The sequence below is a fragment of the Pedobacter sp. BMA genome (assembly GCF_001027745.1).
In the GTDB taxonomy this organism is placed as follows: domain Bacteria; phylum Bacteroidota; class Bacteroidia; order Sphingobacteriales; family Sphingobacteriaceae; genus Pedobacter.
In genome coordinates this window covers 57,672-115,342 of record NZ_LECU01000004.1, presented here as the reverse complement: position 1 = coordinate 115,342, position 57,671 = coordinate 57,672, and the positions used below count along the sequence as shown (strand labels likewise).

Here is a 57,671-nt window from a genome sequence, read left to right as displayed (position 1 = left end):
TACAATCGGTTTTCCGGTTTTAGCCAAAGCCTTTAGCAGGTTTTTTTGCGTTTCAGGAATCTGTATGTCGGTTACACTGCTGCTTTCGCCTGTAAATTCTGAGCCTTCACCTAAAGTAGTCACGATGACATCCGATTTCTCTGCTACTTTTAAGGCTTCTTTGATCAGCTCTTCCTCCGACATTGAATCGCGTTTGTAAGTAGGATTGTGAACGTTAACATAGCGATGCTCTAATGCTGAATCTGCCAGAAAATTTGAACCACGGGCGGTTAATATTTTAACATCACTGCCTGCTGCATTTTTTAATCCCTGTAACACGGTTACCGATTTGTCGAACAAAGCTGCAACACTCCAGGTACCGTACATATTAGCAGTATTGTCTGCCAGGGGACCGATTAAACCAATTGTTCCGCTTTTTTTAAGGGGAAGAAGGTTGTTGTTGTTTTTAAGCAAAACAAAGCTTTCTGCCGAAATCTCTCTGGCTGCCTGGCGGTTTTCTGCATTGAATACTTCCTTTTCCGCACGTTGGGCATCACAGAATTTATAGGGGTCTGTAAATAAACCTAATTTGTATTTTGCCTGAAGCACAAGGCGACAAGCTCTGTTGATCTCATTGACCGATACTTTCTTCTCTGCTAACGATTTTTTTAGCGTACCTAAGAAACCTTCGCCCACCATATCCATATCAACACCTGCGTTCATGGCGAGGGCAGAGACGGTCTGTAAATCGCCCATACCATGTGCGATCATTTCAGGAATACCTGTGTAGTCTGTAACCACAAAGCCTTTAAAGCCCCATTGGTTGCGCAAAACTTCTGTCATTAACCATTTACTGCCTGTTGCCGGAATTCCGTCTACCTCGTTAAAGGAGGCCATAATGCTGGCTGCACCTGCATCAACAGCAGCTTTATAAGGCGGGAAATACTCATTATACATGCGTACTTTGCTCATGTCTGTGGTATTGTAATCCCTGCCAGCTTCAGCGGCTCCATACAAAGCATAGTGTTTAACACAGGCCAGGATCTCGTTGTTGGCCTGTAATTTTCCCTGATAACCTTTAACCATAGCCGCTGCAATCTGCGATCCCAGGTACGGATCCTCACCATTTCCTTCTGAAATCCGTCCCCAGCGCGGATCACGCGAAATGTCTACCATTGGAGAAAAGGTCCAGTTGATACCACTGGCACTCGCTTCAATGGCAGCCACCCTTGCTGATTTCTGAACTGCTGCCATATCCCATGTACAGCTCATTCCCAACGGAATTGGAAATACAGTATTGTAGCCGTGGATGACATCCATTCCAAATAACAAGGGGATTTTCATCCGGCTTTCTTCTATCGCCACCTTCTGTACGGCTCTGATTTTTTCAACACCCTTAATGTTGAACAACCCACCTACCTGACCATCCTTTATCTTCTTGCCAATATCGCTGCTGTTTGCCTGTCCGGTAGTAATATCTCCCGAACTTGGTAAATTCAGCTGCCCGATTTTTTCATCAACCGTCATTTTCGACATGAGGTTATCGATAAACGTATTCATTTTTGCATCTGCCGCAGATACAGGTTTTTTGGTTTGTGCCGAAACATTCAACACCAGGGTTGTTAATAAAACAACAAGGATTCTCGCTCTGTTCATTATATATATGTGTGTTTAATTCATTTAAAATTTATTCAACTTTTTTAACTGCGGTTCTGGCCGATACCCCATTCTCATTGATTGATTCAATAGAGAAATAATAAGTTTTCTGACTGTCCATTGCTTTAAACCAGTGTTCATTGAAGTCGTGGATCATGATGCAGTTATAAAGCTTATCGGGAGCCGTTCCGTAATAAAGATTATAGGCGAAAGCATTATCAACTGGCTGCCATTTAATATAAGCACTGCGTTTATCTTTCTCAGTCCTCAGTACAATCAGGTTTTTTACTTCTGCGGGCTTTTCGCCATTCCCATTACCGAAAATACGTAAACCGCTAATGGCAAACTTTCCGGTAGGCATATGGATATTCACCATTTTGATAAATCTGGTTTTAACTGGTTTCTCAAGTTCAATATAATCGTGAGGTACATCGGTTTTGTTTTTACTTTTATCAACCAGCATAGTCCACTTTTTGCCGTCTGTGGATGACAATAATTTATACTGGTGATAAATTCCCGTCTGCTTTCCGATAAATTCAGCGTCCTGATCGGCATAGTTAATCTGTATGGCATTTACAGTAGCGAGGCTTCCCAGGTCAGTCTGGATCCATTCGCCACTATTTGACGTTTTTGCACTCCAGTAGGTTTTAATGCTTTCATCAACTGCGTTGTTGGCGTGAAAACTACCGAGGGTGGAAGAAACGGTTACTGGCTTTTTATAGTTAATCAGCATCCATCCCGGACCTGCAGGGCCGCCTTCTTTACGTTCCGAAGGGAGGTATAGCGGGTAATCGCCGAAAGCAGTATTGGTCCACATCACATCATCCTTATCGAAACCTGTTGGCCAGATGCCCATTCTGCGTTCCCAGGTGTTTTTTACACAAATGATGCTGGTCGAAATGTGCCAGTAGTTATTGCTGTTATCCATGAAGGTTGCACCATGGCCTGCGCCCCGCGAGAAACCGCCACCTTTGTAGCTGAGCGGGTCAGACTGCGGAATAGCCTCCGACCCATCAAACAAAGGTTTGGTGCCTACCACTACGCCATCCGAATAGCCACTAAACTCTGTTCCTGGTGCCCCATACTGGAAATAATATTTGCCGTTGTGCTTGGTCATCCATGCCCCTTCAGCAAAGGCATCCAGAAAGGTATTGTCCATATGCTCTCCAAACCTTTGCCAGCCATAGCGCCAGCCTTGTAACAGGTACATTGGGGTGCGTGTGCCAATGGGTTTAAATGTTTTACGATTCAGTTCTATTCCATACATCGGATATACATTGCTGCTGCCGTTGTACATGTAAAACCTCCCGTCATCATCTGTGAAGAATGCCGGATCCCAGCCCCCTATTTCTAATGAATCTACCAGGGGAAACCATTTGTTTCCCAATGGATCAGTGCTTCCCCATAAGGTAAAATTCTTCGTATATGTACTTCCGAAAACCACTACAGTATCCCCGATAATTCCCACTCCAGGTGCACAAAGCTCATCTTTCGTTTTGTTCCAGGGACGGAGAAATTTACGCTCAATAAACTTCCAGTTCAGCATATCCGAACTATGCCAGTATCCCCATTGATTGGTACTGAACAGCAAAAACTCTCCTTTGTAGTTTACAATAACCGGATCGGCAGTTGCCCGGTGTTTACCCCATTCCGTAAACGACTCAAATGGCGTATAACCATAATCAACATTGATGGGATTACAGTATGTCTTTTGTTTCTGCGCATGAAGCGCCAGAAAAGAAGTTAAAATGAAGAGGGTAAGTATGTTTTTTTTCATATCAAAAACTTTTTGCCGTCGTTGCGGGAATGGAAAGTTTCATTTAAGATGATCTCCATGCCTCACATTAGGTCATTTATTTTATCTCCGTACTTTTAAAACCTAACTTGCTAAGCCCGTTTTGTACATCTTTATTACTCATAAACAGTTTCCACAGCAAGCCGGAACGGTAGTTTTCAATCATCACCACCATCGGACCCTGATCAATGCCTAAATACCTTTTCGGGTACCAGTTATCCGTTTCTGAAAAAGCGTCATAAAATCCATATTTGCCCCAAACCTTTTCTCCCAGGTTTTCATATAAGTATCTGATCACTTTCATAGATTCTTTTGGTGTATATGGAATTGAAGAGATTGCTGCGGTAGGGGAGATCACGCCGAAGTCTTCCTGAGGATTGTGTGCCGCGTATCCTTTAACCGAATAACTTGCAGTTAACCCCCAGCTGTTCTCACTATAGCCTTTAAAGCCTTTTGGGTTGGCAACACAATAATCGTGAATGGCCAGCGTATGATTTACATTGTTTTCCCAGTAGTTTGCATACTGATCTTTTAAGCCTTTTGGATTTAAAGCGAGATAAGAATAATGTGCCCAGAACAATGGTCCTACAGATCCTTTCTGACCTTGGTAGTCGAGTGTAAAAGGATGGCCGTACACTTCGAAGCTGGTTTTGATTTCTCCTTTACGGGCCCAACCTTCGTGGTAAACTGACGCGGGTACAGTATGTGTAGGAGAAGAAGCAGCCAGCACGTACATAATCAAACATTCGTTATAGCCTTTTACGGGAAAATTCATTTCCCAATGGTACTCAGGCGACCAGTGCCAGTAAAGTACATTTTGCCCGCCGTTTCGGTACCAGTTGAAATCGATGCCTTTCCATAATTCATCTGCTTTTTTTGCCAAAGCTTTTTCCTCGGCTGATCCGTTTTGATAGTAGGCATTGATGCAGATTAACGACTGGGCAATAAACGATGTTTCTACCAGATCACCACCGTTATCCTTTTTGCCAAAGGGCCGTACTTTTCCGGTTTCACCATATAGCCAGTGTGGCCAGGCACCATGAAAACGATCTGCTTTCTCCAGAAAATTAAGGATTTTATTCAGGCGCTTCAAGCCATCCGCTTTAGATACGTAGGCCCTGTCGATACCACTCAGAATGGCCATTAAACCAAATCCTGTCGCACCTGTAGCAACCGTGCTTTTGTCATTTTCAGGATAAATATTGTCAACGTGAAAACGCTCCCGGCCTGCACCTGAAACAGGCTCTGCTCCATCCCAGAAATATTGAAAGGTTTGTTTTTGTACCAGATTGAGCAATTGCTCATCGGTTAAATTCTTTTTAATGTTTAAATCTGGATGATAAGGTTTCTTAGCCTGCTGCGCAAAAGAGGAGAAGGATAATATGAGTGGGATAAAAATTAGTATTTTTCGGAATGTAGCTTTCATATCGGGAATAGATTTAAAGGTTAGGGCTGCTAAAACCCAAGTTTTTCATAGTGGCTTTTACTTCTGGTGCACTCATGAACAGGTTCCAGATCAATTTCGTTCTGTAATTTTCGATCATCACTACGATAGGCCCCTGATCAATAGCGAGCGTTGACGATGCGAACCAGGCGTCTTTCAGGGTGAAGGCATCGTAGAATCCGTAATCTCCCCACATTTTATTTCCTAACTTGTAATAAAAATATCTTAGAGCCTGCATCGATTCGGCAGGTGTATAGGCTATTGAGCTGATGGCTGCCGTGGGGGCTATTGTTCCAACATCATTGGTCGTTGAACTAGCCGTATAGCCATTTTGAATGTCGCTGGCGGTCAATCCCCAGCAGTTCTCGCCATATCCATAGTTACCAGCCGGGTTGGCCTTGCAGTAGATGTAATTAATCAGTGTATGCGCTTTTGTTTGTGTCTCGTAATTGGCGTAAGCATCACTTAATCCGATGGGGTTAATACCCATAAAAGAGTAATGGGAGAAAAATAACGGTCCTCCGCCAGCAGTTCCGAGGGGAAGCTGAACACCATAGTAAGTATTGCCATTTTTCATTGCTCCATTCTTTGCCCAGCCAGTATCATAAACTGTTTTCGGAATAGCATAAGTAGAGGATGCAGCGGCCAGCACATACGTGATCAAACACTCATTCCAACCCGTGATGGGCAGGTTCATATCCCAGTTGTAGGTAGGGCTCCAGTGCCAGTATAATGTGTTACTGTTATCTTTTCTGTACCAGTTCCATTCTACTGCATTATAAATGGTATTGATATCGCTCCTTAATGTGGTTTCGTCTGCATCTGTACCATTGAAATATTGCCTGGCAGTGAGTAAGCCTGCCATGAGGTAAGAAGTTTCTACCAGATCGCCTCCATTATCTTTTGTGCTGAAAGGAATAACTTTGCCTGTACTTCCGTCCAGCCAGTGGGGATAAGCACCGTGGAAACGGTCGGCGGTTTTTAAAAATGATACCATCTTCCGGATACGGACAAGACCTTCAGCACGGCTAATAAAATTGCGGCTGATGCCAGTGATTAAAGCCATCACCCCGAATCCTGAACCACCGGAAGTAACGGTATTGCCTGATGAATTCCTTTCTCTGGCCAAACCACTAACAGGGTGCCCAAACTCCCAGAAATATTTAAAGGTTTGCTTTTGAACCAGGGTTAAAAGATCATCATCACTGATCCGGGAAAATTTATCAGTATCATCCGGGGCAGTAGTGAGATTAACTACTACGCTGCTTTGGAGTTTACTTCCTGTTTTGGAAAGTAATCCAGGATTCACTGTTAATGTATATTTTGTAATCGGTTGTAGCGCAGATGGCATAACTACAACAGTATTATCGTTGTTCTCTAATATCGAAGTATAAGATATGGCGTTGCCGGCCTGATCTTTTAATATGATGTTTCCATCAATCGAGGAGCTGTTAATTGAAGATAAGAAGGTTAATTTCACTACAGGTAAAGTATTCAGGCCATAGTAGGAGAGTCCGTTGTAACTGCCGTTTACCGTTAGTGAGGAGAAAGCATAAGTCGATGGTATTGTAGACGAATTTGTAGCATCAGCCGTTTCGTTTTTTTTACAGGATAAAAAGCTGAGCAGGAATAAGCAGGAAATCATCCAGTATTTTGTCATGAGGAGATATTAAAATAAAGGCCGCCACCATGGGCAGCCCTTATTTTGATTTATGTTGTTCTAGTAACCTGGGTTTTGCGTTAATAAACCGCCACTGATATCGATTTCTGTTTGTGGGATTGGCCAAACTTCATTTTTATTTGCTTTCCAGCCTTTAACACCGAAAACAGCTGTTCCACGTCCCTGACGGATCACATCGAAATAACGATCATACTCCATGGCCAATTCTACCTGGCGCTCTTTCCAGATCGCATTACGTAGTGTAGTTTGATCGGTAGAAGTAACTTTAGGAAGAATTGCTGCATTACCCTGGCGGGCTCTTGCTCTAACGATTTCAAGTGAACTAATAGCCTGAGCACTGTTTCCTAATTCGTTTGCAGCTTCAGCATTCATCAATAAGATATCCGAATAACGCAATACCCTGAAGTTTTGCTGACAACCCTCATTGAAACCACTTACATACATGCTGAAAGGAACATATGATTTTTGGTTGTACATTGGGTTATCACCAGTTGCTGCTATCACATCACCTTGTGGGGTAGTTTCACCTCTGAAAATTATTGTCGCATCCCTGCGGGGATCTCCTGTTTCGAATGCCGCTGCTAATGCTGCCGTAGGTACATTAAAGCCCCATCCGCCACCAGTGACGCCGCGTACACCCTGAACCTGAGAATATTGTGAGTTAGAAGCAGCTGCATTTCCAGGAATTAAAGCTGCCTGAATTTCAAACACTGATTCAACGCCATTTTCAGCTGCAACACGGAAAACATTATCATAAACAGGAAGCAACGAATAACCTAAGGTCATTACGGAATTCGTGTAAGAAAGTACATCGCTCCATTTCTTTTGATACATGGCAACTTTAGCGTGAAGGCCTAATGCCGCACCTTTTGTGGCTCTTCCCAAATCTGTAGCCAGATAGCTTTGAGGCAGAACTGCAGCTGCATCATTTAAATCCGACTCGATTAAAGCATAAACCTGTGCTTTTGGAGATTTCGCAATATTGTATTCACTTGCATCGGCAGCAACAGTTGTTCTTAAAGGAATGTCTCCAAAAGCTCTCACTAACCTAAAATAAGATAATGCACGAATAAACTTAGCCTCTGCTAAATACCTGCTTTTAAGCGCTGCATCCATCGAAATTTTTGGAACATTGGTCAACACCTGATTAGCAAGAAAGATATTTTGATATTGTGCATTCCAGAAGCCAGATAATTGCCCGTCAGCCGGATTTACACTAAAGGTATCGTAGTCATTGAAATATGTTGCATCGGTAGGGCTACTTCCTTTTTCTGCCTCATCGGCACCCATGCTTTCCACAGCTATAGCCGGGAAAGCAGTATTACCCCAAGCCCTTAAATTTGCATAAATTGAATTTACTCCTTTAGCTGCGTCATTCTGATCTACCCAAAAGGTGCCGGATGCTTGTTCTGCCTGAGTTGGAACGTCTAAAAAGCTTTTTTTACAGCCAGGCGTAATAGTTACTAAGCCTAAAAGGCCTATTCCTAAAACAGCATTTTTATATATTATATTTTTCATTGTTTTAGTTTTAGAAAGTTACGTTAATACCAAAGTTGTATGTAGCAAATAATGGATACACATTAGCGTCGATACCAGCATTCAGTGATGATGGACTATTTTGAGTTGTCGAAGCTACAATCTCCGGGCTAAATCCTTTATATCCGAAAATGTTAAGTGCATTCTGCGCATTGGCGTAAAAACGAACTTTTTGCATTTTTAATTTTTCAGTGATTGCTTTTGGCAAGGTATAACCCAATTGAGCATTACGGATTCTAAAATATGAACCACTTTCTACAAAGAATGAATTTGGCGCAGAGTTGGCTGATCCGCCCACGTTTGCTGATGGATAGGTATTTGATGTCCCAGCACCATGCCATCTGTTATCATAAAAATCTTTTGTGAAGTTCTCGTTTCCGTAACGGAATGCAATGTTGGCATTATAAACCTCAACACCTGCTACACCCTGGAAATCCAAAGCAAGGTCGAAATTTTTGTATTCAAAACTAGTGTTGAAACCATAGGTGAATCTAGGGTTAGGATTTCCCAGAACAACCTTATCATTTGCATTGATAATGCCATCTCCATTAACATCCTGATATTTAAAGCCGCCCGGAGCAGCGTTCGACTGCGTTGGTGATGACGCAATTTCTGCTGCAGTCTGGAAAATTCCAACTACCTGATAGCCGTAAAATTGTCCCACTGGTTGACCTGCAACTGTTCTTGTTGCCAGATACCCGTTGGTAATACCAGTACTTCCTGCGTAAATTGGATTTGCACCTGAAACTACATTGGTAACCTTATTGGCATTATATGCCACGTTTCCACTAAGCGAGTATCCGAAGCCACCCTCCGAACGATCTCTCCATGTTGCCGAAAATTCAAAGCCTTTGTTCTCCAGATCCGCCTGATTTCCTAAGATTTGAGGATCTTTTGAACCTAAACTACCCAAAATTGGTAAATTGAATATCGATTGTGAAGTTTTTCGTAGATAGTAGTCGGCTTCTATTGACAACCTGCTTTTAAGTAATGAGGCCTCGAAACCAATGTTTGTACCCACTCCACGTTCCCAGGAAATTGTTGGTGGAACATAAGAGAAAACGTTTGCACCCGTATAAGTTAAATCATTACCGAAAACTGCAGTAAGATCTGGTGTTTGAGTGATGTTTAACTGAGTTGGATTTCTTGGAACTGCTGCGTTTCCAATCTTGCCCCAGCTACCACGGATTTTTAGTGAGTTAAAGATCTTTTGGTCTTTCATAAAACCTTCCTCCGTTACTACCCAGCCTAAACCTACGGATGGGAAATAACCCCAGGTATCAGATCCAAAAAACTGAGAGGCCCCGTCTGCACGAACGGATGCATTCAAAAGGTATTTGTTTTTGAAACTGTAGTTTGCTCTGGTAAAATATGATGCAAACTTATAAAGTGAGCCTCCATCAACAATTGTTCTGCTGGCTAAATCACCTAGTGTTAAATATAAGTCTGCCTCAGTGTTGAACGGAACATTTTGAGCGGTACCTGTTAAGTTGTAACTTTTGTTTTGTTGTGCAGATTGTCCAACTAATACTGTCAGGTTATGATCTTTCGCGATCGTATTATTATAAGTCAGGGTATTTTCAATTAACCAGTTTCTGGTTTCTGTTCTTCCCAGGGTTAAAGTACTTATGTTACTTTGTTGAGCCAGGGTAGCATAGTATTTTGGCACATATGCTCTTGTCTCAATTTGTCCGAATTCTCCACCCAAACTTGTCTTGAATGTGAAATGCTTTGCAAATTTTAATTCAGCATATACATTTCCTGTAACCCTGTTGTTTTTTGATTGTGAATTGAAAAAATCTAAAGTAGCCTGAGGATTGAAGTTAGCACCATCACCTAAATTCTGACTTTTGGGATCGCCATAGCTACCGTCTGCATTGAATACCGGTACTGTTGGAGAAGCTGCAAATAATTGATGATAAATACTCGATGGGTTGTCTTTAGTGTTTCCCATCACTCCTGTAACAGTATAGCCAACTTTCAATGGTTTGAAAATTTGGATATCATTTGACAAGCGGGCAGTGTATCTTTTATAATTATTGGTTTTAATAATACCATCCTGATTCAGATAACCGAGCGATAAATTGTAATTAGATTTTTCTGAACCACCCATTATCGAAACCTGATGGTTGGTCACAAGTGCGTTTCTCAAAGCCTGATCGTACCAGTTTGTTCCTTCCCCAAGGTTGGTATTACTGAATAATGCAGCATTGCCATTTGATGTATACAACTCATTTATAATGGTTGCATATTCTGATGCATTTGCCATTTCAACCTGATTGGTCACTTTTTGGAAACCAACATAGCCATCATAATTAATAGTAGTTGGAGTATTGGTACGCCCTTTTTTAGTCGTTACCAGAACAACTCCGTTCGCGGCACGAATACCGAAAATTGACTGTGCTGAGGCATCTTTCAAAATACTGATATTTTCAATGTCGCCGGGATTTAAAAAGTTGATATCGTCATACCAAACACCGTCAACTACGTATAAAGGGTTTGCAGAACCATAAATAGTTCCCTGGCCTCTGATTTTGATTTGAGGGGAACTTCCCGGACTACCTGCGTTTGTAATTGTTACCCCAGCTACTTTTCCTTGCAATGCACTCACAGGATTTGTCGACGCCTGTTTCGAAATCTCTTCTCCTTTTACACTTGCCACCGATCCTGTTACATCAATCTTTCTTTGCGTGCCGTAACCCACCACTACAACTTGCTCGAGTTGTTGCGTGCTGGAAAGTAATGCTACATTAATAGAGGTGCGGTTAGCTACTGCCTGCTCTTGTGCAGTATAACCAACGAAGTTAAATACCAGTGTTGCTGTTGATGGTACACTGATCGAATAGTTTCCATCGGCATCTGTTTGCGTGCCTCCTTGTGCGCCTTTAATTGTAATGGTTACGCCTGGCAAAGATGACTTGTCACCTCCGTCAGTTACCTTACCTTTTACGGTAATGTTTTGCGCAATTGCTACGTTAATGGTTAGCAAGCAAAGTGCAGCGAGAACAGAAATTCTTGTAAAGATTCTTTTCATGCTATTATTATAATTTAGTTTAATTGTTATGTTAAAGTTGAGGTTGTTTTTCTGCTTGTGCAAGTGCCAAGACCTATACATTATTACATCAAATGTTAAATTGTCGTTTTGTGTAAGAGGATACCGAACGCGATTTTGGCCTAAAAACGCACTTTTTGATGCAAGAGAATGTTAAAATGCAAAGTCTAAGTGTATTTTTTACACAAAGGGTGTTGTAGGGTATAAAAAACGGCCCTGAGCAGGTAATGATGTAGTGATGTCAACCGCTATTTAACGCGCAGTTTACAAAAAACGGTTATTAATCAAAACCGGATCAAGCGCTTTCCGTAATACTTTCGAACAAATCGGAAGAAAACGAAAGCCACCTGAGCATTGATATTACAACTCCATCAAAAACTCAGTTAAGTTTTTATCATGCGCCACTTCAAGCTTTTTCCTTAATCTGTACCGGCGTATTTCAACGCCCCGGACACTAATATTAAGCAGCGATGACATCTCTTTACTGCTCATGTTCATCCTCAGGTAAGCACATAACTTAAGGTCGTTCGGAACAAGGTCCGGGTGTTGTGCTTTTAGCTTTTTGAAGAAACTTTCATGGGCCTCATTGAAACTGTTTTCAAATAAGTGCCAGTCCCGCTCATCATTCATACCATCGTTAATCACTTTCTGAATTTTTCTGGTCTGGTCGTCCGAAAGTTTTTTCCCGTTCTCATCTTTGAGCTTCATGATTTCGTCACTTAGCTTTTGAAGCAACTCATTTTTATATACCAAAGTCATGGCAGAGTTTGCCAGTTCCCTGTTTTTCGAGGCAAGCTCCGTTTGAAGCTTCTCCGTTTGAAGCTTGTGGATCTGTTTTTCGTTAATCTCCGCTTCCTGACGTAAAACTTCCTCCTTTTCAGCCTGTAACCTGTCACTTATTTTTTTACTGTCTCTTGTTAGCTTCTTTTCATAAACCTGTTTGCCAGCCCTTAATATGAATGCCAGAAGAATAATATATATCAGAATGGCCCAGTTATTCAAATACCATGGTCTCAATACCTCAAACTCAAAGTTAGTTATGTCGCTAACCGAATTGTCGTTGATCTTTGCCCTTACTTTGAATACATAGGTGCCACTGCCTAAATTGGTGAAATCTTTTTGGGAAGCAAAGTTCCAGTCAGACCAGTCTTTTGAATAGCCTTCCAGGAAGAATTGATATTTTACCTTTGCCTGGCGGTAATAGGGTAGCGAAAATGAAATGCGGATATTATTCCTGCTGTATGGAATCTCAATATCACGCTCGTTATTGCCAGTTTCACTAATGGTATGGTATTTATCCGTAATATCGTCCAGTCTTCTGATCAGTACCTTAGGCAGTTTCCGGTTTACATTGCTCTGGTTCTGGGTAGTGTTATAAATCACAAAGCCATCGTCAACACTGATCAGATAAATGGCATTGCTGATTTTACTGATGTTCTCATAATACTGCACCATTCGCCCATCCAGCAAACTAAACTGATTAGAATCGATTTCCAGCTTACCAGGTTCACTAAAATCAACCAGGGCTGTTTTACCGTGATTGATAAACCAGTATTTTTTATTGCCGGCATTGATAATTTTATTCGACGTTTCGAACGACCCCAGTTTTTTATTCAGGACATCGTATTTTGTGAACTTGTTGCTGAGTTCATCATAAGTGTAAAAGCCAGCGTCAGAAGAAAAAACGATCCTGTTTTCGAGGTTGAAGATGTTGATATTATAGTTGCCAGGTAATCCGTTTTTCTCATCAAAGTATCGCATAGCCGTTACTTTAGAGTAATCGCTACTCAACGTAAGTTTATACAAACCTTTATAGGCATGGCTTACCCAAACATCACCTTTAGCATCCTGCTCAATGAATCTCGATGGTGCATCAAAGCCGCCGATCTTCCTTTCAAACTTCAACGCTGATCCGGCCGTTTTACTGAAGAGGGTTAGCCCTACATAGGTTCCCTGTATCAGATAGCCCGGATTTGAATTTAGTTTTTTAATGGTCCACCCACCACCGGTTCGGGACAGCCATTGAATCTCGTCGCCCAGCACTTTGAATGTTCCGCTATTGTGGCCGCAAATTAACTCATTATCAATTACGGTAAGCTCCCACACCTGTCCCTGGGAATTCGGAATCAGACGAAAGTTAAAGGAGTTTAGCTCACTTTCCGGATTCCAGTTACTGTAAAAAAGTCCCTGGTTGGTGCCAAGGTAAATCTTACCATTGAAAATAATACTTGAGTATACTGTCCCAAACTGCCCTGTTTTATCGAAGTAGAAATACAAAGGGGAATTTAACTCAATCCGGTCGATTCCATTATCCAGGCCCGTCCACAGGTTTTGCTCGTCATCAGCAAATAAACTTAATACGGTATTGTTTTGTAAACCGCTCGATTTGTTGATCCGCTGCACAACGCGTCCATTTTCATCAATAATAATCAGGCCGTTTAATATGGTTCCATAGGCAAAGTATTTGCCCATCAGTACAGCCCCGTTGTTCAGCTGGTAGGTTTTCAGATAGCTGTTGGCAAGGGTATTCAGCGGACTAAAGGTTTTCCCATCGTAGGTGAAAAGACCGTTCTTGCTTGTTCCTATAATAAAACCACCATTTTTATAAGGTAAAATGGACAGGATACCCTCTTTGCCCAGTATCTCACTTCCCGGTATTGGCCTGAGCTTATTGCCAATGAGTTCAAATAAACCCTTTTCCAGCACCTCTACCAGATATCTTTTGTTTACCTTATGCAGAAACAGGAATGAAGAAGGCGATTTTACCACTTCGATTCTGTTATTTTTATAGATAAATATCCTGGAGAATGACTGGAATATTACGCGGTCCTGATCGGTGTAAATTTTCCAGATTTCGTCGGTAACCGTAATTCCCTTCGGAAGCAGTTTCGTTAACGAGCTATAACTTAAACGATTATTTTTGAGGCTCCAGTAACCAAATTCCCCGAAACTGCCGGTATATATTTTTCCTTTGTTATCGGTTGCAACAGCGCGAACGATTTGGCGGTTAGGCATTTTGTATTTCTGCCAGTAACGCCCGTCGAACGTAAGCAATCCCTCCGCGTTTCCAAAATACATTACACCATTCTGATCTTTGGCGATGCTCCAATTTTGATTCCCCGATGCGTAAACAGATTTAGGGTAATTTTCTATGTACGGAACACCTATACTTTTTATATCAGATGCATGTAAACGGAAAGAAAGAGCAGCTAAAAGAAAAAGGGGATAGTACAGATATTTTAGCATAAATTGATTCGGCCAGGCGATTAGTCCGCAAAATAAGCAAAAATTGCACAATTGGCCTTACTTAGCTCCAACGGGCTGCGGTACTTTAACATAATATCCGGTTCCGTCGTATTGACGTTTACGCGGATTTGTGGTACAGGCAACGGAGCAACATCCTTCCAGTTGTTCACCGCAGGCATCGCATTGGGTGATGTGTTCATTACACTCCGGATTGGCACAGTTGATCATTTTAGGCGTTGTGGTGCCACAATTAAAGCAAACTGAAACGACCTTTGGATTCACCTGGTTAACATCCACTGCAATCCGATTGTCGAAAACATAACACTTCCCTTCAAAATCTTTGCCTCCGGCTTCTTTACCATACTTAATAATTCCGCCGTGTAACTGGTAAACATCATTGAATCCGTGGTGCAGAAGCAAAGCTGAGGCTTTCTCGCATTTGATTCCACCGGTGCAGTACGTTAGGATTTTTTTATCCTTGTATTGTGCCAACTGATTGATTTGCTCCGGGAAGTCGCGGAAGTTCTCAATATCCAGGGTCACTGCATTTTTGAATCTTCCCAGGTTGTGCTCGTAATTAGAGCGTACGTCCAGGATGATCACATCTTCGTCGTCTTTCATTTTCATGAAATCTACAGGCTCGAGGTGCTTCCCTGTTTTTTCATTGGGATTGATGATGGTGGTATCGCGTAAGCCGGAATGAACAATCTCAGACTTATAACGGCAGTGCATCTTAATGAAAGACGGTTCTTCCACATCATCGATTTTAAACTCAGTTTTGGCAAACCTTTCATCTGAATGAATGGCTTGCATATATGCTTCGCAGGCTTCAGGAGTTCCCGAAACGGTGCCGTTTAAACCTTCATCGGCAACGATAATACGGCCAACAAGGTCTAATGATTTACAAAATTTAAGGTGATCGGCAGCAAATTGCTCTGCCTCTGCTATGTAACTATAGCAATAGTAAAGTAGTGTTTGATATTTTTTCATGATGCACTGATACCGCTGCAAACGGCGTTGAAGCAGCGCAAAGATAATGCTTTTAGCTTAAATGCCAAACAGCAAGCTTAGTCCATTCCACATTCGCTTTTAAGTTTAAAATCCGTAGCTTATTCTAAAACCCTGATTAATTTTCTTTGCGCCATCATAAGCAAAACCATAGCTGGCCCTTAAAACCAGGCGCTGGATACCGAAGTAAAATTCTTTATAATTCCGTTTCTCAGGTGAAGATAAATAGCCTCCACCCACCAGCTCTTCCAGCTTTAGCTTACGCAACAATGGAATCTTATTCATGAAGAATCCTGCGAAGTTATGTTCAAGATGTGCTTCAAAATACTGCTCCTTGGTGCTGAACTGGTAGAAGTCAAGATATTGAAACTTCCTCAAGTTGGGAGGGAAGATGGTTGAAATATTACCTGAAAAATGTTTGAAGTCAGGATAATACATTTTGGCATTATTAAGGAATTTCCCTACTCCGACTAAAAATGAAGTATGTCCCCATAATCCAAGTCCAATCCGGTCTTCAAAAATCTCTGCTTTCACAAAATCATAATCTACATCGCTTCCCAAAACATTATTCAGCCCCTTTTTATAAAGCAAAGTAATTTTTGGATATTTCGACTCCGTATAAAATTTGCCGTCAGGCCGGGTAATGTATTTTTGTCCGATGGTATAAGTCAAGCTTGCAGTTACACTTAACGAGCTGTAATCAGGGAATAACGGTACTTCTGCTTCCGGAACAAAAGGGTTGTTGGAAGTAAATTCTCTGTCCTTCGCATCGAAAAACTTAAATGTAGAATTGTTAGCTAAAGCTTTGTTATGACTGTAATCGGCGCTTAAATTCGCCTGAAGGCCCGTAGCCAGCTCTCTGGTGGTATATAAACTCACAAAATCCTTATAGTAATACTTCGGGAAGTTCTTTTCGTAAAGCAAGGAGTTAATTGTATTGCCCAGCGGCGTCATCGAACCCAGATTATTCAGATCAAAAATGCCGTTTCCGAATGAACCACCATAGCTGGCCCGTTTGAGTGGGTCGTAAAAATAATTTCCTGTAATACTGCCTGTTAATTTCTGGTTGGCAAATCCATAGCGCACTTCAGGACGGATAGAGTAAAACCTTCTGTTTTCATACTCCTGGCGATAAGTGACGCCATACTTGATGGCCAATCCTTCCACGGTATTGTAAAATATAGCTCTCCAAACCGGGTCAAAGCTTAACGAATGTTTATCATACCGGTCATTCTGGCTATAGCCCCTCAAAATTAATTTACCGATGCTGAATTTGTTATTGTCTTTTTCCAGTGAATCAAGATAATGCTTGGACTCTTTTAGCTTCGCAACACTATCTTTCTTGATGTAATTGATTTTCTCATCAGCCGTAAGCGGAATTGGTCTGTTTTCAACCCAGTACAAGGAATCTTTTTTGTTAACCATTTCAGTAACCTTCAAGATTTCACCTGTAAAAAGGTTTTTTGGAAAATTAGGATTTACGTTATAATTGCTATATACCCCCAGGTAGTAACCGGCTATTTTGAAGCCCAGAACATTTCCGGTAAACTGAAAGTTGATACCGGTTGGCATATATACATCTTTAACTTTTGTAAACTGCTGGTTAATATTTAGTGTATCAATGAAATTAATACCCGCCTGTTTGGTTAAGTATAAATCGGTATTATAAATGCGCCAGCTCTCATCCATGATGTAAATAATGCCCCTGAAAACCGGATCATTTACCCTGCGTGGGCTCACCTCTATTTTATGAATCAACTGGCCGTTTTCTGTACTTTCTCCCAGTAGTTTGTATTTATAGTAAAAAAGGGCATTATCAGCAATAGGGGAAATAAAGCCTCGTGAACTCAGCGTATTTTCCAGCAGATAGTTGTCATAGAAATTAATGATCAGGTCGGATGCTTTATTAAAACTGAATGCATTATTTCTTCCTGCAACTTTAGAGGAAATCATTTCTTCATGCACGTCATTCGGCCTTCTGAAGCTAAATTTACTTTGCGATTCGGATAGGTAAATAATGCCTTTCCGGTTAGTATCAAGCTCCAGGGTTTTCTGTATATCCCTGCCAAAAAATTTCTTTGGCGCACCCTTCAGCCGCTGAACGCCTTTAATGTACACATCACAACTAAATGCCTTTACCTCCTCAAGGTGAGTTTTTCTCTGCGCGATCGTTTTCCTGATAATTTCATAAGCCGGATCTTCTGCATTGGCCCTGATGTTTACATTATCAAGGGTATAACTTTCTGAGGCCAGCGTAATATTTAATGTTATATCACGGTCTAAATTTACAATGTGGTCCTGTTGTTTATAACCCACCGCCCTGAAGCTAATGGTTTGCTGACCTCTTTTCAGCTTCATCTCATATTTCCCGTCAACGTTTGCTGATGTTCCTGTTGTGGTGTTTTTTAAATACACAGAAGTGAAAGGGATCGGCTGTCCGTTATTATCCTTTATTGTGCCACTAATCAAATGTTGAGCAAAAGCCAGGCTTGTAGTAAAGCAAAAGAAAATAAGGGCGTAGATTTTTCTCATGTGTAACGATTAGTGATCTATAAATATCGAATAAGTTTTAACACTATACACATTTGTTGGTGTTAAAGTTTGTTAAGGAACAAAATATATTGTTGTAGACGCTAATTTGATTTGTTCAGTTGCAGGAAAAATGCTTTTTTTCAATGAAGCGCTCTACAATAGCTTTCATTAACAGTTTTTTATAACTTTGAACCAAAATCTTCTTAAGCAAAATGTACAAAACACTACAACCAGTTCTTCAAAAAGAACTCGAAGAAATAGAAAACGCAGGTTTATATAAACGCGAAAGGATCATTGTAACACCACAAGGTGCTGATATCAAAGTAAGCGGCGGTGCAGAAGTAATTAATTTCTGTGCAAATAACTATCTGGGCTTATCCTCTCACCCTAAAGTGATCGAAGCAGCCAAAAAAGCAATCGATGATCATGGTTATGGTATGTCGTCTGTACGCTTTATTTGCGGAACGCAGGATGTTCATAAAGAACTGGAAGCAAAGATTTCCCAATTCCTCGGAACAGAAGATACAATCCTGTATGCCGCGGCATTTGATGCAAATGGTGGTGTTTTCGAACCTTTGTTTAATGCAGAAGATGCAATTATTTCTGATGAGCTGAATCATGCTTCAATCATTGATGGCGTTAGGTTATGTAAAGCGCAGCGTTTCCGTTACAAAAATGCCGATATGGAAGACCTGGAAAAGCAACTTATTGCAGCTAAAGATTGCCGTCACAGGATTATTGTTACCGATGGTGCATTCTCGATGGACGGGTCTGTTGCACCTTTAGATAAAATTGCTGACCTGGCTGATAAATATGAGGCCCTGATCATGATTGATGAATCTCACTGTACGGGTTTTATTGGTAAGAACGGCCGCGGCACACACGAACATTTTGACGTGATGGACCGCATTGATATCATTACAGGTACTTTGGGTAAGGCTCTGGGTGGTGCATCTGGTGGTTTTACTTCCGGCAAGAAAGAAATCATCGATATGTTGCGCCAGCGCTCACGTCCGTATTTATTTTCGAATACCCTGGCGCCAGCCATTGCCGGTGCTTCCATTGCTGTTCTGGATATGCTGAGCGAAACCACTGCCTTAAGGGACAAACTGGAAAGCAATACTAAATATTTCCGTGAGAAAATGACTGCTGCCGGTTTTGATATCAAGCCTGGCTTTCATCCCATCGTTCCGGTAATGCTGTACGATGCTAAAATAGCGCAAAACTTTGCTGCTAAAATGCTTGAGGAAGGGATCTACGTAATCGGATTTTTCTATCCTGTTGTGCCACAGGGAAAAGCAAGAATTCGTGTGCAATTGTCGGCAGGTCATGAACAACATCACCTCGACAAAGCCATTGCTGCATTTACCAAAGTGGGCAAGGATTTAGGGGTAATCTAGTACCTGATAAAATATACAAACAACAAAAGCCGCGATGAAGCGGCTTTTGTTGTTTTGAGTCTATTTTCCTATATAATGCTATTGTAAACAGATTTTTTGAACCCGGATGGTGTAAGTTTTTAATATAATTTGCCGTATATTTGAAGCCATGTTACAGGACAAAATAACACAATACTCGGAAAAAATCAACGCTTTCGTAACCGAAAAAGCAGATGAGTTGGAGCAATTCCGTATTAAATATTTAGGAAGCAAAGGAATTATCAAGGAAATCTTTGAAGAATTTAAAACCGTTTCCACAGATGAAAAAAGATCACTAGGTAAAGTCTTAAATGAATTTAAGCAACTTGCCGAGTCAAAATATCAAACTTTAAAAGAAGCAACTGAAGCAACACAGTCTCAGGCAAGCGCGAACGAGCAAGACTTAACCCTGCCGGGCGAAGGCTTCGAAATCGGTTCACGACATCCCTTGGCTTTGGTTAGGCGTGAAATTGTTGGAATTTTTGCCAAACTTGGCTTTACCGTTGCTGAAGGTCCGGAGATTGAAGACGATTGGCATAACTTTTCCGCTTTAAACTTCCCTGAAGAACACCCTGCCCGTGATATGCAGGATACTTTCTTCATTAAAAAAGGCGGTGAAAAGGGTGATATCGCACTGCGTACACACACCTCTTCCGTACAGGTGAGAATGATGGAGCAGGGGCAGCCGCCTTTCAGGGCCATTATGCCCGGACGTGTTTATCGCAATGAAGCCATCTCCGCAAGGGCACACTGCTTTTTTCATCAGGTTGAAGGATTATATGTAGACGAAAATGTATCCTTTGCAGATTTAAAACAAACCTTATTTTACTTTGTTCAGGAGTTGTATGGCGAAGGTACAAAAGTGCGTTTCCGCCCGTCATATTTCCCATTTACAGAGCCATCTGCAGAAATGGATATTTCCTGTACCATTTGTAAAGGCGCAGGTTGTCCCCTATGTAAATATAGTGGCTGGGTAGAAATTTTAGGTTGCGGTATGGTAGATCCGAATGTATTGGAAAACTGTGGTATCGATTCAAAAAAATACAGCGGGTTTGCTTTCGGAATGGGTATCGAACGCATCACCAATCTGAAATATGAAATTAAAGACTTGCGCCTGTTCTCTGAGAACGATGTTCGTTTCTTAAAACAATACAAGTCGGCATTAATCTAATATGAAATATATTTATGGCATAATCATTCTATTGATGCTCTCTACCGGCTGTGGAAAAGAAGAGAACTATATTCCCGATGTTGCTGTAAATTATAATGTCACATTAGCTGAATTTAGTATAAAATCAACAAACAATGTATTGTTGGTGCCCAATTACGGCGTAGGGGGTTTAGTGATCGTTAAAACACCTTTGGGTAGTTTTGTCGCGTTCGACAGGTGTAGCACCGTTAATCCGGAAAAGGTATGTAAAATAGTGCCCGATGAAAGTGGTTTAACTGCTACTGACCCATGCTCTGGCGCCAAGTTTTCATTACTTGATGGCAGCCCGCAAAAGGCCCCTGCCGAAAGAAGCCTGAAAACCTATACCATCACACTCCAGGGCAGCACACTGTTACATGTAAGCAATTAAGATGGAAGCTGAAAAAATAAAGGATACAGTTAAAAAGGCTGCCAAAGAACTTTTTAGAAAATACGGATATCATAAAACAAGTGTAAATGAAATTGCTAAAAAGGCACGTATTGCTAAAGCAACCATTTACAAATATTTCGAAAGTAAAGAACAGGTTTTGGATAGTATACTGATGGACTATCTGGATCAGAATTTATATGAAATATTAAATAACAAAATCAGTTATGCCAGCGAGGAAGAGCATTTAAAGGCCCTCGTAATGAAAACCAGCCGCCTTTCTTTTACGGCCTGTAATGAATTTATCGGATGGGATTTCGTTCGTGAGAATGCCAATTCACAGGAGTTCCTGAAACACCTTTCTGATCAGCTGGAAGCCCTTTTGTTAGCTGCTTACCTGCAACTGGATAACTTTAAAAATAATCCGGCACGGAGGGAAGGACTGGCTTTTCTGCTAAAGGCCAGTAAAAGCATCGTTTTCTCTTTCGCTTTTACTTCTGTAAGTGATTCCGACGTACGTAAGAACTTTGTGAGTTTTCAGAAAGAGATTTTGCCATTTCTGGTAAAAGCAGCGCTTTAGTCAAAGTCTACTGTTCGATATAGTATTCTTTTGCCTTAAACTTTTCTACTTTCTTTTGCATCTTTCCATCAACCAGCTTTCTGGTGATGACGGTAACATCATCACCAATCGAAGAATCCTCAATAACTGAGGATACTTCTGATGGTATATCTTTCGTTGTTACTTTATAAGTGATCCGCTGCTGATAACAACAGCCGCTTTTCAGGTGGATGGTGAGCTCCTTTGTTTTTCTGTCTACTTCAAACATCCCAAGGTTTTCACTGGCAAGTTTGGTAAACTCTGGATTTAAGGTGAACTTTTGATTTGCCGAGCCGAGGTAAACATCGAAGGAGGGACTCGAATAGGCGCCATTGTTTCCATTTCTGATCGCCATATCTTCAAAGCCATCAAAGTTAAAGTCGCCAAATATTAACGGACTCTGGTATTTGCCCAATTCCACCCAGCCCAGTCGGGCATTTTGTTTATCCGTTAGGTTAAAGTCTAAATCTAAGGAGTGAAAGGGTTCAATCTCCTTTCCTGTGATTTTATCGGAAAGCACCAAAGTTGCTTTTCCTCCGCAGTTACCACCCTCACAGCTGGCTACGAAAACCTTTACATTGTATTGCCCGGAACAGTTGTTGGCTAAAAATGTATATTGTGCCTGTGCAAATAAGCCCGCCAATACCAACAGGCTCATCATGACTAGTCTTTTCATGTGTAGAAATTTCTACAAAACTAATTTAATATATCCGGCTTAAAAGTTAAAAAAAGTTAACGTTTCAACGGTTATTCCCACTTAAATACTTTTACGGCAACTGCGTAAATCCCTATTCCCCAGATCACGAGAATCATAATCTGAAATTTAACATCCCACAATCCCATTCCTTCAAATGCCACTTTTCTCATTGCGTCGTTTAAGTAAGTAAGGGGTAGGGCACGGCTAATGGGTTGCAACCAGGTTGGGAAAGCCTCAATAGAGAAAAAAGTGCCCGACAATAAAAACTGCGGCAAGGTTACAATATTGGAAATGGGTGGCACCATGCTTTCACTTTTAGCAATACCTGAAATGATAAAACCGAAGCCCATAAACACAATAATACCCATCGTGGCAAGCAGTAGCATATTAACCACCGTGACGACTCCATGGACGAGTGTGAAGTGGAAAAAGAAATGTCCGATTAAGATGATAAATAAAGCACCTATCAGTGCAAAACCTATCCTGGCAATACCTTCTCCGATTACTATGCTCGATCGCCGTACGGGCGTGGCGAAAAATCGTTTAATCACCAGGGTTTGGCGTAAACTCAAAAACACGAATGCAGTGCCGAATACCCCTGTACTCAACAAGGAAAAACCCAGCTGCCCGGGCAGAATAAAATCGATTGTTCTATACTCGCGGCCAACAATGGTACTTTCTTTAATTTCCGCCACAGATGGTTTTAGTGTCTTGTTGTAAAATGCATTGTTCAACACAGATTTTAAAATGCCACCTTTATCTCTTGAAGCTGAAGTATAAACAACGTTTACGGAATAGGCGCTCGAATTCACTTTTCTGTGTACATCAATCATGGCATCTACATTGCCTTTTTCCAGTAGTTTATCAAAATCAGCTTTTGATTTGTCTTTCACCAGCCTGATCATGCCTGTTTGTTCAAGCATTCCCATCACGGGATTGTCGACATCCGAACCTGGTGTTACACCAACATCAATTCGCGTTCCGCCACCACCCAGAAACCCAAACACCAATATGAAGATTAAAGGAAAGGCCAGTGTAAAAACTACAGCCGAAGGGCTCCGCATAATCGAGCGAAAACTTGCCTTAGCCAAAGCCAACGTTGCCGTCAGGTTGCTGTAGGTGCCAGTACCTGAAGCATTGACTGAATTTTGATCGTTCATATCTGTTTTATATTGGATTAATTTTTATAACTACTTACTTAGATTCTTTTTACTTGCCGACAAAACCCGGATTATTCACGCCACTCTTTTCCGGTCAGGTTGATGAAAACATCTTCCAGATTCGCTTTTTTAACTTCTTTTTTCCGTTCAAAGCCACTATTTACCAATTCATCGATCAAGTTGTCAGGTGTATCGAGTGCGATGATCTCTCCACGTTCAACAAAAGCCACGCGATCGCAAAGCTGCTCCGCTTCATCCATATAGTGGGTAGTGATCACTACTGTCGTTCCTGCTTTACGTATTTCGATAATCAGGTCCCATAAGTTCCGCCTGGCCTGGGGATCCAGGCCGGTAGTGGGTTCGTCAAGGAAGATAATCTTTGGCTGATTGATCAATGTCGTGGCAATAGAGAAACGCTGTTTTTGTCCGCCTGATAAAGCTTTATATTTTGCTTTTGCTTTATCCTGTAGGTTCACCTTTTCCAACATCTCCATTGGTTTAATATTGGCGCCATACAGTCCTGCGAAAAGCTCAATAAGTTCTACGAGGTTTAAATTCGGATAGTAGCCGGCAGCCTGTAGCTGAACGCCGATGATCTGCTTAATTTTATGTGGATCCTGGTCAACTGAAAAGCCGTCTACTATGATCTCTCCCGAAGTTTTATTCCTCAGGGTTTCGATAATTTCGAGGGTAGTTGTTTTTCCCGCACCATTTGGTCCGAGCAATCCAAAAATCTCATGCTCATAAACATCGAAAGTTAAGCCTTGAACGGCCACGAAATCGTCATACTTTTTTACCAGATTTTTAACACTGATAATGGCTTTATTTGTTTCCATATGCGAATGTAAGCAGCTTTAAATGAATAGAAAATGAATTTGGCTATAAATCAATAAAATGTCGGTCAGATGATGTAGGCAGCTGGATGACATCCCTTTAAACAAAATCTGCGAATCTGCGGCAATGTGTGCCGTTGATTCGCAGATGGGAGTATATTTTAACTGAGCTTAAAACAGTAGTTGAGTGCTACCAGGCTAAGTCGCCTTTAATTACATCAACAAAGTCATCAAACAGGTAACGTGAATCGTGTGGACCTGGAGAAGATTCCGGGTGGTATTGTACCGAGAATGCTTTTTTTCCTTTCACACGAATTCCTTCAATTGATTTGTCATTCAGGTTAACGTGTGTGATTTCCACTTTGTCTGAATTTCTCACTTCATCAGGTATTACACCAAAACCATGATTTTGTGAAGTAACTTCACAGTGATTTTTAATGATGTTTTTTACCGGGTGGTTTAAACCACGGTGACCGTTAAACATTTTCATGGTACCAATGCCGTTAGCTTCTGCCAATAACTGGTGTCCTAAACAAATACCGAATAACGGTTTATCTGCCGCAAGGATTTCTTTGATCGTGTCAACAGCATAGGGCATTACCGATGGATCGCCAGGGCCGTTGGAAATGAAATAACCATCCGGACTGAATCTTTCCATTTCTGCAAAGGTTGTTTTAGCAGGGAAAACCTGTACATAAATATCACGATCTTCAAAATTACGAAGGATATTCTTCTTGATTCCTAAATCCAGTGCCGCCACTTTTAAGCTTGCATCCGGGTTACCGTAAAAATAAGGCTCTTTGGTGCTCACTTTTGATGAAAGCTCAAGTCCCTCCATTGATGGTACGTCGGCTAACTTTTGTTTCAATTCTTCCAAATCCGTAATCTCCGAAGAAATAATGGCATTCATCGCGCCTTTATCCCTGATGTGACGAACCAAAGCACGGGTGTCAATATCAGATATCGATACCAGATTATCATTCTGGAAATAATCCTGAATAGACTCTTTAGCTTGTTTACGGCTATAAATGATATTGTAGTTCTTACAAACCAAACCAGCAATCTTGATTGAACCTGATTCGATCTCATCAGCATGGATACCATAGTTTCCAATGTGTGAGTTTGTAGTAACCATGATTTGGCCGAAATAACTTGGATCGGTGAAAATCTCCTGGTAACCTGTCATCCCGGTATTAAAACAAATTTCGCCGGTAGTGGTTCCGATTTTTCCGGCAGCTTTGCCGTGAAAAACAGTGCCATCGGCAAGTAATAAAATCGCAGGTAACTTGGTGTAGTTAGTCATGGTAATTACAATATGGATTTTGATTAAAAAAAGAATGGAAAAAAGAGAGGTGATCAGCAGTTATGCTGTTTTTGCAGGTAGCAAAAAACGATGAATAAATCCCTTTCATTTCGGGGTACAAAGATAGGATTTAAGATTTATAATGTAAAGGAAAATATGAAATAAGGGAGGAGCCCATTCCTTTTAGTCATTTCGCTTTAAATCTTTACCCTTTCATGTTTCCTGTTAAAAATAAAACGATACTTTTGAGGCAACAAAACAAAAGCCATGTCGGTACACAAAGAAATAAAAAGAGTAACCACGCATATTTTACAGGAAATGAAGCAGCGTGGCGAAAAAATATCCATGCTAACTGCTTACGATTATTCAATGGCCACCATTTTAGACGATGCGGGATTGGATGTTTTGTTGGTTGGCGATTCTGCTTCAAATGTAATGGCGGGTCACGAAACCACATTGCCCATTACTCTTGATCAAATGATTTATCATGCGGCTTCGGTAATCAGAGCGGTGAAACGAGCCTTTGTTGTAGTCGACCTGCCTTTTGGTTCTTATCAGGGGAATTCCAAAGAGGCCTTAAATTCGGCCATCCGGATCATGAAAGAATCCGGTGCACATGGGGTAAAACTTGAGGGTGGGGAAGAAATCATTGAATCTGTTCAGAGGATTATTACAGCAGGTATACCGGTAATGGGACATTTGGGCTTAACACCACAATCCATATATAAATTCGGAACCTATACTGTTCGTGCAAAAGAGGAGGAAGAGGCTAATAAACTTAAAAGTGATGTATTGGCTTTACAGGCAGCAGGCTGCTTTTCTATTGTGCTCGAGAAAATCCCTGCGGTTTTAGGAAAGGAAGTTTCCGAGAGCCTGCATATCCCGACTATTGGAATTGGTGCTGGTCAGCACTGCGATGGACAGGTACTGGTGGTAAATGACATGATTGGGTTAACCAAAGGCTTTAAACCCCGCTTTCTTCGTCAGTATATCAATTTATACGAGGAAATACTCGGTGCTGCACAATCTTATATCCGAGACGTGAAAGGAAATGATTTCCCGAGCGAAAAAGAGCAATATTAAGTCTTAAGCAGAGGAAGTTCTCCAATTTAAACCACTAAAAATGTAATACCCGGTGCCAGTTACAGATAAAGACATCCTTTTTGAAGATAATCACCTGATTGCCATTAACAAAAGGGCAGGCGATATTGTGCAGGTCGATGAGACCGGCGATGAGCCCCTTGACGAGCAGGTAAAAAAATACATTGCAAATAAATATAACAAACCAAATGGTGCCTTTTTAGGGGTGGTACATCGCCTGGACAGGCCTGTAAGTGGCGTAATTCTTTTTGCGAAAACCAGTAAGGCACTGGAAAGGATGAATGCAGCATTCAAGAACCGGGAAGTAAAGAAAACCTATTGGGCAGTGGCTAAAAACCGTCCACCAAAAGAGGCCGATACCCTGGTACACTGGCTGGTTAAGAATCCACAGAAAAATGTTGTTACCTATTATAAAACAGAGGTTACCGGTAGCCAGAGAGCAGAGCTGTCTTATCGTTTAATCGGACAGCTTGGAGATTATTTCCTGATCGAAGTTGATCCTTTAACCGGAAGATCCCATCAGATCCGCGTTCAGTTATCATCCATGGGTTGCCCAATAGTTGGCGACAACAAATATGGTTATCCACGTGGGAGCAGAAAAGGCAGCATTTGTTTACATGCACGCAGGCTGCGTTTTTTACACCCCGTAAAAAAGGAACCGGTAGATATTTTCGCAAAATTGCCAGTAGATGGCTTTTGGGAAAGATTTGAAAATATGTAAAGGGAGCGCATCAGCGCTCCTTTTTTATTTACATGTAGTTTTAGTAAATACCATAGCATCCCCAAAGGTCAGCTTATTGATATCTTTGAACTTCGTTTTGCCGTTAACATCCTGTACGTCCCCAAAACCTTCCACCAGTGTTTCGCCCTTCTTTAACCATACCACTTCCCGTACAGAGCTTTTTCCTTCTGATTGAAAGGTATAGTCGGCCACAATGGTATCACCTTTTACCAAACCGCTAATGGTTCCTGCATTTTTATCTTTTTCGTACAGGTTATAGCCCAAAGAACCACTAATGGTGTTTCCATCCTGTTTAAAAGACAATGTAGCAGTATCGCGCTTATTAATATACTGATAGCAATATGACGAGTCTTGAACTGTCTCTGCACCGCTTACAATGGTTGAGTCGATTTTGGCCTGGGTTTTTTTAGCTGTTCCGCCCTGGCAGGAAGCAAAAAAGCCTGCAGCAATGATGGCGAACGCTGGGATGATATTTTTCATGTTGATGTAGATTGATTAGCCGTATACCACAAACAGTTTGCCAAGTTTATCATCCTCTCAAAGTACCTGGAACTCCGACGCTTTAAACGTAGAAAGCCCCGCTTGCGGCAGGGCTGACTAAACAATTAAACCAAGTTCTTTACCAGATAAAAGTACCTACAGCACCTTTGTCTAAGCGAGTACTGATGGTTTTCCCTTTATATTTGATGTTAAATGGAGTTTTGACATTATTGTTGTTGCAAACAATCAGTACGGTTTTACCTTCGGGTGTTTTAAAAGCTACATTCTGTAGGTTGCTAACCACGTTTGATGCGATGCGTACCGAGCCTGTTTTAACAAATTTAGAGGCATGTGCAATCACATAATAAGCTACATTCCTGCTTACGGCCGGTGCAATAGTCAATGCACCCAGGCACGAAGTACAACCTCCCTGATCCGTATGTGGGTTGTAGTTCTGGTCGGCTGCCAGGTTCCATTCCAGCACATTTCTGCTCCAGTTTCTGGTGGCACCAATAATGAGTGTAGATACATGCCATTTCAGGTCTTCTGCAAAATTGCTTGGCCCCCCAACCCATTGTTCAGTGAAATACACATGCTTGTCGGGATGCGCATTATGAACCTGCGTAAGAGCTGAAATCGGGCCGGCGTACAAATGAAATGCCGAACCGTCAATATATTGCTTTGCATCAGGATCATTCAATACGGTAATCGGATATTCTGGCTTATCTGCATTGTGGTCATAGATAATGATCTTGGTGCTGATTCCATTACTTTTAAATACCGGTCCAAGGGCAGTTTTAATAAACCTGGCCTGATCTAGTGCCGCCATATACATACTTGGGTTGTTCCCAGGGTGTAACGGCTCATTTTGCGGCGTAATCGCATCAATAGTGATGCCCTGGCTTTTCATAGACTGGATGTACTTCGCCAGGTATTGAGCGTAAACCGTATAATACTCCGGTTTCAGGCTCCCGCCTATATAGCTCCCGTTTGTTTTCATCCAGGTAGGCGCAGTCCACGGAGAACCCAATATCTTGATCGACGGATTAATCGCCACAATTCTTTTCAGAACCGGAATAAGGTCGGCCTGTTCTTTTTCAATTGAAAATTGAGCCAGCTGCTCATCTGTCTCACCTTTTGCCAGGTCATTATAGGTAAAAGGTGTCGCACTTAAGTCTGAACCCCCAATACTGATCCTGATGTAGTTTACCCCGATGGCATTTTCCGATGAACCGAATAACTCATTTAATAACTTGTCTTTTTCGGTTTCTGAAAGTTTGTTGATCAGGGTAGCGCTTCCTCCGGTTAGGGTATAACCGAAACCATCGATAGATTGAAATGTGGTTTTAGGATCCACTTCAATCGTTGGATTGGCATTTTTAGCGTTTGAGAAGTTCAACGCCACGCTTTGTTTCCTAAGGAGCTGTGATTTGTCGCCTTTGGTTAGCCAGAATTCAACTTCTGTTTTTAAAGGCGCTCCAGTGCCTGCTGCATTTGGGGTCGTTTCGTTATAGGTATCCGGACCTTTGCTGCAGGCGCAGGCCACAATCAGTAAGCATAATGCTGTACCTAAAGTGTAAAGCGGTTTTATCAGTACAGTTCCGGCCCTGAATTTTAGCATATTGTTCCTCATATAGATTGATAATTGGGAAATGATGATAAAACAAAGGCGACCATAGCCGCCTTTGTTTCCCGAATGATTTATTTTACGTTTGGATTTTTATCCAGCTCATCCTGAGGGATGGGGAAATACAATTTTGATGCAGTAAGGTTATAGTTCAGATTTGCACCTGCTCCATCTACCTGAGCATTCATCACCGGAATTACACGGTTTGTTCTCAGCAAATCGAACCAGCGGTGTCCTTCAAAAGCCAGTTCTAAACGGCGTTCATTTTCTATCGCTAAACGCATAGAGGCCTGGTCGGTTGCTGTTATGGCAGAAAGGCCCACGCGGGCACGGATCTGGTTAACCAGTGGTGCCGCCGCCGACCATCCTGATGCACTTAATTCATTCAGCGCTTCCGCTTTTAATAAAATCAGGTCTGCTAATCTTAAGATATAGTTGTCAGATTTATCATCGGCGCGATACTTATTGATATAAGGATAGCTCGTTTTAGACCAGTAGGAATCGCTCCAGCCTTCAGAAACTACATTATTAAACTTAATGCTCGAGGCCTTACGTACTGCATCACCAGCATCATCAAATGCTTTAGATAAGCTATTGGTCGGCGTATTGAAACGTTTCCAGCCTGTTCCCACCAACACACTTGGCATCCAGTTACCATGTAGACCACCGTAACCATCATATTGCATTTCCCAAATGGCCTCAGTATTGTTTTTATGATTGGAATCCCAAAGAAAATCGTAATTCGAAACCAATGAATATCCGCCACCAATTACGGCATCTGCGTAAGTGCTTACCTTAGTCCAGTCGGGAGTAGCCTTCGATGCATATACTTTTGCCAGTAAAGCGTTAGCGACACCTTTCGTCATGATGCCTTTGTTTGGAGCCGTTGTACGGGCATTAGCAGCACCGTATTCCAGATCGGCAACAATCTGGGCGTAGATGGCGTCGACAGTTGCCCTAGCCGGATAAAACTCAGCATCAGTAGTAGGTACTTTTACCACCAGCGGTACAGATCCCCAGGTTCTCACCAGGTTAAAATACATATAGGCGCGAAGGATACTGGCTTCAGCAAGAATTTGCTTTCTTCTGTCGCCGGCATCCAGCTTCGGATCCTGTATATTTGGGACATTGGTCAGGATTAAGTTACAGTTTTTGATATCGCTGTAAAGCGCATTCCAGTCTCTGCCTACATTCCCATTGGTTGAATTTACCGTGAACAGGTCAAGCTGAATATTCGCAGGATTATCTCCGCCTGCGTAAGCATTGTCTGATCGTACATCACCGTTGGTCATATAATCCCAGATATGGAAATCATTGTACATGCCGTCGTAAGCACCCTGTATAAGTTTTTCTGCTGCCGCAGCATCAGCAAAAGCCACGTCAGGCCCAACCTGAGTAAGCGGACTTTGTTCTAAAAAGTCTTTTTTGCAGCTGCTTAATGCCATTGCAATGGTGCCTGCTGCGATTAATGAATATATCTTAAGTTTCATTTTGTTTAAATTAAAAGCCTACATTAACACCAAATAAGAAAGTTCTCGACTGTGGATAAGTTCCATAATCAATACCCATTGCCGGTCCGTTAGCAGAGTTTACATTTACTTCCGGATCAAAGCCACTATACTTCGTAAAAGTCAACAGGTTATAGGCAGAAGCATATAGCATCACTTTGCTCATTTTAAGTTTTCCTAAAGTAGCCGCACCGAAGTTGTAAGAAAAAGTAGTCGTTTTCAAACGCAGGTACGATCCGTCTTCAACAAAACGGCTTGATGTAAGCGTATTATTGGTGTTATCTTTAATGGCTTTTGGAACATCCGTAATCTGTCCCGGTGTAGTCCATCTGTTCAGTACCACTGCCGATTGGTTTTTCGAGTCATTCATGCCTTCAAGCTCCATTCTGGAAGCATTGAACATTTGATTACCCTGTACACCCTGGAACAAAAAGTTCAGGCCAAAGTTTCCGAATGTAAATGTGTTGTTAACGCCGTAAGTGAATTTAGGTTGTGCCGAACCAATAAAAGTTCTGTCGTCCGCATTGATCTGTTTGTCGCCGTTTAAATCCTGATAGACAATGTTTCCGGTTTGTGGATCAACACCGTTTGAAACATAGCCATAAAAGCTTCCCAACGGGCGGCCTGTTACCACTCTGATGGCGGCATCACGCTCGTAGATTCCACCGAAAGTGATGGAGCTTACCTTATCACCTAAACTGGTTACCTTATTGCGGTTGAGCGAGAAGTTCAGGTCGGTAGTCCAGGTGAATCTGTCTTTTACAAAGTTCTTGGTGGTTAGTACAAACTCCAAACCTTTATTTTCCATATCCCCAACGTTAGAAGCAATGCTTCCGAAACCAATGGAGTTAGGCAATGGCTGGTTGATCAGTAAATCTTTCGTTTTTTTCAGGTAAGCATCGGCAGTAAAAATTACACGGCTGTTAAACATGGTCAAATCCAAACCGATATTGGTTTGTGTTGTTTCTTCCCATTTCAACCCTGGATTAGGGAGTTGAGAAAATACATATGAGCCCTGAGTTGTTGGTGTATACAATTCTAAGTACGAATAATCTCCAATGCCTTCATCATTACCTACCTTACCCCAGCTCGCTCTTAGTTTTAAATCATTAATGGATTTAACCTCTTTTAAAAAGTTCTCGCCCGAAATTCTCCATCCAACAGATGCCGAAGGGAAATAACCATACCTGTTTTCAGGTCCGAAACGGGATGAACCATCTGCCCTGAAATTGGTGCTGAATAAATATTTGCTGTCGTAAGCATAAGTTAAACGGGCTAAGTATGAACGTTTGCTCCATTGCGAAGCTGTTGGAAGCTGAACAGGAATAGAAGTTCCCCTGTCTAAAAGCTGTCCGTTTGTTCCGATAAAGTTTTGTTCGTTATAGCCTAAATAGTAGTATTTAGATTCCTGCAGCGTCATACCACCTGTTGCAGTGAAAGCATTTTTACCCCAGTTTTTGGTGTAGTTAAAAATGTTCTCATTCAACCAAACATGGTCTGTACTAAAGTTTGCATTTCTGATCCCCTTCTGTGTTCTGCCGTAATCGGTGGAGTAGGGGTCTAAGAAATAAGAATAACGGTTGTCATTGTTATTGGTACTGATGCTCGATTTAAAAGAGAAATCCTGCGTAAACTTAATTTCAGCTGCAAAAGCACCGAGGAAACGGAAGTTTCTGTTGCTGTTTTTTGCTGCGAAAGCATTGGCAACAGGATTTTCTGAACCACCTTTATAAGGGTTAAAGGCATAAGTTCCGTTAGCTGCATAAACACCGATGGTTGGTGGCGTAGTAAGGGCAGATAAAATTGTTCCCCCTCTTGCCACGTTATTATTATCACTTACATCAACAGAATTGCTTTGCGTTAATGCGGCATTTCCGGTCAGTTTTAACCATTTGGTGATGTTTTGAGAACCGTTGAAATGCAAGGTATATTTATCCAGTTTAGCTGGCGCAACCACACCTTTGTCTTGCTGATATCCGGTAGACAGGGAATATTGTCCGCCTTTAATACCGCCAGAAATAGATGCCTGATAGCTGTTTTGTACGCCTGTTCCAAAAGTTAAATCCTGCCAGTCGGTATTTTCGTTTCCTAAACCATTGGTGTCGTAACCAAGTTCTTTCATTAAGGAGATATACTGGTCTTTGTTCAGTACATCCTGTTTTTGCCATAGGTTAGAGAAACCTGTAAATGCATTAAAGGTTGCACGGATTTTATCAGATGAACCTTTCTTCGTGGTAATTAAGATTACCCCGTTTGCGCCACTGGAACCGTAAATAGCTGCTGCAGATGCATCTTTTAAGATCACCAGGTTTTCGATATCTGTAGGATTTAGGAAACTTGCATCACGTGAAGTAACCCCGTCAATTACGTATAGGGGACTGTTAGAGGCATTAATCGAAGTATTACCACGAATAGTAACCGATACTCCTGAACCTGGTTTACCTGACTGCGAAGTAATCTGTACCCCGGCTGCCTTACCCTGAATCGCCTGAAGTGGATTGGTCACCGGCTGGTTCTCAATATCTTTAGATGACAAGGAAACAACAGCGGTGGTCAGGTCTTTCTTTACTGTAGTACCATAACCAATTACAACCACTTCGTTTAACTGCTGGTTATCGTCGCTTAGTGTAACGTTGATTGATGTGCGGCCGCCAATGGTTTGTTCAATTGTTTTAAAGCCAATAAAGGCGAATTCCAATACCGCATTTTGAGGTGCACTAATGCTGTATGAACCGTTGTCGCCTGTAGAGGTACCCTGATTGGTTCCTTTCACTTTCACAGAAACGCCGGGTAAGGGTAAACCCTGGTTATCTTTTACCAAACCCTTTATGGTGATGTTTTGTGCCCATCCCCAGGAGGTGAGGCATAAAATACAAACCATAAGCAATGTAAACTTTTTTCTCATAATTTTTGCTCTGTTAATATTATAGGGTGTAAAGTTAGCATTGATTTAGTGTTAAAAACAAGTTTTCATTCGAAATAAAATTACGTAACTAACTGATATATAGTTTTTTATAAAGATATTGATACGCTTTAATACCGCGATTGATGAAGCCCTTTTAAGCTTGATTATCAGGCTTTAATCAGGGTAAAGAAGCTGTGCTGCGGCAGTGGTTTGATACGCTTAGGTACCTGTTTGTTTTTCTTAAACAAATCGTTAAATACAACAAGAATGTGACCTTAAATGGTAGTGGTTTACTCGATTACCAGCTGACTCCAACCGTTTTTACCTGTTTTGCTGAGAGTTTTCTTCCGGTCTTCCATCACTTTTTTAATGCGCGAACCAAAGGTCCAGCAAGTGCTTTGCCGGATTGATAGCAATTCAGAAAGCTTATGGGAGGAGATCTTTCCTTTAGATGAGTAGATCAGGAAGATCATGTAGAAGGCTTTATTGATGGGAATACGGGTGTTGTGAAAGATTGTATACGTTGTAACCGATTCCTCATAACTGCATTTGCTGCAGCGGCGGCTATAAAGAATGTGACCGTTAAAAAAGTGATCATTATTGCATTTTCTGCAATGATACCCTTTACTCCATTTTAATTGTGAAAGAAATTCATAGCACGATTCTTTGTCCGGGTAAATTCTGCTGAACTCCTCAAAGTCAACATCCGTATTCATGACCCGATCTCGCGTCACCTTCTCTACACTGGTCTGCAATTCTTCATTATCGTGTTCGAGCAACACATTCATTCTTGAAATTTCCTCGGCCTGTTGTTGCAGCAGTGCATTGGCTTCTTCAAGGGCCTGATTTTTACTCTCGATAATCAGCGACTTATGATAAACTTCGCGCGTACGCTCCTCCACCTTGGTTTCCAGTTCCTGATTTAACGAATCTTTCAGTTTGACATTTACAGCCATTTGCCTGATCATCTTTTGCTGGGCCTTATCTTTTTTCAACTTCAGGATCCGGACTTTATCTCCAATGGCAAAGGATAAAAAGATCATCTCCAGCACAAAACAGAAGCTTAAACTGTAGTAGCTGATGGCACCAAAATTCAGCCAGCCAATTCCCAGCATGATTAAAAATTTCAGGGTAAAGCCCAGGAACAGAAAACTATAGCCCAGCACAAAAAAGCGCGCCGGCTGGTAGCCGTTTTTAAAGATGTAAATGCCGGTAAAAAAAGCCACAGAAAGCGGGATGGCCTCAATAAATTTATAGCTGAATAAAGTCTGATCGAACAGGTAGCAGTACACAAAAAAGACAAGCCGCAGTGTAATCACCGCGATAATCAGTTGATTAACTTTTGGTGCTTTCGCCTTCACATAAAGCAATTCGCGGGTAAATAGTAAAGCAAAGATACTGGTTGCACATAATGCAAACGCATATGCCAGCTGGTTCCAGGCCGGGGCATGGGGCCACAAATACTGGTAAGCTATACCATCCGAACTCATTTCAAAGAAACCCACACTTAAGTTATACAGCACATAAAACAGGTATTGCTTCTGCTTGATTGCGATATACATGATGAGGTTGTAGAAACTAAAAACGAGGATCATTCCATAAAAAATGCCGAAATAGAAATATTCATCAAGGGCATAGGAAATAAACCATTCAGTGGTTCTGAGTACGATGATGATGTCTGCTATTTGTGAAGAACTGATCCTGAAATAATATGTCCTTTCCTGATTACCTTCGTTTTGTAGTGGGATCTCAAAATTTTTATGGTGAATAAGCCGCTTTTCAAAGCTATTGGCATCACCCAGATTTTCCACCTTATAGTCGCCATTTGGTTGCGGAACATATGCCGTAATGTGATCGATTGTCTGATCAAAAAATTCCAGCACAAAAGGTTTCCTGGCCTGGGTATTGGTTTTGACCCTAATGCGAACCCAGTACGTTTTATTTAGTTCTTTTGTTTGTGGTGTACTCGTTAAACTCGCCTTAAAGTTGCCGTTAAACCGCTGGCTTTTAACTTCTTCAAAAGAAAACTTACTTTGCGTATCTTCGAAAACCTCTATTTCCTTAAAAGTGAATATATGCTGTGGAACGGTATCCCTAATTTCTACCGGCTTTTGCGCATAGCCGCAAAGGGTACAAAGAAGGAGGTAGAAGCATATAAGGAATAGATTTTTCAAGTGATGGCCAGAAATTGATTACAAAGATAATGAATTGAACCGAGCTGAATTCACTTGAAACATCAGTGAATTTTCATTTTAGAAAAGCAGCGAAATGCTGGTGCCCCTGGTTACTTCCGACTGGATATCAATTTTAATTTTATGAAAGTTAGCAATACTTTGCACAATGGCCAGGCCCAGGCCAAAGCCATTTTCATCTGTATGCCCGCGTTCGAAACGATCAAAGGCATTTTCAACCAATTCTTTATTCATCCCTAAACCAGTATCGGCAATAGTTAACACATAGCCAGCTTCCGTTTTATTACCAGTAATGGATATGGAGCCACCGTTTACATTGTACTTGATGGCATTATTGATAATGTTAATCAATAGGGTATGTATGAGTGCCTTATTTCCTGTAAACAGCAAATCATCATCCAGCATGCAATTGTAAATGATGGAACGGTCTGCAATCCGGTCTTCCAGATCTTCGTATATATCTGAAATCTCCTGTTTCAGACTGATTTCTTCGGTTTTCAAATACTGATTGTTCTCCACCTTCGAGATCAGTAGCAAACTATTGATGATCACTTTTAAGCGGTTCAGTGTTTTCAGAGAAGCATAGATTTTATTCTCATGCTCTTCCGGAATGCCTGCCGTGTTAAGCATGTTCTCGAAACGGGTACTTAGTATAGAAATCGGCGTGAGCAGTTCGTGTGATACATTTGCAATAAACTGCTTTTCAAGTGCAAATAGTGTATTTATTTTCCTCATCAAGGAGTTCACACTATTGTCGAGAATCTTGAAGTCGTCGGTGTTTGTAGGGATATTTTCGTAATTATAGTGAGAGGGATCATTTACCCTGTTAATCTTCTTATCAATGATCAGGTAAAAGGGTTTTAGCAAAAAATTTGAAAAGGTATAATCTGTTACGAGGGTAATCAGCAAGGCCGATACCAGAACAATAAGCATGTAAAAGCGGATTGAATTTTTAATCGACTGCAAAGTGGTCATGGTTTCCCCAATCTCGAGATTATACCAGTTAGTATGGTAGGAAAACTTATAATTGAGAATCCTGTAAACCTCTATATCCCCTTCAATTTCTCTTTTTTCAGTATAAACGGTCGCTATCGAATCCGTTTGACGATCGGGAATGTCGGTGAGGACGATAAATTCCTCTTTCAGGATGTTGTAATCGGTAAATGATTCACCTTTGTTTAACAGGCTGTCAATTTCATCATCGTTTAAGTGCTCAATGATTTTGTTTTTCTTTTTAATCAGGCGGCTATCAAGTTGGTTATAGGCCAGTTTATCCAATGAGAACAATATAATCGAACCCAGAAGCAGCACAATGGCTATTTTGGTGATTGCATTATACAAGGAAAATTTAACCTGCAACTTCATGATGGAAGGTGTTAGATGTTAAAGGATGATGTTTATTGGCAGACACGATCCGGATTTAGCAGTTGATCCGGTATCCAATACTTCTCACCGTTTCAAACCAGTCGATAGGGGTAATGGCAGCAAGTTTCTTACGGAGGTTTTTTACGTGCACATCCACAAAGTTTGAGTCAGAATTAACTTCTAAAATATCGCCCCAAACATGCTCAGTTAAACTCATACGGGATACTACGCGGTTTTTATTTAGTACGAGGTAATTGAAGATTTCGAATTCCTTTTTAGTCAGGTTTAACCTTTCTTCTCCGAAAGAAACCGTTCTGTTCTGAATATTCAGCAGGAAATCGTGTACATTGACTTCGTTCTTTTCCAGTTTGTGTTTTCTTCTGGTGATGGCATGCATACGGGCCAGCAGCTCGTTGAGTGAAAAGGGCTTAGGCAGATAGTCATCGGCTCCCTCATCCAGGCCCTTAATCCGATCGTCTACCGCGCTGCGGGCAGTTAGAATGATTACCGCATCGTCCCGGTCTTTCAATGCCTTCAACTGTTTTAAAACTTCAAAGCCATCGCCATCCGGCAAGCCTAAATCCAGTAAAATGAAGTCATAATTATTGACGAAGATTTTCTCCTCAGCCGAAGTTTTTTTCCAGGCATGCTCTACAATAAAACCCTCCTTGCTTAGAAATTCATCCATTTCCAGGGCCAGGCTTTTTTCATCTTCAACAATTAGTACGTTCATATAGAATTAAAGTTCTAGTATCAGGTAGTGAGGTATCAAGATTGTTTTTACTCTTTAGTCTTGAAGTACTAAATTAACATTTTTCAGAATGATTGCGCAGGCTTCTTCGATTTCTTCTTTACTAATGATCAGTGGAGGAGCGATACGCATGGAATTGCTGCAATGCAAAAACCAATCGGATAATACGCCGTCAAGAATACATGCGTCAATAATCTTTTTATTCGTCTCAAAACTTTCAAACTCTACAGCCAGCATTAATCCTTTACCCCTGATTTCTTTAATCGCAGGATGCTGCAGGAGCGTTTTGAATAACTCACCTTTTTGTTCTACTTCTTCCACTACTTTTTCATCAACCAGAAACCTGAGGGTGGCCAAACCAGCGGCGCAGCACACCGGGTGTCCGCCGAAAGTGGTCATGTGCCCCAATATAGGGGTATGTGATAATACCGACATGATTTCTAAAGAGCTGATAAAAGCACCAATAGGCATTCCGCCGCCAATTCCTTTGGCTAAAAGCAAAACGTCAGGAACAATATCATAATGCTCAAAGGCAAACATTTTACCACTCCGGCCAAATCCTGATTGTATCTCATCGAATATCAGAAGGGTTTTGGTTTCGTTACATCTGGCTCGCAAAGCTTTCATGTAGTTTAAGTCGGCCACCCTGATACCGGCCTCGCCTTGTATAGGTTCTATAAAAACAGCTGCAATATCTTCAGTAATCAGATCGAGATCAGCAAGTTTATTGTGGTCGATAAAACTGACATGGGGCAGGAAAGGCCCGTATCCTGAAGAATAAAAATCACTTTCCATTAAACTTTCAGCACCTTGGGTACTGCCATGGTAGGCATTCCTGCAGGCAATAAATCCTTTTCTGCCCGTGTAGCGTTTGGCGAGTTTCATTGCACCCTCCACGGCTTCAGTACCCGAGTTCAGGAAATAGGTGCAGCTTAGGGTTTCAGGCAGGATATCAGCCAGTGCTTTGGCAAAGTTAACCTGCGGCGTTTGAACATACTCACCATAAACCATCAGGTGCATATAGGTTTCGGCCTGCTCCTGAATAGCTTTTACTACCGCAGGATGGCAATGACCAACGTTGCTTACCCCAATCCCTGCGATTAAATCCAGGTGTTTTTTGTCTGCAGAATCATAGATGTAAACGCCTTTAGCCCTTACAAATTCGAGCATTAAAGGTTCGGGAGAGGTTTGCGCATTGTGTTGTAGAAACAACTGACGTTGTGTAAGCATGGGACAAAAATAAGGAAATTACATTAGTCCTTTAAACAAAAAGACCTGCATTCCTGCAAGTCTTCCCTTTTATCTTGGTCCGCCTTTGTAGCGGTTAAGCAATTCCCTTTTGAATCCTTCCTGTGCCCTGTAAAACTTTCCTACAACCTTAATCGGTAAACCCGACTTCAGTTTGTTATAATATTTTTTATCCAGGTTAAGGTCTCTTTGTTTAAAATCAAACTCGCTGATGATCAGGCTCTGAACCTGCGCATCGGTGAGGTCATCAATCTCGGTCGTTTTTCTGAAAGAGATCATTTTCTGCATGCGCTCTTTGCGTAAAGCATCCTGCTCGGCCTGCATGCTATTGTAAATAGGCCAGAATACTTTGGCTTCATCAGGGGAAAGATCCAGCTTCTGAGTAAAGTAGGCAATTTTTAGCGATTCAATTTCCTCGGCTTTAGGTCGCTGGGCCAGTAAAGTTGCCGGCAGTAACAGTATTAAAGCAACGAATAATAAATTCTTCATTTAATTAATTATTTAATGCATGAGTAAGATCGCTTGAAGAGAAATTACTCAATATGTAGTTTTCCACTTCTGTATCTGACGCAGAAGCATTATTTGATGATGTTTTCGTATCAGCCTCTAAGTGCTCAATTATCGTATTTTCATCAATATCATACAATAACTGTTCGTTTGCTAGATCAGATACATTAGTAGTGGCTAAAGGAACCGAAGTGTCATTCTGGTAAAAATATGCACCGAACGATGCCATCAGGATAAAACAGGCTGCGCTTGCATACTTTACGATGTTTCTTCTCCACAATGGAATTATCCTGGCCACTGGCTTAGGTTGCTCTGCCGCAATTCTGGAGGTGATTCTGTTTTGTAAAGAATCAAAGTAATTTTCAGGAACCTCAAAGGTATTCTGGGGCAGAGGAATTTCACTAAGCCTGATTTGCGTTTCAATACGCTCCGTTAACGCCTCGAAGTAATCCTGTGGAACCTCGAACCGGTTTTCAATGGTTTCCTGTTTCAGCCGATCTAAAAATATTGCCGATGCAACACTATCCTCTACGCTTTCGAAATAATGATCCGGAGTAATAAAAGGGTTATTTTTTACCCTTGCAGCCAGGCTGGGGGCTTCCTTTCTCCAATCGTTATTATCAATATTTTCGTTCATCACAGATATATGATTTAATTTTTGGCAAAAGGTTTAAAAGTCAATTTCATCATTTGTGATAATTGCTTCAATTTTTTTTGCAGCAATATGAAATGATGCTTTTAGGGCGCCTACCGATGTTCCCAAAACTTCCGATATTTCTTCATACTTCATGTCATCAAAGTATTTCATATTGAAGATAATGCGTTGTTTTTCGGGAAGGGTCAGGATCGCTTTCTGCAGTTTCAGTTCCAGCTTGTCCCCGTTGAAATAGGAGGAAGCCACGAGGTTGTCGGCTAGTTCCGAAGATACCTCATCCAGCGGCGTGTTGTTTTTTTGTTTTTGCTTGTTTAAAAAGGTGATGGATTCGTTTGTAGCGATACGGTATATCCAGGTGTACAATTGCGAATCACTCCTGAACTTATCCAGGTTTTTCCAAACCTTTACAAACACTTCCTGGATCAGGTCGTCGCAATCGTCGTGGTTTAAAACCAGCCTTCTGATGTGCCAGTAAATTTTCTGCTGGTATTTTTTTAACAGCAGGTTAAAGGCCTCATTACGGGTCTTCTCGACAGCAAACATTGCAAGAATTTCTGAATCTTCAACTTGTTTCATCGAGGGAATTTATCTCATTTACCATAAAGGCACCAAGATCATCAGATTTGAATATCTGATGCGCTTAGTGCCTTCGTGATTTAAAAACTATTATTTTTTTCTGCCGATTACTTTTTGTACAGCTTCAACGATGTTCACTGCATCTAAACCGTACTTAGACATTAACTGGTCTGGTGTACCGCTTTCTCCAAAAGTATCATTTGTAGCCACAAATTCTTGCGGAGTTGGCAATTCAGTTGTCAACAAACGCGCAACACTTTCACCCAAGCCACCAAATTTATTATGCTCTTCACAAGTCACCACGCATCCTGTTTTCTTAACCGACTTTAAAATCGCTTCGTCATCCAGCGGTTTGATGGTATGGATATTGATAATTTCTGCGTCAATACCAAGCTCAGCTAACTTTTCACCAGCTTCAATTGCTTTCCAAACCATATGTCCGGTAGCGATAATGGTTACATCGGTACCCTCGTTTACCATCCAGGCTTTACCAATCTCGAATTTCTGATCAGGATCTGTAAATACCGGAATCACCGGGCGACCAAAACGTAAATAAACCGGTCCTTCGTACTCTGCAATCGCAATAGTAGCGGCTTTGGTTTGGTTATAATCACATGGGTTGATTACTACCATTCCAGGCAACATTTTCATTAAACCTATATCTTCTAAAATCTGGTGTGTAGCACCATCTTCACCAAGCGTTAAGCCTGCATGTGATGCACAGATTTTAACGTTTTTGTTAGAATAAGCTACCGATTGACGGATCTGATCGTAAACACGTCCTGTAGAGAAGTTGGCAAATGTTCCTGTAAACGGAATTTTACCACCAATAGTCATTCCGGCGGCAATACCAATCATATTCGCCTCGGCAATCCCCACCTGAGTAAAACGCTCAGGGAAGTCTTTGATGAATGCCTCCATTTTAAGCGATCCAACTAAATCGGCACATAAAGCAACTACGTTTTCATTTTTCTTGCCTGCTTCGTGTAAACCAGCACCGAATCCTGAACGTGTATCCTTTTTTTCTGTATATGTGTATTTTTTCATTATATATTCGATATGATATTTTAGACATTAGTTATGAAACTCGATCTCACAACTCTCATCTCCAATCTAAATTAGTAATCCCCTAAGGTTTCTGGTAACTGAGCCAAAGCAACAGCCAATTGCTCATCGTTCGGAGCAGTACCATGCCACTTGTGTGTGCCCATCATAAAGTCTACACCAGCACCCATTTGCGTACTCATTAGGTTTAAAATAGGTTTGCCTTTTCCGGTTAGGGTTTTAGCATAATGTAAACCTTCAACAATCGCCTGCATATCGTTTCCGTCTGTATTGATTACATGCCATCCGAAAGCTTCGAATTTAGCCTGTAAATCATCCAGTGCCAATACTTTGTTGGTTGGTCCATCAATCTGCTGACCGTTATAATCCACAGAAGCAATCAGGTGGTCTACTTTATTGAATGGCGCAAACATTGCCGCCTCCCAGTTTTGTCCTTCCTGTAACTCGCCATCACCTAATAATGCGAAAACATAAGATTTATCGCCATTTAGTTTTTTAGCAAGGGCAGCACCAATGGCAACTGATAAACCTTGTCCGAGTGAGCCAGAGGCAATGCGGATTCCCGGTAAGTGTTCGTGTGTTGTAGGGTGTCCCTGCAATCTCGAATCCAACTTACGGAAAGTTGCCAGTTCACTTTTATCGAAATAACCTGCGTGTGCAAGTGTGCTGTACCATACTGGTGAGATATGTCCGTTGGAAAGGAAAAAAAGATCTTCTCCTGCACCTTCCATGGTAAAATCTGTTTTGTGGTTCAGTACTTCAAAGTATAATGCGGTAAAAAAGTCTGTACATCCAAGTGAAGCACCCGGGTGGCCAGACTGACATCCGTGAACCATTCTTACGATATCCCGTCTGATCTGTGAAGCAATATCTTCTAGCTCTTTAATTGTATGTTTCATTAAAATAAGAGGTTGTTGTTATCTAGCAAAGTTAATATTTTACTTGCTATATCATAATTAGTTATTGATTAATTCCAGTACTTGCTGAGAGGCGTTTTTGGTATCTACTTTCTTGATAATGTGAGCAATTTTGCCTGCTTCATCAATGATAAAAGTGGTCCTTACCGTGCCCATATATTTCTTGCCATACATGTTTTTTTCTGCCCATACGCCGTAGTCAGTTACAATTTTCTGATCGGTATCGGCCAGTAAGGTAAAAGGTAAATTATGCTTGGTTACAAACTTCTGGTGCGACTTTTCGTCATCAACACTTACCCCTAATACCACAATGCCTTTTGCCTGTAAACCCTGGTAATTATCCCTGAAATCACAAGCTTCTGCTGTGCATCCAGGTGTATCATCTTTTGGGTAGAAATATAAAATAACGGTTTTCCCGTTGAAATCGCTTAACGATACCGTGTTGCCGTTTTGATCTTTTGATGTAATATCAGGTGCCTGATCACCTTCCTTTAACTCTGCCATGTTTATAATGATTGAATTTTGAATGAGTAAATGATAGAATTTGCAAGGTAAACAGTTTAGCCGATAGTAGTGTTCAGTAAATGTTAAAAGATGATACTGAGACCACAGTTTCAAATTCCCCTGGAGTGCGTATTTGTTTACCTTTTACCTGTCTATTTTGAAAAATGTACGGTATACCGTCTCACGTTGTCTTTTAAATCGCTTACCACTAACTCCAGTGTGTGTTTGCCGGCACCGGTTCTTTCATCAAAGCTGTGCCAAAGGGTGGCCGTTTTGGCATCAAACTCCATTAAAGCCCACTGGCCATCGATGTAACCGTTAAAGCTTTTAATTCCGGAAAGGTTGTCACTAATTTTAAACAGAATTTTTGATAAACCGGCCATGCTTTTCCCTTCGGAAATATTAACTGCAGTAATTCTTGGTGCAACTGTATCCGTTGAAATATAAAAATTGCCGAAATTCTTCGGCGTGGCTTTAATATACCCATCTTCAAAATATCCACCTTGTGCCGATCCGTTACTATTTACAATTAATGCCTTGTTACGCAAACCTTCAGGCAACTGATCAGCCTTGATCCATAAATTAAAGCCTACATGCAATGGCGTAAACCGGTTGTGAATCTGGTGTATTTCAGACCATGCATTGCCTGCAGGTTTTGGTAATTTTTTATAACTGAAGTTCAAATCACTGTATAAAGTTCCCTTTGGAAATACCACTTTTACACCCTCTCCGGTAAATTCGTTCTCTTTGCCAAAAGCATAGATAGTTCCCCCTGGAACCATAGGGGTGACTGCCGGGGCTAACCCTGCGTTCACCGTAAAAGAGAGCGTAGATGCATTCCCTTTTGAGTCGGTGATGATATACCGGAGCTGGTGAGTTGCGCCATCATTAAAACTAATCCGGCCATTGTTGATCAGGCCACTATAAATTTTAAGTGGATTGCCCGGGTCGACAAAACTTTTCTGAATGCTCCTTTTTGTATTCAGATAAGTGGGATAATCAATGTGCGAATTGATCGCTTTGCTATCTTCAAACGCAAAGCGTTCGAGTGCTGAGGTGTAAATCATTTTGCCATCAAGTTCCAGCTGGATGGAGTAAACGCCATTTGTGCCCGACATCCCGTTATGGCGATCAGTCGTAACTACTCCAAATCCAACCTCACCGGTTAAACTAACCGGAGCGCTAGCTTTATAAAGCCCTCCCGCACCCGTAATAGCGATGGCTTGTTTTGGTGTTGCTTCATTAAATGATTTTCCGTTCAAACGGTAAACATATAGTCCGTGGATTACAGGAGGTATATTATCCGGGATCACAATACCAAAGAACTGTGGATTGATGGTTTCTTCGGTTTTGGTGTCCCTGATTTCAAAGTGGAGGTGGGGGCCACCTGAGCTTCCCCGGTTTCCAGACCAGGCAATCACCTCACCCTTACGCACGGGTATAAGTGTTGCATCAGGAAATTCATCTATTTCAAAAGACTTTTTTTCGTACTCCAGGTTTTTAACAATAGTAGCAATCTTGGGCGAAAAACGTTGCAGATGCCCGTAAACTGTTGTAAAACCGTTGGGATGATTGATATAAAGTGCCTGGCCAAAGCCACTGTTCTGAACCCTCAGTCTGGATATATAGCCGTCGGCAACAGCATAAACCGGATATCCCTCCCTTTGATTAGTCCTGAAATCTATTCCTGAGTGGAAGTGGTTACCTCGTATTTCGCCGAATGAACCAGCCAGGGCAGGAGGCGTAATGTCTAAAGGTTGCCTGAAATCCGTAATCGGGTATTTATTACTGGTGAAAATCTGCTGTGCACCAGACGGGTTGAATGTAAATAGAAGTAAAATGTAGATAAAAAACTTGGTGATATTCAGGATATGGGATTTAATCATGCTTTATTTTACATCAAAATTTAAAAGTTGTTTACCTTGCAGCCAGGCTTCGAGTTTATCGCCCTTGTTTGTTCTGCCAACGCCTTCCGGTGTTCCGGTGAAAATAAGATCACCTTTTTTAAGCGTAATGTATTGCGAAACAAAGCTGATTAGTTTCTCGAACGAGAACAATAAATCTTTAGTATGTCCCTGTTGACGGGTTTCACCATTTACTTTCAGCTCAAAATTTAGGTTATAAAGATCTTCAAAATCGCTTTTTGGTAAAAAGATGCTTACCGGCGCAGAATTGTCAAAGCCTTTGGCCAGTTCCCAGGGCAAACCTTTTTCCTTGTGTTTACTCTGAATATCGCGTGCAGTAAAGTCAATACCTAGTCCCACTTCATCGAAATAGTTTCCCGCAAATTTCTCTGCAATGTGTTTACCCTCTTTACATATTTTGAGCACCACTTCAAGTTCGAAATGGATATCGCTTGAAAAATCGGGTAAATAGAAAGGCTTGTTGTCTTTTAACAATGCCGTATCCGGCTTCATAAAGATTACGGGAGTGGTGGGAACCGGATTGTTCAGTTCTTTGGCATGTTCGGCATAATTGCGGCCTACGGCAATGATTTTCATTTTTATAATATTAGGGTATAGCAATACAAACGGGACAAGCCCATGGTTTCAAAAATAGAAAAGAAAATGATGTTATAAAACAGAGATCCTTTTTACCTGGCTTTCCGAACCGGCAATTACCCTTAAAAAGTAAATGCCTGCGTTTACTCTGCTGGGAATAGTGAAACTTTTGGTCTGGTCGCCGGAATTTAATCTTTCGTTTAGAAGTGTAACCACTTCATTCCCTAAAAGGTCAATCACTTTGATGGTCGTCTGGGTATTGTCTTTTCCGATTGAAAGGATCACATTCAACTGATCTTCTACCGGGTTAGGGTAAATTTTAACGATTGTTAAAAGTTTATCTTTTGCAGCAACGGAAGTGTTTTTTGTGGTGTTGGAGTAAGTGTTAAACATAGCGGCTCCACCAATCGACATGTATAACGGCTTATAAGGTTGGATATTGGCCTTTATTTCAGGAACCCTGCTTACTTTCTTTGTTCTCCCTTTCAGGGTAATATGAATACTATCAACTTCTTGCGACCAGGAATTTACGCTACATAGCAAAACAATGCACAATGTGCACATCAATTTCGCGAGCAACGTTATCTTAGTGTAAAGTTTCATCAATAGTAGAACAAAGTTATTAATTTAATACAAAGAAATTAAACATTTTATTCAATAATCATAATTTAACACAATTTAACAATAAAAATTGTTTTTCAAAGTGTGAAAAATACACAATAATTTGGTTGTTAATTTGTTATAGTTTTTTACTTTTGCCCCACTTAAAAATATAATGACATGTCAAATCATAAAAATGTCAATGCGTTAACCGCCGGTGGGGTGCTGATTAGTTTGGGAATTGTGTTCGGTGATATCGGTACTTCTCCGCTCTATACCCTCAATGCAATCTTTACAACAATTCTGGGCGGCAGGCAAGATATCAATCCTGAAAATGTACTCGGAGTGCTCTCCTGCATCATCTGGACGCTGACATTACAAACGACAGTCAAATATGTGATCATTACCTTAAGGGCCGATAATAAGGGTGAAGGTGGTATTTTTTCTCTTTTTTCTCTGGTACGTAAAAAGGCCAAATGGCTCGTTGTTCCTGCAGTAGTAGGAGGGTGCGCTTTACTTGCCGATGGTATTATCACGCCCAGTATTACCGTAACGTCTGCAATTGAGGGGCTAACCAGAAAATTCGACATTCAGGTTATTCCAATTGTTCTGGTCATTCTCACCATACTTTTTATCATTCAGCAGTTCGGAACCAATCTGGTTGGGAAACTTTTTGGTCCGGTAATGTTCGTTTGGTTTGCTGTACTGGGAATTTTGGGCGTTTCCTATATTGTAAAAGACCTCAGTATTTTCAGTGCATTTAATCCCTATTGGGCTATACACCTTCTTGTCACCAACAAACTGGCATTTCTTATTCTGGGTGGCGTATTTTTATGTACAACGGGTGCGGAAGCCCTTTACTCTGATTTGGGCCATTGCGGACGAAATAACATCCGCATCAGCTGGATTTTCGTGAAGCTGATGCTGATCCTGAATTACCTTGGGCAGGGAGTGTGGGTGTTGCACAACAGCTCCACATATGTTCCGGGAGCCAAAATGAATCCTTTTTTTCAGATTGTTCCCGATCATTTTCAGATTCCGATGGTGATCCTGGCTACAATGGCCGCTGTAATTGCCAGTCAGGCGTTAATCAGCGGATCATTTACCTTAATCTCCGAGGCTGTACGTTTAAATCTCTGGCCAAAGATCAAGATCGTGTATCCATCAGTTTCAAAAGGCCAGTTGTATGTGCCATCAATTAACTGGATGCTATGGATTGGATGCTGCGGAATCGTGCTGTTGTTCAGAAAATCCGAAAGCATGGATGCCGCCTATGGCTTGTCTATTACCATAGCGATGTTAATGACCACGATTCTGGTGAGCTTTTACTTAAGAAGCAGGCGTTTTCCAAAATACCTGATTGCTATTTTCTTCTTCACTTATGTGATCATTGAAGGTACATTTTTAATCAGTAATTTAACTAAATTCCTTCATGGTGGCTGGGTAACTGTAATGATTGGTTCCTTTTTGTTCACTGTGATGTGGAGCTGGTTTGTGGCACGGAAAATTAAGAACCGTTTTGTAAAATACGTAGAAATAGAAGATTATTATCAGATTTTAAGTGAGTTAAGTGGTGATGAAAGTGTACCTAAATATTCGTCTCAGCTTGTTTATTTAACAAGTGCAAACTTCAAAACTGAAATTGAGTCGAAAATCATATATTCCATTATTCAGAAAGAGCCGAAACGTGCTGACGTATATTGGCTTGTTCACGTTGACGTAATGGACGAACCTTATACCCTGGATTATAAAGTTGAATTCCTTATTCCAGGTAAGCTGATCAGGATCGATTTCAGATTAGGCTTCAGAATTGAGCAACGGGTAAACCTGCTGTACCGTAAAGTGGTTGAAGAGCTTGTGAAAAACGGGGAGATCGATATTACCAGTCAATATACCTCGCTGAATAAACATAAAATTGCGGGCGATTTCCGTTTTGTAATCCTGGAGAAACACCTTTCGAAATTTACCAAGCTGAGCTTTTACGAGCGCACCATTATGGATTATTATTTCATATTGAAGAAACTCAGTTTATCTGAAGAACGGAGTTTTGGATTGGACAGCAGTTATGTTGATGTAGAAAAGGTTCCGCTTATCTTTGTTACGCCAGACGATATCGAGCTCCACCGATTGCCGGTTTAATCATGAGAACAGCAATTCTAATACTGGGCATATGCCTGTTTATAGCAGGCCCAGCCGCCAAGGTTTATCACCTCCCTTATGGTAATGTCTACATGATCGCATCGGGCATAGGCCTGGTGCTGATTACTGCGCTAGGCTTTATTAAGAAATAAACAATATCATATTTCATCATCAGCCCTTCACTTTTATGAAGGGCTTTTTTGTGCCCATCTGTGTGGTTTCAGGATTCAATAGTGAATTAGGATTGATGGGGTGTTGACAGTAGTTTGGCAGGATGTTGACAGGGAATTGTCCCTATTAACCCCCTGCTAATCCCTTGTTAACCCCGCACTAAGCCCCTGTTAATCTGCCTTTCTGGCAGTTTTCGTTTTTTTAAATTATTTCCCGCAGATTGCGCAGATAGTAATCTGCGAAAATCAGCGAAATCAGCGGGAGAATTATGTTTTCAATCAGCGGGAGATTTATATTTTTACTAAACTATTTCCCGCAGATTACGCAGATGCACGCAGAAATTAATCAGCTAAAATCAAGGGCATAAAAAAGCCCATCAGTTACGATCAACTGACGGGCCTAAATTCTTTGTATTACAGATTAACTTTCCAAAGCGAGCTTGCTGTGTTTGTAGCCATACGCGAAATAAACCACTAAGCCAATGACAAGCCATATACCGAACCCAATCCAGTTTGAGATGCCAAGTTCACACATCATGTACAAACAGCTGATTAAGCCCAGAACAGGGATTAGCGAAAGATTTTTAGTGATGCAGTAGAAAGAGATGATTACACAAATGATGAGAAAAATCCACATCGGTATTTTATGCTTGAATAAGCCCCATCCACTTTCATATCTCTTTTCGATGGAAATCTTCGATGCTGATATGAACTGCTCGTAGCGATCGCCCGGCAACGCGCTTAGATAAGATTCAGCATCTACTTTGTCGGCCAATATGATCTGTGGTGCCGCATCTTTAACGATTTCTTCCTTCACTATTTTCAACTCATCACCATTTAATGAGGTGAGGAAGTTTACCGTGGTAACGGTTTTTGGCGAGTTAAGAAAGAATGCCTTTGTTTCAGCACCATATTGTATGAAGGCAAAAGTGAGTGCAGCAATAAATGCAACCGGAACAATAAATTTGCTGTTTACATAAGGTATTTTAAATTTACCTCGTTGTACATCCGGACGGTTTTGCAATACCAGTACACCTGCACATACCAATACGAAGGCAAATAAAGTTCCGATAGAACATAAGTCGGTTACAATCGTTAAATTCATGAATAACGATGGAACCGCCACTACAAAGCCCACAACAATAGTGGCAAATGAAGGTGTTTTGTATTTGGGATGGATTTTGGAGAATGATTTTGGCAATAAACCATCGCGGCTCATGCTCATCCATATGCGGGGCTGACCCATCTGGAATACCAGCAGTACACTGGCCATCGCAAATACCGCACTTACGGCGATAATCCCACTCATCAGTTTAAGGTCGATCTGATCGAATACAAATGCAAGAGGATCACCCACAGCAAGCGTATCAGATTTTACAATTCCCGTTAATACCAGTGCTATGGCCACGTATAAGATGGTACATAAAATAATGGCCCACATCATTCCGCGGGGTAAATCTCTCTGCGGATTTTTACATTCTTCAGCAGTAGTTGAAATGGCATCAAAACCAATGTATGCAAAAAACACAGCTGATACACCTTTCAAAATTCCAGATACACCATTTGGAGCAAAGGGATCCCAGTTTTTGGTATCCACATAAAAGATACCAACAGCCAGAACCAGTAAAATGACTGCCAGTTTCACCACAACCATCGCATTACTGGCGTTGCGACTTTCCTTCATACCCCGGTAAATTAACCAGGTAATCAGGATGATAATACCCAGTGCAGGGAGATCGGCAACCAGGTGGAAACTGCCAATTTGCGGGGCAGTGAGCCATGCATTGTTGGCTAATGCTGTTGCGGCATCCAGGCCATTCAGGTTTTTGCCTGCAGCCAGTAGCGCTTCTGCATGTTTATGCCCGTTATAGGCGCTTAAGTAATCCATTGTTGCCCAATCAGGAACATGGATGCCATTAATGCCCAGAAAAGGTATTTTTATAGTGGAAAGCAGACCTGTAAAATAGTCTGACCACGAGATGGCTACCGTAATGTTTCCTATGGAATATTCCATAATGAGCGACCAGCCAATGATCCAGGCCACCAGCTCGCCAAAGGCTACATAGGAATAGGTATAAGCACTACCTGAAACAGGAACCATAGAGGCAAATTCTGCATAGGCAAATGCTGCAAAGCTGCAGGCAACTGCAGTAAAAATAAACAAGAAAATTACTGCGGGACCACCATCTGCACTTGCTTTTCCAATGGTGCTGAAAATACCTGCACCAATAATTGCTGCTATACCAAATGCCGTTAAATCCCGTACACCTAAGGTTTTGTGAAGTGTATTTTCATGATCGCCATAACCGCTTGCTGCATCTTTTAATATCTTGGAAATAGATTTTTTTCTAAATAGCTTTTCGAACATTTCAGTTTGCTTGTTGTATTCTTCAAACTTAGGAAAATATCGGTTAAAAACGTTTAAAGCAGGATATTAATTTCTTTACACTGATATTCTAGCAAGTCTGAATGGCGAAAACGATGCAAATAATCTCTCTTTCGGCCAGTTTTCTGTGGTCAATGTCAAAACACATTGTTAATGTAATCTGTATGTGTTTATTTAACGTGTTTGCGTGCCCGCAAGTCATAAAATACTACTTTTGCCACCTTCATAAGAAAGGCACAAATATTTGAATTTATGACGACACCATCGGGCTTAAAGGCATCTTACATCAAAGAGAAGAATCACGGAATAGCCACGTTACTTGCTTTTGCTTTGCTTCCGCTTTCGGGCTTTGCAACAGATATCTATATTCCATCACTGCCCAATATGGCGGGGGATATGAACGTGAGCAGTGTGCAGGTTCAGCTTACTTTGAGTATCTTCCTGATCAGTTACGGTGTGGCCCAATTATTTGTAGGCAGTTTACTCGATAGTTTTGGCCGATATAAAATTTGCCTTTATGCGTTGCTGATTTTTGCAGCAGCGAGTCTGGTGATTGCCGTTACGCATAATATTTATCTCATCTATCTGATGCGGGTTATTCACGGATTATCAGTTGGAGGGATTGTAGTGGCCAAGCGGGCATATTTTGTTGATTTGTTTACAGGAGATAAACTGAAGCATTACCTGAGTCTGTTTTCTATTATCTGGTCGACCGGGCCCATTGTTGCACCTTTTGTTGGTGGTTACCTGCAGGCGGCTTTTGGCTGGGAATCCAATTTCTATTTTCTAGCTGGTTTTGCCCTTGTTTTTGCCTTGCTGGAGCTGATTTACAGTGGTGAAACATTAAAGCACTTTACCGAATTCCAGTTGAAAAAAATCATGGGGATTTATGTTCAAATGGTGAAAACCACGAGTTTTACTTTAGGGATTGTAATGTTGGGTTTAGCTTATTGTATGGTGATGGTGTATAATATGACCGGGCCATTCATTATCGAGCACCATCTTAATCTTTCACCTGTTATTGCAGGCTACAGTTCGTTAGTTTTGGGCTTTGCCTGGATGGTTGGCGGTTTTATCGGGAAGGCAACCATCAACCGTCCTTTTTTCAAACGGCTGGCTATTAACTCTCTTTTTCAGCTGTTATTCGTGATACTGATGATTTTGAGCTTGAATTTCATCAGCAATTTATTCTCGCTGATCTTTTTTGCTTTCATTATCCACATTGGTGCAGGCTATACCTTTAACAATTATTTTACTTTTTGCCTGAGTAAGTTTCCAAAGAATGCAGGTATCGCAGGTGGTTTAACCGGTGGAATTACATATGTCATCGTTTCTTTTCTCAGTTATGGTGTAGTGAATTTCTTTCCCGCCAAAGATGAGCGCAACTTAAGTTTTAGCTACCTGGTTATGATTTTGCTTTCGGGCCTGGTGATGTTGTTGATTATGCGAACGAGGGGCAAAGAGGAGGGCTAGTTCGGCAAATGATTTCATAAAATTAAATAAAATCTCCCGCTGATTTCACTGATTTTCGCAGATTAGTTTCTGGGTGCATCTGTGTAATCTGCGGGAGACATATTAATGAAATTTTTACTAAGCGGCTAACCCAATTTCTCCAGCTCTTCTTTAACAAACTGAGCCAGTTCTTTCACGTATTCTGCGCTGAAGTCGAATTTGATACCAGCAGTTTCATAAATCTCATTCATGGGTTTGGTATAACCTAGTGATAGCGCAGCCAGATATTGGTCTAAAGCCTGCTGTGGATTTTCTTTGTAATTTTTCCATACGGCAATCGCTCCCAATTGTGCAATCGCATACTCAATATAGTAAAAAGGTACCTCGAATAAATGCAGCTGCTTTTGCCATACATTTCCAAATTGCTGCTCCAGGTCATCCCAATTGGCAAAACCGGCACCAAAGCGGTTGTAAATCTGTTTAAAGGTTTCCTCTCTGTCTGCCGCTGTATGTACCGGGTTGGTATATATCCAATGCTGAAACTGATCAATCACGGCTACCCATGGCAGCGTTTTCAATACATCGGCCAATTGTTCTTTTTTAGCACGGATCAGGTCTTCTTCATTGTCGAAATAAACATCCCATTTGTCCATTGAAATTAGCTCCATACTCATTGATGCGAGTTCAGCCACTTCAGAAGGACAGTGCTTGAAGTCGTTCAGCTCTAAATTTGCGGTTAGAAAAGTATGGATGGCATGGCCGCCTTCGTGAACCATAGTGGTTAAATCGCGAAGGGAGTTTGCTGAGTTCATGAAAATGAACGGAGCGCCGGTTTCTGCAAGTGGATAATTATAGCCTCCTGGTGCCTTACCTTTTCTGCTTTCCACATCGAACAGGCCGTTGGCCTTCATGGTTGCCAACTTAACCCCAAGTTTTTCATCTATGGCATTAAAACAGGCTATACTCTTGTCGATAAGTTCTTCACCATTGTTGAATGGCTTTAAAGCAGGTTTACCACTTACGCTAACTTCCAGATCCCACGGTTTTAAGGTTTCAAGTCCCAATGCTTCGCGGCGTTTTTCTGCCTGCTCCTTTAAAATAGGAACAATTTCCTTTTCAATGGCATTTGCAAAGTCATAGCAATCCTGTGGCGTATAGTCAAAACGACCTAATGCCTGAAACATGTAATCGCGGTAATTTTCGAAGCCTGCATTTAAGGCTACCTGATTACGCAATCCGATCAGTTCATCGAATAAAACATTCAGATCGTCTTTATCAATCAGGCGGCGCTGCTGGATGGTTTTCCAGGCATTTTCGCGCACCTCGCGGTTCAGGTCTTTAATGAAGATTGATGCCTGCTCCAGTGTATATTCCTGCCCGTTAATTTCAACGCTCATGGCACCGGTGATGCCCTGATATTTCTGTTGCTTAACCTGCAATTGCGTAAATAATTCGATGTTTTCTTCACGGTATATTTCCAGTGCTTTCTTAATTGCCCTGCTGTATACAAAGAACTTCTCCTTGTCAAGATCATCCATAAAAGGACTCTCCACGAATTTTTTATTCAGCTCGTTAGAAAGGGGAGAAATTTTTGGTTCAATTTCTTCTGCAAAGTACTGGAAGTTTTTAACCAGTTCCTCATTGGCTGTGTCGCAGCTCATTTTAATATAACGCCAGGCGAAATCTTCTTCCAGCGCAGCTTCCAATTCCGAACGGTCTTTTAACCATTGTTCCAGTTCATCAACACTGTTAATTTCGCGGCCCTGCAACTCATTAAAAAGTGGTGCCAGGCTTTCCCAGGTAATGGATAATTCCTGTGGGATATATGTTCTGATCTTTTTTTCTATCATGATATTCATTACTTATTTCTAAGGTATGCATCAATTAAAAAGCAAATGGCAAATACCACTGATGCATAACCATTCAGGGTTTGAAAGGCCCTGTTTACTTTACTGATGTCGTTTGGTTTTACGAGCAGGTGCTGGTAAACCAACATGGCGCAGAAGAATACAATTCCGATGTAATACACCCAGCTGAAAGTGGTGAAAAACACGGGAAGGATTACACAGGCCGCTGAAAACACATGCAGTAGTACTGATACGTTTAAAGCATTTTTAATGCCAAGCGCCGAAGGAATGGAATGTAAATTTTCTTCACGGTCGAAATCTTCGTCCTGCAAAGCATAGATGATGTCAAATCCACTTACCCAAAATAACACCGTTAATGAATACAACACCGGAACGAGGGCAAAGTGACCGGTTACAGCGATATATGCACCAATGGGGGCGAGGGACAAGCCTAAGCCAAGTACCAAATGGCACAATGCGGTGAACCTTTTGGTGTAGCTATAGAACAATACCACAAACAGGGCTACGGGCGACAAGTAAAAGCAAAGGGGATTAATAAAGTATGTCGTTGCTGCAAATAATAAGCAGTTGATGATCACAAATGTCAAAGCCTCGCCCGCAGAAACCTTACCGGCAGGAATATCACGCATTTTAGTGCGGGGGTTTTTTGCATCAATATTGCGGTCGAGATACCGGTTGAAAGCCATTGCCGAATTACGTGCGAAAACCATACAGAGCAATACCAGAATCAGTTTATACCAGGAGAAAGGATTCTCTGTGGTGGTAACCCCCAGGAAAAAGCCAATCATGGCAAAGGGTAATGCAAAAACAGAGTGAGCGAATAATACGAGTGAAAAGTATTTTTTCATTGAAACTAATAATTTTAAAACCTCTTATAATCTTTAGGGACAACGAAATCTTCATTTACTTCGGTGATAAAATTTAAGACTTCATCCTTTCCGTTTCCTTTTTCTGCCGAAGTAATAAAGGTTGCGGGGATTTCTTCAAAAAATTCGCCAAGCTTTTTCCTGAATGCAGCCACATTTTTTTGCGTAGTGGTCATGCCTTGTTTGTCTGCCTTTGTAAATATTAAAGAAAATGGAATTTGTTTTTCACCCAGCCAGTAGCAAAATTCGATATCAATTTGTTGTGGCTCCAGGCGACTATCGATCAATACAAAAACGCACTGTAAACTTTCTCTTTTGGTGATATAAGCCCGGATAAATTTTTCCCATTTTTCCCTGCTGGTTTTGGAAACCTTTGCATACCCATAACCTGGTAAATCGACAATATACCACGACTCATTAATCAGAAAATGGTTGATTAGCTGGGTTTTACCCGGGCGTTGAGAAGTTTTTGCCAATCCATGCTGGTTAACCAGCATATTGATCAATGAAGATTTGCCTACGTTTGAGCGGCCAATAAAAGCATACTCGGGCATTGTTGGTGCCGGTAAAGCCGAAATCTGGGTGTTGCTGCAAACAAATGTTGCCGTTTTGATAACCATGGTGCAAATGTAGCAATTTTGTAAGGATGGTTGCGCCTTTGATGTGTTTAAGGCGCTAACTGTTGCGCATTTGACAATTAACCGATTAAAACAATTTAAACAGTTCAACAATAAACTTATCTTTGCCATACATCATGAATCAGAATATCACTCCATATCAAATGCAGGATGCAGCCAAAAAAGAACAGGTTGCTACCATGTTTAATAATATTTCAGGTACCTACGATTTTTTAAATCATTTCCTATCTCTGGGAATTGATGTACTGTGGCGCAAAAAGGCCATTAAAGAATTGGTTTCCATTCATCCGCGTAATTTACTGGATGTTGCTACTGGTACAGGTGATTTTGCCTTTGAGGCCATTAAGAAACTTCAACCTGAGAAAGTGATCGGCGTTGATATTTCAGAAGGCATGCTGGAAGTGGCCAAAAAGAAAATCAATGAACGGAGTTTAAGTGAAACATTCTCTGTTCAGGTAGGGGATTCTGAAGGCCTGCATTTTGAAGACAATACCTTTGACGCCATTACATGTGCCTATGGCGTGCGTAACTTTGAAAATCTTGAAAAAGGTCTTAATGATATGTTCAGGGTATTAAAGCCCGAAGGAAAGATGGTGATTCTGGAATTTTCAAAGCCTAAAGTATTTCCGGTTAAACAATTGTATAACTTTTACTTTTTAAATGTGCTGCCTATTTTCGGAAAAATGTTCTCCAAGGATGCCAGGGCATATACCTATTTACCAGAATCGGTTGCTGCTTTCCCTGATGGCACGGATTTTACAACCCTCATGGAAAAAGTCGGTTTCAAAAGTACCAAACAGCGTATTTTAACGTTTGGAATAAGTTCAATCTACGTTGGAACTAAATGATAAGAAAATTAAGCCTCATTCTCACTTTAATCGTTGTCGCCAACACTTCATTCGCCCAGAACTGGGGCGGGGGTATAGATGATGAGGACTGGAGTTTCGGGTTTAATTTCCAATACATTTCTGCAGAATATAAAATCCTGAAAAATTCCAACTGGAGGGCCCCGTTTTATGAGGTGCCCAATTCGCTGGATGTTTCTTACGATCAGAATTCAGGTTTACCGGTTACCAACACGCTGAATGCCATATCTAGTCCGCCATCCCAGGGTTTTGGATTAGGCTTTGTCATGAACAGGAGGCTGGCAGAAAACTTTGATATCCGCGCAACGCCGTCATTGATTTTTAGCGACAGGGTAGTGCAGTATGAATATGAACCTAAGGAACCGGTTAGTGTGGGAAACGGCCAGACCAAGTATTTTCAGACGGTTGTTGATAAAAAAGTTCAGGCTACCATGTTCGAGTTTCCATTGGGTATCAAGGTGAAGTCTAACAGGTTAAACAATTTCCGGGCTTATTGGCTGGGGGGTGCTAAATACTCCATAGATATT

At 41.3% G+C, this 57,671-nt stretch carries 45 protein-coding genes (2 of these 45 cut by a window edge); 11 read left to right on the top strand and 34 right to left on the bottom strand.

Features of this window, described 5'->3' with window-relative positions; all coding sequences use genetic code 11:
* The 9 genes from bglX to AB669_RS06755 all read right to left on the bottom strand — a co-directional run.
* On the bottom strand, window positions 1-1,635 hold the 5' portion of the coding sequence (gene bglX, locus AB669_RS06795; protein WP_047798563.1) for a beta-glucosidase BglX. 663 nt of this gene lie to the left of the window's left edge; the window shows 1,635 of its 2,298 coding nt (coding positions 1-1,635); its start codon is at window positions 1,633-1,635; its stop codon lies beyond the left edge, outside the window.
* 31 nt (window positions 1,636-1,666) lie between these two features.
* Complete coding sequence (locus AB669_RS06790; RefSeq protein ID WP_047798562.1) at window positions 1,667-3,412, bottom strand: discoidin domain-containing protein; 1,746 nt, start codon at window positions 3,410-3,412, stop codon at window positions 1,667-1,669.
* A gap of 76 nt (window positions 3,413-3,488) precedes the next feature.
* A complete protein-coding gene (locus AB669_RS06785) occupies window positions 3,489-4,856 on the bottom strand; it encodes a glucoamylase family protein (RefSeq protein ID WP_047798561.1) in 1,368 nt (455 codons plus the stop codon).
* Between the two features lie 13 nt (window positions 4,857-4,869).
* Window positions 4,870-6,534 (bottom strand): glucoamylase family protein, encoded by a 1,665-nt coding sequence (locus tag AB669_RS06780; protein ID WP_047798560.1) that lies wholly within the window; start codon window positions 6,532-6,534, stop codon window positions 4,870-4,872.
* 60 nt (window positions 6,535-6,594) lie between these two features.
* Window positions 6,595-8,073 (bottom strand): RagB/SusD family nutrient uptake outer membrane protein, encoded by a 1,479-nt coding sequence (locus AB669_RS06775; RefSeq protein WP_053058313.1) that lies wholly within the window; start codon window positions 8,071-8,073, stop codon window positions 6,595-6,597.
* Window positions 8,074-8,083: 10 nt separating this feature from the next.
* Window positions 8,084-11,125: a TonB-dependent receptor gene (locus AB669_RS06770; protein WP_047798559.1), complete on the bottom strand. Its 3,042-nt coding sequence runs from the start codon at window positions 11,123-11,125 to the stop codon at window positions 8,084-8,086.
* 378 nt (window positions 11,126-11,503) lie between these two features.
* Entirely contained in the window at window positions 11,504-14,389 is a 2,886-nt protein-coding gene (locus tag AB669_RS06765; RefSeq protein WP_047798558.1) for a triple tyrosine motif-containing protein, read from the bottom strand.
* 57 nt (window positions 14,390-14,446) lie between these two features.
* A complete protein-coding gene (locus AB669_RS06760) occupies window positions 14,447-15,379 on the bottom strand; it encodes a rhodanese-related sulfurtransferase (RefSeq protein ID WP_047798557.1) in 933 nt (310 codons plus the stop codon).
* A 105-nt stretch (window positions 15,380-15,484) separates the two neighbouring features.
* The gene (locus AB669_RS06755; protein ID WP_047798556.1) at window positions 15,485-17,929 is read right to left on the bottom strand and encodes a DUF5686 and carboxypeptidase regulatory-like domain-containing protein; all 2,445 of its coding nucleotides are present in this window, start codon (window positions 17,927-17,929) and stop codon (window positions 15,485-15,487) included.
* 212 nt (window positions 17,930-18,141) lie between these two features.
* Between AB669_RS06755 and kbl the strand changes: the two genes are divergently transcribed.
* The 4 genes from kbl (at window position 18,142) to AB669_RS06735 (ending at window position 21,504) form a co-directional block, all read left to right on the top strand.
* The gene (gene kbl, locus AB669_RS06750; RefSeq protein ID WP_047798555.1) at window positions 18,142-19,329 is read left to right on the top strand and encodes a glycine C-acetyltransferase; all 1,188 of its coding nucleotides are present in this window, start codon (window positions 18,142-18,144) and stop codon (window positions 19,327-19,329) included.
* Window positions 19,330-19,477: 148 nt separating this feature from the next.
* Window positions 19,478-20,518: a phenylalanine--tRNA ligase subunit alpha gene (gene pheS / locus AB669_RS06745; protein ID WP_047798554.1), complete on the top strand. Its 1,041-nt coding sequence runs from the start codon at window positions 19,478-19,480 to the stop codon at window positions 20,516-20,518.
* A gap of 1 nt (window position 20,519) precedes the next feature.
* Complete coding sequence (locus AB669_RS06740) at window positions 20,520-20,927, top strand: hypothetical protein (RefSeq protein WP_047798553.1); 408 nt, start codon at window positions 20,520-20,522, stop codon at window positions 20,925-20,927.
* 1 nt (window position 20,928) lies between these two features.
* Window positions 20,929-21,504 (top strand): TetR/AcrR family transcriptional regulator, encoded by a 576-nt coding sequence (locus AB669_RS06735; protein WP_047798552.1) that lies wholly within the window; start codon window positions 20,929-20,931, stop codon window positions 21,502-21,504.
* A gap of 7 nt (window positions 21,505-21,511) precedes the next feature.
* On the opposite strand, the gene AB669_RS06730 is transcribed toward AB669_RS06735, so the two are convergent.
* The 4 genes from AB669_RS06730 to carA form a co-directional block, all read right to left on the bottom strand.
* Window positions 21,512-22,198 carry a hypothetical protein gene (locus AB669_RS06730; RefSeq protein ID WP_156166697.1) on the bottom strand — a complete coding sequence of 229 codons (687 nt, stop codon included), beginning with the start codon at window positions 22,196-22,198 and terminating at the stop codon, window positions 21,512-21,514.
* A 71-nt stretch (window positions 22,199-22,269) separates the two neighbouring features.
* Window positions 22,270-23,379 (bottom strand): ABC transporter permease, encoded by a 1,110-nt coding sequence (locus tag AB669_RS06725; protein ID WP_047798550.1) that lies wholly within the window; start codon window positions 23,377-23,379, stop codon window positions 22,270-22,272.
* Window positions 23,380-23,450: 71 nt separating this feature from the next.
* Window positions 23,451-24,215 carry an ABC transporter ATP-binding protein gene (locus tag AB669_RS06720; protein ID WP_047798549.1) on the bottom strand — a complete coding sequence of 255 codons (765 nt, stop codon included), beginning with the start codon at window positions 24,213-24,215 and terminating at the stop codon, window positions 23,451-23,453.
* Window positions 24,216-24,402: 187 nt separating this feature from the next.
* A complete protein-coding gene (carA, locus tag AB669_RS06715; RefSeq protein ID WP_047798548.1) occupies window positions 24,403-25,515 on the bottom strand; it encodes a glutamine-hydrolyzing carbamoyl-phosphate synthase small subunit in 1,113 nt (370 codons plus the stop codon).
* Between the two features lie 267 nt (window positions 25,516-25,782).
* On the opposite strand from carA, the gene panB reads away from it, so the two are divergent.
* Complete coding sequence (gene panB, locus AB669_RS06710; RefSeq protein ID WP_047798547.1) at window positions 25,783-26,598, top strand: 3-methyl-2-oxobutanoate hydroxymethyltransferase; 816 nt, start codon at window positions 25,783-25,785, stop codon at window positions 26,596-26,598.
* 52 nt (window positions 26,599-26,650) lie between these two features.
* Entirely contained in the window at window positions 26,651-27,337 is a 687-nt protein-coding gene (locus AB669_RS06705; protein ID WP_047798546.1) for an RluA family pseudouridine synthase, read from the top strand.
* A gap of 24 nt (window positions 27,338-27,361) precedes the next feature.
* Here the strand turns inward: AB669_RS06705 and AB669_RS06700 are convergent, their stop codons facing one another.
* From AB669_RS06700 to AB669_RS06620, 17 genes are all read right to left on the bottom strand, one after another.
* The gene (locus tag AB669_RS06700; protein WP_047798545.1) at window positions 27,362-27,838 is read right to left on the bottom strand and encodes a hypothetical protein; all 477 of its coding nucleotides are present in this window, start codon (window positions 27,836-27,838) and stop codon (window positions 27,362-27,364) included.
* 139 nt (window positions 27,839-27,977) lie between these two features.
* Window positions 27,978-29,471: a glycoside hydrolase family 30 beta sandwich domain-containing protein gene (locus AB669_RS06695; protein ID WP_231582638.1), complete on the bottom strand. Its 1,494-nt coding sequence runs from the start codon at window positions 29,469-29,471 to the stop codon at window positions 27,978-27,980.
* 68 nt (window positions 29,472-29,539) lie between these two features.
* A complete protein-coding gene (locus AB669_RS06690; RefSeq protein WP_047798544.1) occupies window positions 29,540-30,955 on the bottom strand; it encodes a RagB/SusD family nutrient uptake outer membrane protein in 1,416 nt (471 codons plus the stop codon).
* Between the two features lie 10 nt (window positions 30,956-30,965).
* Window positions 30,966-33,878 carry a TonB-dependent receptor gene (locus AB669_RS06685; protein ID WP_047798543.1) on the bottom strand — a complete coding sequence of 971 codons (2,913 nt, stop codon included), beginning with the start codon at window positions 33,876-33,878 and terminating at the stop codon, window positions 30,966-30,968.
* Window positions 33,879-34,168: 290 nt separating this feature from the next.
* On the bottom strand, window positions 34,169-36,052 hold the full coding sequence (locus tag AB669_RS06680) for a 7TM diverse intracellular signaling domain-containing protein (RefSeq protein ID WP_231582637.1): 1,884 nt from the start codon (window positions 36,050-36,052) through the stop codon (window positions 34,169-34,171).
* A gap of 78 nt (window positions 36,053-36,130) precedes the next feature.
* The gene (locus AB669_RS06675) at window positions 36,131-37,435 is read right to left on the bottom strand and encodes a HAMP domain-containing sensor histidine kinase (protein ID WP_053058312.1); all 1,305 of its coding nucleotides are present in this window, start codon (window positions 37,433-37,435) and stop codon (window positions 36,131-36,133) included.
* A 55-nt stretch (window positions 37,436-37,490) separates the two neighbouring features.
* Complete coding sequence (locus AB669_RS06670; RefSeq protein WP_047798542.1) at window positions 37,491-38,168, bottom strand: response regulator transcription factor; 678 nt, start codon at window positions 38,166-38,168, stop codon at window positions 37,491-37,493.
* A gap of 54 nt (window positions 38,169-38,222) precedes the next feature.
* Window positions 38,223-39,416, bottom strand: coding sequence for an aspartate aminotransferase family protein (locus AB669_RS06665; protein ID WP_047798541.1), 1,194 nt, complete (start codon window positions 39,414-39,416; stop codon window positions 38,223-38,225).
* Between the two features lie 69 nt (window positions 39,417-39,485).
* Window positions 39,486-39,923: a hypothetical protein gene (locus AB669_RS06660; RefSeq protein WP_047798540.1), complete on the bottom strand. Its 438-nt coding sequence runs from the start codon at window positions 39,921-39,923 to the stop codon at window positions 39,486-39,488.
* A gap of 4 nt (window positions 39,924-39,927) precedes the next feature.
* Entirely contained in the window at window positions 39,928-40,578 is a 651-nt protein-coding gene (locus AB669_RS06655) for a hypothetical protein (RefSeq protein WP_047798539.1), read from the bottom strand.
* 33 nt (window positions 40,579-40,611) lie between these two features.
* Entirely contained in the window at window positions 40,612-41,172 is a 561-nt protein-coding gene (locus AB669_RS06650; protein WP_047798538.1) for an RNA polymerase sigma factor, read from the bottom strand.
* A 90-nt stretch (window positions 41,173-41,262) separates the two neighbouring features.
* Window positions 41,263-42,219 carry a transketolase family protein gene (locus AB669_RS06645; RefSeq protein ID WP_047798537.1) on the bottom strand — a complete coding sequence of 319 codons (957 nt, stop codon included), beginning with the start codon at window positions 42,217-42,219 and terminating at the stop codon, window positions 41,263-41,265.
* A 71-nt stretch (window positions 42,220-42,290) separates the two neighbouring features.
* Window positions 42,291-43,136 (bottom strand): transketolase, encoded by an 846-nt coding sequence (locus tag AB669_RS06640; protein WP_047798536.1) that lies wholly within the window; start codon window positions 43,134-43,136, stop codon window positions 42,291-42,293.
* A gap of 57 nt (window positions 43,137-43,193) precedes the next feature.
* Window positions 43,194-43,658, bottom strand: coding sequence for a thioredoxin-dependent thiol peroxidase (gene bcp, locus AB669_RS06635; protein WP_047798535.1), 465 nt, complete (start codon window positions 43,656-43,658; stop codon window positions 43,194-43,196).
* A gap of 152 nt (window positions 43,659-43,810) precedes the next feature.
* Complete coding sequence (locus AB669_RS06630) at window positions 43,811-45,544, bottom strand: M23 family metallopeptidase (protein ID WP_053058311.1); 1,734 nt, start codon at window positions 45,542-45,544, stop codon at window positions 43,811-43,813.
* Between the two features lie 3 nt (window positions 45,545-45,547).
* A complete protein-coding gene (locus tag AB669_RS06625; RefSeq protein WP_047798534.1) occupies window positions 45,548-46,159 on the bottom strand; it encodes a fumarylacetoacetate hydrolase family protein in 612 nt (203 codons plus the stop codon).
* Window positions 46,160-46,231: 72 nt separating this feature from the next.
* The gene (locus AB669_RS06620; protein WP_082120609.1) at window positions 46,232-46,762 is read right to left on the bottom strand and encodes a T9SS type A sorting domain-containing protein; all 531 of its coding nucleotides are present in this window, start codon (window positions 46,760-46,762) and stop codon (window positions 46,232-46,234) included.
* 177 nt (window positions 46,763-46,939) lie between these two features.
* Here AB669_RS06620 and AB669_RS06615 point away from each other — a divergent pair, with 177 nt between their 5' ends.
* On the top strand, window positions 46,940-48,898 hold the full coding sequence (locus AB669_RS06615; protein ID WP_047798533.1) for a KUP/HAK/KT family potassium transporter: 1,959 nt from the start codon (window positions 46,940-46,942) through the stop codon (window positions 48,896-48,898).
* A 2-nt stretch (window positions 48,899-48,900) separates the two neighbouring features.
* Window positions 48,901-49,050 (top strand): hypothetical protein, encoded by a 150-nt coding sequence (locus AB669_RS22100; RefSeq protein WP_156166696.1) that lies wholly within the window; start codon window positions 48,901-48,903, stop codon window positions 49,048-49,050.
* A 439-nt stretch (window positions 49,051-49,489) separates the two neighbouring features.
* On the opposite strand, the gene AB669_RS06610 is transcribed toward AB669_RS22100, so the two are convergent.
* On the bottom strand, window positions 49,490-51,436 hold the full coding sequence (locus AB669_RS06610; protein ID WP_047798532.1) for an amino acid permease: 1,947 nt from the start codon (window positions 51,434-51,436) through the stop codon (window positions 49,490-49,492).
* Window positions 51,437-51,706: 270 nt separating this feature from the next.
* Between AB669_RS06610 and AB669_RS06605 the strand changes: the two genes are divergently transcribed.
* Window positions 51,707-52,927 carry an MFS transporter gene (locus AB669_RS06605; protein WP_047798531.1) on the top strand — a complete coding sequence of 407 codons (1,221 nt, stop codon included), beginning with the start codon at window positions 51,707-51,709 and terminating at the stop codon, window positions 52,925-52,927.
* A gap of 125 nt (window positions 52,928-53,052) precedes the next feature.
* On the opposite strand, the gene AB669_RS06600 is transcribed toward AB669_RS06605, so the two are convergent.
* Genes AB669_RS06600 through yihA form a run of 3 tightly spaced genes read right to left on the bottom strand, consistent with a single transcriptional unit; the run spans window position 53,053 to window position 56,260 of the window.
* Complete coding sequence (locus tag AB669_RS06600) at window positions 53,053-54,756, bottom strand: M3 family oligoendopeptidase (RefSeq protein ID WP_047799028.1); 1,704 nt, start codon at window positions 54,754-54,756, stop codon at window positions 53,053-53,055.
* An 8-nt stretch (window positions 54,757-54,764) separates the two neighbouring features.
* Window positions 54,765-55,622 (bottom strand): UbiA-like polyprenyltransferase, encoded by an 858-nt coding sequence (locus tag AB669_RS06595; RefSeq protein WP_047798530.1) that lies wholly within the window; start codon window positions 55,620-55,622, stop codon window positions 54,765-54,767.
* A 14-nt stretch (window positions 55,623-55,636) separates the two neighbouring features.
* The gene (gene yihA, locus AB669_RS06590) at window positions 55,637-56,260 is read right to left on the bottom strand and encodes a ribosome biogenesis GTP-binding protein YihA/YsxC (RefSeq protein WP_047798529.1); all 624 of its coding nucleotides are present in this window, start codon (window positions 56,258-56,260) and stop codon (window positions 55,637-55,639) included.
* A 134-nt stretch (window positions 56,261-56,394) separates the two neighbouring features.
* On the opposite strand from yihA, the gene ubiE reads away from it, so the two are divergent.
* Complete coding sequence (gene ubiE / locus AB669_RS06585) at window positions 56,395-57,126, top strand: bifunctional demethylmenaquinone methyltransferase/2-methoxy-6-polyprenyl-1,4-benzoquinol methylase UbiE (RefSeq protein ID WP_197082373.1); 732 nt, start codon at window positions 56,395-56,397, stop codon at window positions 57,124-57,126.
* Window positions 57,123-57,671 carry the 5' portion of an outer membrane beta-barrel protein gene (locus AB669_RS06580; RefSeq protein WP_047798528.1) on the top strand. The gene runs 249 nt beyond the window's last position, so only the first 549 of its 798 coding nucleotides appear in the window; the start codon lies at window positions 57,123-57,125; its stop codon lies off the right edge, out of view. The genes ubiE and AB669_RS06580 overlap by 4 nt, the downstream gene beginning before the upstream one ends.

Bases quoted from the DNA above. Each gene is read 5' to 3' on its own strand.
- pheS (WP_047798554.1), top strand. From the start codon at position 19,478: ATGTTACAGGACAAAATAACACAATACTCGGAAAAAATCAACGCTTTC.
- panB (WP_047798547.1), top strand. From the start codon at position 25,783: ATGTCGGTACACAAAGAAATAAAAAGAGTAACCACGCATATTTTACAG.
- AB669_RS06665 (WP_047798541.1), bottom strand. From the start codon at position 39,416: ATGCTTACACAACGTCAGTTGTTTCTACAACACAATGCGCAAACCTCT.
- AB669_RS06625 (WP_047798534.1), bottom strand. From the start codon at position 46,159: ATGAAAATCATTGCCGTAGGCCGCAATTATGCCGAACATGCCAAAGAA.
- AB669_RS06690 (WP_047798544.1), bottom strand. From the start codon at position 30,955: ATGAAACTTAAGATATATTCATTAATCGCAGCAGGCACCATTGCAATG.
- AB669_RS06735 (WP_047798552.1), top strand. From the start codon at position 20,929: ATGGAAGCTGAAAAAATAAAGGATACAGTTAAAAAGGCTGCCAAAGAA.
- AB669_RS06675 (WP_053058312.1), bottom strand. From the start codon at position 37,435: ATGAAGTTGCAGGTTAAATTTTCCTTGTATAATGCAATCACCAAAATA.
- yihA (WP_047798529.1), bottom strand. From the start codon at position 56,260: ATGGTTATCAAAACGGCAACATTTGTTTGCAGCAACACCCAGATTTCG.
- AB669_RS06630 (WP_053058311.1), bottom strand. From the start codon at position 45,544: ATGATTAAATCCCATATCCTGAATATCACCAAGTTTTTTATCTACATT.
- AB669_RS06770 (WP_047798559.1), bottom strand. From the start codon at position 11,125: ATGAAAAGAATCTTTACAAGAATTTCTGTTCTCGCTGCACTTTGCTTG.
- AB669_RS06605 (WP_047798531.1), top strand. From the start codon at position 51,707: ATGACGACACCATCGGGCTTAAAGGCATCTTACATCAAAGAGAAGAAT.
- AB669_RS06610 (WP_047798532.1), bottom strand. From the start codon at position 51,436: ATGTTCGAAAAGCTATTTAGAAAAAAATCTATTTCCAAGATATTAAAA.
- AB669_RS06655 (WP_047798539.1), bottom strand. From the start codon at position 40,578: ATGAACGAAAATATTGATAATAACGATTGGAGAAAGGAAGCCCCCAGC.
- AB669_RS06740 (WP_047798553.1), top strand. From the start codon at position 20,520: ATGAAATATATTTATGGCATAATCATTCTATTGATGCTCTCTACCGGC.
- AB669_RS06775 (WP_053058313.1), bottom strand. From the start codon at position 8,073: ATGAAAAATATAATATATAAAAATGCTGTTTTAGGAATAGGCCTTTTA.
- AB669_RS06645 (WP_047798537.1), bottom strand. From the start codon at position 42,219: ATGAAAAAATACACATATACAGAAAAAAAGGATACACGTTCAGGATTC.
- AB669_RS06720 (WP_047798549.1), bottom strand. From the start codon at position 24,215: ATGGAAACAAATAAAGCCATTATCAGTGTTAAAAATCTGGTAAAAAAG.
- AB669_RS06650 (WP_047798538.1), bottom strand. From the start codon at position 41,172: ATGAAACAAGTTGAAGATTCAGAAATTCTTGCAATGTTTGCTGTCGAG.
- AB669_RS06685 (WP_047798543.1), bottom strand. From the start codon at position 33,878: ATGAGAAAAAAGTTTACATTGCTTATGGTTTGTATTTTATGCCTCACC.
- AB669_RS06725 (WP_047798550.1), bottom strand. From the start codon at position 23,379: ATGAACGATCAAAATTCAGTCAATGCTTCAGGTACTGGCACCTACAGC.
- AB669_RS06730 (WP_156166697.1), bottom strand. From the start codon at position 22,198: ATGAAAAGACTAGTCATGATGAGCCTGTTGGTATTGGCGGGCTTATTT.
- AB669_RS06755 (WP_047798556.1), bottom strand. From the start codon at position 17,929: ATGAGAAAAATCTACGCCCTTATTTTCTTTTGCTTTACTACAAGCCTG.
- AB669_RS22100 (WP_156166696.1), top strand. From the start codon at position 48,901: ATGAGAACAGCAATTCTAATACTGGGCATATGCCTGTTTATAGCAGGC.
- AB669_RS06780 (WP_047798560.1), bottom strand. From the start codon at position 6,534: ATGACAAAATACTGGATGATTTCCTGCTTATTCCTGCTCAGCTTTTTA.
- ubiE (WP_197082373.1), top strand. From the start codon at position 56,395: ATGAATCAGAATATCACTCCATATCAAATGCAGGATGCAGCCAAAAAA.
- AB669_RS06790 (WP_047798562.1), bottom strand. From the start codon at position 3,412: ATGAAAAAAAACATACTTACCCTCTTCATTTTAACTTCTTTTCTGGCG.
- AB669_RS06660 (WP_047798540.1), bottom strand. From the start codon at position 39,923: ATGAAGAATTTATTATTCGTTGCTTTAATACTGTTACTGCCGGCAACT.
- AB669_RS06700 (WP_047798545.1), bottom strand. From the start codon at position 27,838: ATGAAAAATATCATCCCAGCGTTCGCCATCATTGCTGCAGGCTTTTTT.
- AB669_RS06765 (WP_047798558.1), bottom strand. From the start codon at position 14,389: ATGCTAAAATATCTGTACTATCCCCTTTTTCTTTTAGCTGCTCTTTCT.
- AB669_RS06640 (WP_047798536.1), bottom strand. From the start codon at position 43,136: ATGAAACATACAATTAAAGAGCTAGAAGATATTGCTTCACAGATCAGA.
- AB669_RS06670 (WP_047798542.1), bottom strand. From the start codon at position 38,168: ATGAACGTACTAATTGTTGAAGATGAAAAAAGCCTGGCCCTGGAAATG.
- AB669_RS06600 (WP_047799028.1), bottom strand. From the start codon at position 54,756: ATGATAGAAAAAAAGATCAGAACATATATCCCACAGGAATTATCCATT.
- AB669_RS06785 (WP_047798561.1), bottom strand. From the start codon at position 4,856: ATGAAAGCTACATTCCGAAAAATACTAATTTTTATCCCACTCATATTA.
- AB669_RS06620 (WP_082120609.1), bottom strand. From the start codon at position 46,762: ATGAAACTTTACACTAAGATAACGTTGCTCGCGAAATTGATGTGCACA.
- kbl (WP_047798555.1), top strand. From the start codon at position 18,142: ATGTACAAAACACTACAACCAGTTCTTCAAAAAGAACTCGAAGAAATA.
- AB669_RS06760 (WP_047798557.1), bottom strand. From the start codon at position 15,379: ATGAAAAAATATCAAACACTACTTTACTATTGCTATAGTTACATAGCA.
- AB669_RS06595 (WP_047798530.1), bottom strand. From the start codon at position 55,622: ATGAAAAAATACTTTTCACTCGTATTATTCGCTCACTCTGTTTTTGCA.
- AB669_RS06695 (WP_231582638.1), bottom strand. From the start codon at position 29,471: ATGAGGAACAATATGCTAAAATTCAGGGCCGGAACTGTACTGATAAAA.
- AB669_RS06615 (WP_047798533.1), top strand. From the start codon at position 46,940: ATGTCAAATCATAAAAATGTCAATGCGTTAACCGCCGGTGGGGTGCTG.
- bcp (WP_047798535.1), bottom strand. From the start codon at position 43,658: ATGGCAGAGTTAAAGGAAGGTGATCAGGCACCTGATATTACATCAAAA.
- carA (WP_047798548.1), bottom strand. From the start codon at position 25,515: ATGACTAACTACACCAAGTTACCTGCGATTTTATTACTTGCCGATGGC.